The 54,565-nt window shown below is 57.4% G+C and carries 57 protein-coding genes and 1 pseudogene (2 of these 58 running past the window's edge); 21 read left to right on the top strand and 37 right to left on the bottom strand.

Features of this window, described 5'->3' with window-relative positions:
- Window positions 1–342, top strand: partial view of a 2-hydroxyacid dehydrogenase gene (locus tag ACESQ2_RS08520; RefSeq protein WP_285925052.1) — the final stretch only. The gene continues 654 nt to the left of window position 1, outside the view; 342 of the gene's 996 nt are visible here — the last part of the coding sequence; the start codon falls outside the window, past its left edge; it ends in the stop codon at window positions 340–342.
- A gap of 89 nt (window positions 343–431) precedes the next feature.
- Window positions 432–1,694 (top strand): PTS galactitol transporter subunit IIC, encoded by a 1,263-nt coding sequence (locus tag ACESQ2_RS08515; RefSeq protein WP_004851075.1) that lies wholly within the window; start codon window positions 432–434, stop codon window positions 1,692–1,694.
- 131 nt (window positions 1,695–1,825) lie between these two features.
- Here ACESQ2_RS08515 and ompC read toward each other — a convergent pair whose 3' ends face one another.
- The 6 genes from ompC to ACESQ2_RS08485 all read right to left on the bottom strand — a co-directional run bounded on the left by ompC (window position 1,826) and on the right by ACESQ2_RS08485 (window position 8,147).
- Window positions 1,826–2,911 (bottom strand): porin OmpC, encoded by a 1,086-nt coding sequence (gene ompC / locus ACESQ2_RS08510; protein ID WP_025106268.1) that lies wholly within the window; start codon window positions 2,909–2,911, stop codon window positions 1,826–1,828.
- Window positions 2,912–3,609: 698 nt separating this feature from the next.
- The gene (locus ACESQ2_RS08505) at window positions 3,610–4,086 is read right to left on the bottom strand and encodes a WbuC family cupin fold metalloprotein (RefSeq protein ID WP_004851079.1); all 477 of its coding nucleotides are present in this window, start codon (window positions 4,084–4,086) and stop codon (window positions 3,610–3,612) included.
- A 329-nt stretch (window positions 4,087–4,415) separates the two neighbouring features.
- Window positions 4,416–4,922 (bottom strand): hypothetical protein, encoded by a 507-nt coding sequence (locus tag ACESQ2_RS08500; RefSeq protein ID WP_014229447.1) that lies wholly within the window; start codon window positions 4,920–4,922, stop codon window positions 4,416–4,418.
- A 430-nt stretch (window positions 4,923–5,352) separates the two neighbouring features.
- Entirely contained in the window at window positions 5,353–6,360 is a 1,008-nt protein-coding gene (locus ACESQ2_RS08495; RefSeq protein ID WP_004851083.1) for an iron ABC transporter permease, read from the bottom strand.
- Window positions 6,357–7,313 (bottom strand): ABC transporter substrate-binding protein, encoded by a 957-nt coding sequence (locus ACESQ2_RS08490; protein WP_373170297.1) that lies wholly within the window; start codon window positions 7,311–7,313, stop codon window positions 6,357–6,359. Before ACESQ2_RS08490 ends, ACESQ2_RS08495 begins: the two co-directional genes overlap by 4 nt.
- Before the next feature lie 24 nt (window positions 7,314–7,337).
- On the bottom strand, window positions 7,338–8,147 hold the full coding sequence (locus ACESQ2_RS08485; protein WP_046877989.1) for an ABC transporter ATP-binding protein: 810 nt from the start codon (window positions 8,145–8,147) through the stop codon (window positions 7,338–7,340).
- A gap of 290 nt (window positions 8,148–8,437) precedes the next feature.
- On the opposite strand from ACESQ2_RS08485, the gene ACESQ2_RS08480 reads away from it, so the two are divergent.
- Complete coding sequence (locus ACESQ2_RS08480) at window positions 8,438–8,767, top strand: NIPSNAP family protein (RefSeq protein WP_046877990.1); 330 nt, start codon at window positions 8,438–8,440, stop codon at window positions 8,765–8,767.
- Window positions 8,768–8,878: 111 nt separating this feature from the next.
- Here the strand turns inward: ACESQ2_RS08480 and ACESQ2_RS08475 are convergent, their stop codons facing one another.
- Window positions 8,879–9,700 carry a homeodomain-like domain protein gene (locus ACESQ2_RS08475; protein WP_046877991.1) on the bottom strand — a complete coding sequence of 274 codons (822 nt, stop codon included), beginning with the start codon at window positions 9,698–9,700 and terminating at the stop codon, window positions 8,879–8,881.
- Between the two features lie 153 nt (window positions 9,701–9,853).
- Between ACESQ2_RS08475 and celB the strand changes: the two genes are divergently transcribed.
- The 3 genes from celB to ACESQ2_RS08460 are packed head-to-tail and all read left to right on the top strand — an operon-like array spanning window position 9,854 to window position 13,592.
- A complete protein-coding gene (gene celB / locus ACESQ2_RS08470) occupies window positions 9,854–11,173 on the top strand; it encodes a PTS cellobiose transporter subunit IIC (protein ID WP_049070524.1) in 1,320 nt (439 codons plus the stop codon).
- 4 nt (window positions 11,174–11,177) lie between these two features.
- A complete protein-coding gene (locus ACESQ2_RS08465; protein ID WP_009652191.1) occupies window positions 11,178–12,131 on the top strand; it encodes a N(4)-(beta-N-acetylglucosaminyl)-L-asparaginase in 954 nt (317 codons plus the stop codon).
- Window positions 12,132–12,134: 3 nt separating this feature from the next.
- Window positions 12,135–13,592 carry a M17 family metallopeptidase gene (locus ACESQ2_RS08460; protein ID WP_373170296.1) on the top strand — a complete coding sequence of 486 codons (1,458 nt, stop codon included), beginning with the start codon at window positions 12,135–12,137 and terminating at the stop codon, window positions 13,590–13,592.
- A 485-nt stretch (window positions 13,593–14,077) separates the two neighbouring features.
- Here the strand turns inward: ACESQ2_RS08460 and ACESQ2_RS08455 are convergent, their stop codons facing one another.
- Window positions 14,078–15,277: an MFS transporter gene (locus ACESQ2_RS08455; protein ID WP_014838552.1), complete on the bottom strand. Its 1,200-nt coding sequence runs from the start codon at window positions 15,275–15,277 to the stop codon at window positions 14,078–14,080.
- A 108-nt stretch (window positions 15,278–15,385) separates the two neighbouring features.
- Between ACESQ2_RS08455 and ACESQ2_RS08450 the strand changes: the two genes are divergently transcribed.
- Window positions 15,386–16,342 (top strand): AraC family transcriptional regulator, encoded by a 957-nt coding sequence (locus ACESQ2_RS08450; protein ID WP_004851102.1) that lies wholly within the window; start codon window positions 15,386–15,388, stop codon window positions 16,340–16,342.
- Here ACESQ2_RS08450 and ACESQ2_RS08445 read toward each other — a convergent pair.
- From ACESQ2_RS08445 to ACESQ2_RS08415, 7 genes and pseudogenes are all read right to left on the bottom strand, one after another.
- Window positions 16,339–17,127, bottom strand: a complete 789-nt coding sequence (locus tag ACESQ2_RS08445) for a pyrroline-5-carboxylate reductase (protein ID WP_046877994.1) — start codon at window positions 17,125–17,127, stop codon at window positions 16,339–16,341. The two genes, ACESQ2_RS08450 and ACESQ2_RS08445, sit on opposite strands and share 4 nt — an antisense overlap.
- Before the next feature lie 12 nt (window positions 17,128–17,139).
- Window positions 17,140–17,895, bottom strand: coding sequence for a VOC family protein (locus tag ACESQ2_RS08440; protein ID WP_373170295.1), 756 nt, complete (start codon window positions 17,893–17,895; stop codon window positions 17,140–17,142).
- A complete protein-coding gene (locus ACESQ2_RS08435; protein ID WP_373170294.1) occupies window positions 17,883–18,422 on the bottom strand; it encodes an L-2-amino-thiazoline-4-carboxylic acid hydrolase in 540 nt (179 codons plus the stop codon). The genes ACESQ2_RS08440 and ACESQ2_RS08435 overlap by 13 nt, the downstream gene beginning before the upstream one ends.
- A 4-nt stretch (window positions 18,423–18,426) precedes the next feature.
- Window positions 18,427–19,269, bottom strand: coding sequence for a transporter substrate-binding domain-containing protein (locus tag ACESQ2_RS08430; RefSeq protein WP_373170293.1), 843 nt, complete (start codon window positions 19,267–19,269; stop codon window positions 18,427–18,429).
- Window positions 19,259–20,012 (bottom strand): annotated as a pseudogene (locus ACESQ2_RS08425) (amino acid ABC transporter permease). Before ACESQ2_RS08425 ends, ACESQ2_RS08430 begins: the two are co-directional and overlap by 11 nt.
- Window positions 20,013–20,021: 9 nt before the next feature.
- Window positions 20,022–20,720 carry an amino acid ABC transporter permease gene (locus ACESQ2_RS08420; protein ID WP_148850175.1) on the bottom strand — a complete coding sequence of 233 codons (699 nt, stop codon included), beginning with the start codon at window positions 20,718–20,720 and terminating at the stop codon, window positions 20,022–20,024.
- A gap of 8 nt (window positions 20,721–20,728) precedes the next feature.
- Entirely contained in the window at window positions 20,729–21,469 is a 741-nt protein-coding gene (locus ACESQ2_RS08415; protein WP_004102264.1) for an amino acid ABC transporter ATP-binding protein, read from the bottom strand.
- 332 nt (window positions 21,470–21,801) lie between these two features.
- Here ACESQ2_RS08415 and ACESQ2_RS08410 point away from each other — a divergent pair, with 332 nt between their 5' ends.
- Window positions 21,802–22,011 carry a YdgH/BhsA/McbA-like domain containing protein gene (locus ACESQ2_RS08410; RefSeq protein WP_004102265.1) on the top strand — a complete coding sequence of 70 codons (210 nt, stop codon included), beginning with the start codon at window positions 21,802–21,804 and terminating at the stop codon, window positions 22,009–22,011.
- Window positions 22,012–22,082: 71 nt separating this feature from the next.
- Window positions 22,083–22,271: a hypothetical protein gene (locus tag ACESQ2_RS08405; protein WP_004134116.1), complete on the top strand. Its 189-nt coding sequence runs from the start codon at window positions 22,083–22,085 to the stop codon at window positions 22,269–22,271.
- A gap of 41 nt (window positions 22,272–22,312) precedes the next feature.
- Here ACESQ2_RS08405 and ACESQ2_RS08400 read toward each other — a convergent pair whose 3' ends face one another.
- Window positions 22,313–22,588 carry a VF530 family DNA-binding protein gene (locus ACESQ2_RS08400; protein WP_046878000.1) on the bottom strand — a complete coding sequence of 92 codons (276 nt, stop codon included), beginning with the start codon at window positions 22,586–22,588 and terminating at the stop codon, window positions 22,313–22,315.
- Between the two features lie 271 nt (window positions 22,589–22,859).
- On the opposite strand from ACESQ2_RS08400, the gene ACESQ2_RS08395 reads away from it, so the two are divergent.
- The 4 genes from ACESQ2_RS08395 to ACESQ2_RS08380 all read left to right on the top strand — a co-directional run bounded on the left by ACESQ2_RS08395 (window position 22,860) and on the right by ACESQ2_RS08380 (window position 26,292).
- On the top strand, window positions 22,860–23,888 hold the full coding sequence (locus ACESQ2_RS08395) for an isopenicillin N synthase family oxygenase (RefSeq protein ID WP_014838561.1): 1,029 nt from the start codon (window positions 22,860–22,862) through the stop codon (window positions 23,886–23,888).
- A gap of 153 nt (window positions 23,889–24,041) precedes the next feature.
- A complete protein-coding gene (locus ACESQ2_RS08390; RefSeq protein ID WP_373170313.1) occupies window positions 24,042–24,848 on the top strand; it encodes a MetQ/NlpA family ABC transporter substrate-binding protein in 807 nt (268 codons plus the stop codon).
- Complete coding sequence (locus ACESQ2_RS08385; RefSeq protein ID WP_075208448.1) at window positions 24,845–25,636, top strand: methionine ABC transporter ATP-binding protein; 792 nt, start codon at window positions 24,845–24,847, stop codon at window positions 25,634–25,636. Before ACESQ2_RS08390 ends, ACESQ2_RS08385 begins: the two co-directional genes overlap by 4 nt.
- Window positions 25,633–26,292 (top strand): methionine ABC transporter permease, encoded by a 660-nt coding sequence (locus ACESQ2_RS08380; RefSeq protein WP_009654800.1) that lies wholly within the window; start codon window positions 25,633–25,635, stop codon window positions 26,290–26,292. Before ACESQ2_RS08385 ends, ACESQ2_RS08380 begins: the two co-directional genes overlap by 4 nt.
- 31 nt (window positions 26,293–26,323) lie before the next feature.
- Here the strand turns inward: ACESQ2_RS08380 and ACESQ2_RS08375 are convergent, their stop codons facing one another.
- Window positions 26,324–27,370 carry an NAD(P)H-dependent flavin oxidoreductase gene (locus ACESQ2_RS08375; protein WP_373170292.1) on the bottom strand — a complete coding sequence of 349 codons (1,047 nt, stop codon included), beginning with the start codon at window positions 27,368–27,370 and terminating at the stop codon, window positions 26,324–26,326.
- 92 nt (window positions 27,371–27,462) lie between these two features.
- Between ACESQ2_RS08375 and ACESQ2_RS08370 the strand changes: the two genes are divergently transcribed.
- Window positions 27,463–28,299: a LysR family transcriptional regulator gene (locus tag ACESQ2_RS08370; RefSeq protein ID WP_046878004.1), complete on the top strand. Its 837-nt coding sequence runs from the start codon at window positions 27,463–27,465 to the stop codon at window positions 28,297–28,299.
- Here ACESQ2_RS08370 and ACESQ2_RS08365 read toward each other — a convergent pair.
- Both ACESQ2_RS08365 and ACESQ2_RS08360 read right to left on the bottom strand, forming a co-directional pair.
- On the bottom strand, window positions 28,282–29,469 hold the full coding sequence (locus tag ACESQ2_RS08365; protein ID WP_224225853.1) for a YbfB/YjiJ family MFS transporter: 1,188 nt from the start codon (window positions 29,467–29,469) through the stop codon (window positions 28,282–28,284). The genes ACESQ2_RS08370 and ACESQ2_RS08365 overlap by 18 nt on opposite strands.
- Before the next feature lie 207 nt (window positions 29,470–29,676).
- Window positions 29,677–30,297, bottom strand: coding sequence for a LysE family translocator (locus ACESQ2_RS08360; RefSeq protein WP_014229472.1), 621 nt, complete (start codon window positions 30,295–30,297; stop codon window positions 29,677–29,679).
- 156 nt (window positions 30,298–30,453) lie between these two features.
- Here ACESQ2_RS08360 and ACESQ2_RS08355 point away from each other — a divergent pair, with 156 nt between their 5' ends.
- Window positions 30,454–30,843, top strand: a complete 390-nt coding sequence (locus ACESQ2_RS08355; RefSeq protein ID WP_102803889.1) for a VOC family protein — start codon at window positions 30,454–30,456, stop codon at window positions 30,841–30,843.
- Window positions 30,844–30,846: 3 nt separating this feature from the next.
- Here ACESQ2_RS08355 and ACESQ2_RS08350 read toward each other — a convergent pair whose 3' ends face one another.
- Complete coding sequence (locus ACESQ2_RS08350) at window positions 30,847–31,065, bottom strand: hypothetical protein (RefSeq protein ID WP_025105738.1); 219 nt, start codon at window positions 31,063–31,065, stop codon at window positions 30,847–30,849.
- 49 nt (window positions 31,066–31,114) lie between these two features.
- Window positions 31,115–31,561, bottom strand: coding sequence for a glyoxalase/bleomycin resistance/dioxygenase family protein (locus ACESQ2_RS08345; protein ID WP_009654757.1), 447 nt, complete (start codon window positions 31,559–31,561; stop codon window positions 31,115–31,117).
- A 195-nt stretch (window positions 31,562–31,756) separates the two neighbouring features.
- On the opposite strand from ACESQ2_RS08345, the gene ACESQ2_RS08340 reads away from it, so the two are divergent.
- Together ACESQ2_RS08340 and ACESQ2_RS08335 are read left to right on the top strand one after the other, a co-directional pair.
- Window positions 31,757–32,947, top strand: a complete 1,191-nt coding sequence (locus tag ACESQ2_RS08340; protein ID WP_185220126.1) for an MFS transporter — start codon at window positions 31,757–31,759, stop codon at window positions 32,945–32,947.
- Between the two features lie 192 nt (window positions 32,948–33,139).
- A complete protein-coding gene (locus ACESQ2_RS08335; RefSeq protein ID WP_009654750.1) occupies window positions 33,140–33,430 on the top strand; it encodes a hypothetical protein in 291 nt (96 codons plus the stop codon).
- A 35-nt stretch (window positions 33,431–33,465) separates the two neighbouring features.
- On the opposite strand, the gene ACESQ2_RS08330 is transcribed toward ACESQ2_RS08335, so the two are convergent.
- The 6 genes from ACESQ2_RS08330 to ACESQ2_RS08305 form a co-directional block, all read right to left on the bottom strand.
- Window positions 33,466–36,579, bottom strand: a complete 3,114-nt coding sequence (locus tag ACESQ2_RS08330; protein WP_049070753.1) for an efflux RND transporter permease subunit — start codon at window positions 36,577–36,579, stop codon at window positions 33,466–33,468.
- On the bottom strand, window positions 36,576–38,045 hold the full coding sequence (locus ACESQ2_RS08325) for an efflux RND transporter periplasmic adaptor subunit (protein ID WP_046878010.1): 1,470 nt from the start codon (window positions 38,043–38,045) through the stop codon (window positions 36,576–36,578). Before ACESQ2_RS08325 ends, ACESQ2_RS08330 begins: the two co-directional genes overlap by 4 nt.
- On the bottom strand, window positions 38,045–39,292 hold the full coding sequence (locus ACESQ2_RS08320) for a TolC family protein (RefSeq protein ID WP_047684879.1): 1,248 nt from the start codon (window positions 39,290–39,292) through the stop codon (window positions 38,045–38,047). The genes ACESQ2_RS08325 and ACESQ2_RS08320 overlap by 1 nt, the downstream gene beginning before the upstream one ends.
- Window positions 39,293–39,305: 13 nt before the next feature.
- On the bottom strand, window positions 39,306–39,674 hold the full coding sequence (locus ACESQ2_RS08315; protein WP_014229479.1) for a copper-binding protein: 369 nt from the start codon (window positions 39,672–39,674) through the stop codon (window positions 39,306–39,308).
- A gap of 72 nt (window positions 39,675–39,746) precedes the next feature.
- Window positions 39,747–40,166, bottom strand: coding sequence for a hypothetical protein (locus ACESQ2_RS08310; protein ID WP_032694363.1), 420 nt, complete (start codon window positions 40,164–40,166; stop codon window positions 39,747–39,749).
- Window positions 40,167–40,406: 240 nt separating this feature from the next.
- Window positions 40,407–41,207 carry an MBL fold metallo-hydrolase gene (locus ACESQ2_RS08305; RefSeq protein ID WP_345911274.1) on the bottom strand — a complete coding sequence of 267 codons (801 nt, stop codon included), beginning with the start codon at window positions 41,205–41,207 and terminating at the stop codon, window positions 40,407–40,409.
- Between the two features lie 184 nt (window positions 41,208–41,391).
- Between ACESQ2_RS08305 and tam the strand changes: the two genes are divergently transcribed.
- A complete protein-coding gene (gene tam / locus ACESQ2_RS08300) occupies window positions 41,392–42,144 on the top strand; it encodes a trans-aconitate 2-methyltransferase (RefSeq protein ID WP_046878012.1) in 753 nt (250 codons plus the stop codon).
- Between the two features lie 233 nt (window positions 42,145–42,377).
- Here the strand turns inward: tam and ACESQ2_RS08295 are convergent, their stop codons facing one another.
- From ACESQ2_RS08295 to sad, 7 genes are all read right to left on the bottom strand, one after another.
- Complete coding sequence (locus ACESQ2_RS08295) at window positions 42,378–42,818, bottom strand: GNAT family N-acetyltransferase (RefSeq protein WP_046878013.1); 441 nt, start codon at window positions 42,816–42,818, stop codon at window positions 42,378–42,380.
- Between the two features lie 329 nt (window positions 42,819–43,147).
- Window positions 43,148–44,599, bottom strand: coding sequence for a tagaturonate reductase (locus tag ACESQ2_RS08290; protein ID WP_046878014.1), 1,452 nt, complete (start codon window positions 44,597–44,599; stop codon window positions 43,148–43,150).
- A 111-nt stretch (window positions 44,600–44,710) separates the two neighbouring features.
- Window positions 44,711–45,241: a GNAT family N-acetyltransferase gene (locus ACESQ2_RS08285; protein WP_046878015.1), complete on the bottom strand. Its 531-nt coding sequence runs from the start codon at window positions 45,239–45,241 to the stop codon at window positions 44,711–44,713.
- 89 nt (window positions 45,242–45,330) lie between these two features.
- A complete protein-coding gene (locus ACESQ2_RS08280; RefSeq protein ID WP_004851155.1) occupies window positions 45,331–46,743 on the bottom strand; it encodes a GGDEF domain-containing protein in 1,413 nt (470 codons plus the stop codon).
- A gap of 107 nt (window positions 46,744–46,850) precedes the next feature.
- Window positions 46,851–47,225 (bottom strand): DUF4186 domain-containing protein, encoded by a 375-nt coding sequence (locus ACESQ2_RS08275; RefSeq protein WP_032749024.1) that lies wholly within the window; start codon window positions 47,223–47,225, stop codon window positions 46,851–46,853.
- Complete coding sequence (gene glsB / locus ACESQ2_RS08270) at window positions 47,225–48,151, bottom strand: glutaminase B (RefSeq protein ID WP_014229486.1); 927 nt, start codon at window positions 48,149–48,151, stop codon at window positions 47,225–47,227. Before glsB ends, ACESQ2_RS08275 begins: the two co-directional genes overlap by 1 nt.
- A gap of 204 nt (window positions 48,152–48,355) precedes the next feature.
- Window positions 48,356–49,741, bottom strand: a complete 1,386-nt coding sequence (sad, locus tag ACESQ2_RS08265) for a succinate-semialdehyde dehydrogenase (RefSeq protein ID WP_032719170.1) — start codon at window positions 49,739–49,741, stop codon at window positions 48,356–48,358.
- A gap of 105 nt (window positions 49,742–49,846) precedes the next feature.
- On the opposite strand from sad, the gene ACESQ2_RS08260 reads away from it, so the two are divergent.
- Window positions 49,847–50,725 (top strand): LysR substrate-binding domain-containing protein, encoded by an 879-nt coding sequence (locus ACESQ2_RS08260; RefSeq protein ID WP_373170291.1) that lies wholly within the window; start codon window positions 49,847–49,849, stop codon window positions 50,723–50,725.
- On the opposite strand, the gene ACESQ2_RS08255 is transcribed toward ACESQ2_RS08260, so the two are convergent.
- The gene (locus ACESQ2_RS08255) at window positions 50,679–51,161 is read right to left on the bottom strand and encodes a GNAT family N-acetyltransferase (protein WP_014229488.1); all 483 of its coding nucleotides are present in this window, start codon (window positions 51,159–51,161) and stop codon (window positions 50,679–50,681) included. The two genes, ACESQ2_RS08260 and ACESQ2_RS08255, sit on opposite strands and share 47 nt — an antisense overlap.
- Before the next feature lie 145 nt (window positions 51,162–51,306).
- Here ACESQ2_RS08255 and ACESQ2_RS08250 point away from each other — a divergent pair, with 145 nt between their 5' ends.
- Window positions 51,307–52,251 carry an L-lactate dehydrogenase gene (locus tag ACESQ2_RS08250; protein WP_224259965.1) on the top strand — a complete coding sequence of 315 codons (945 nt, stop codon included), beginning with the start codon at window positions 51,307–51,309 and terminating at the stop codon, window positions 52,249–52,251.
- 119 nt (window positions 52,252–52,370) lie between these two features.
- On the opposite strand, the gene ACESQ2_RS08245 is transcribed toward ACESQ2_RS08250, so the two are convergent.
- Together ACESQ2_RS08245 and ACESQ2_RS08240 are read right to left on the bottom strand one after the other, a co-directional pair.
- On the bottom strand, window positions 52,371–53,159 hold the full coding sequence (locus ACESQ2_RS08245) for a PhzF family phenazine biosynthesis protein (RefSeq protein ID WP_048263399.1): 789 nt from the start codon (window positions 53,157–53,159) through the stop codon (window positions 52,371–52,373).
- A 9-nt stretch (window positions 53,160–53,168) separates the two neighbouring features.
- The gene (locus ACESQ2_RS08240) at window positions 53,169–53,960 is read right to left on the bottom strand and encodes a PhzF family phenazine biosynthesis protein (RefSeq protein ID WP_373170290.1); all 792 of its coding nucleotides are present in this window, start codon (window positions 53,958–53,960) and stop codon (window positions 53,169–53,171) included.
- 204 nt (window positions 53,961–54,164) lie between these two features.
- Here ACESQ2_RS08240 and ACESQ2_RS08235 point away from each other — a divergent pair, with 204 nt between their 5' ends.
- Window positions 54,165–54,565, top strand: the start of a protein-coding gene (locus ACESQ2_RS08235; protein ID WP_025105754.1) for a sugar transporter. It continues 799 nt past the right edge of the window; only the first 401 of its 1,200 coding nucleotides appear in the window; its start codon is at window positions 54,165–54,167; the stop codon falls past the right edge of the window.

Genomic DNA, 54,565 nt, shown 5'->3' with positions numbered 1-54,565 from the left:
GTTCGCCGTGCGGATGTGATTTCGCTGCATGCCCGCATGACCCCGGAAACGGAAAACCTGATTAACGCGCATCATTTTGAATTAATGAAGGAGAGCGCCATTATCGTCAATACCGCACGCTCCGGCTTAATTAATGAAGGCGATCTGATCGCCGCGCTGCGGGACGGTAAAATCATGGGCGCCGCCCTCGACACTTTTGATGATGAGCCGCTGCCGGACGATAGCGCGTTTTATTCGCTGAATAACGTCACGATAACGCCGCATATTGCCGGCAGTACTATTGATGCCTTCAGCAATTCGCCGAAGATTTTTTCTGAGATCTTGCTGAAGCAACTCGGTTAAATATTAAAAGAGCCGCGTAAGGTTTTTGCTACGGCCCATTGGGCACGGGTTCGCTCGCGCCCAATTCGGCCGCCTTTTAAGGAAATATTATGGATATTATCAACAGCATTATTAGTCTGGGGGCATCAGTGATGATGCCAGTAATATTCTTTATTATCGCCCTGTGCTTCGGCGTTAAAATTGGCACCGCATTTAAAGCCGGGATGCTGGTCGGTATCGGTTTTGAAGGGGTGGGTCTGGTGATCGGCCTGCTGTTGACCAACCTCGGCCCGGCGTCGCAGGCCATGGTTGAACGCATCGGTCTGCACCTGACGGTGGTCGATACCGGCTGGCCGACCGCCTCCACTATCGGCTGGGGCTCGCCGCTGATGCTGCCAGTGGTCGTGGGATTTATTGTTATCAATATCGCCATGCTGCTGCTTAAATTAACCAAAACGGTAAATATCGATATATTCAACTACTGGATTTTCCTGATTATGGGGTCGGTCGTGTATGCCGGCACCGGTAACTACTGGCTCTCCGTTGGCATTACTTTCGGCATATTTATCTTAACCCTGCTGGCGGCGGATTTAACCGCACCGTATTTGCAAAAAAACTATAATCTTAAAGGGATATCATTCCCCCATCTTACCTGTATAACCTACGTGCCGTTTGGTATTGCCTGTAACTATATTATAGATAAGATCCCGCTGATCAATAAAATTAATTTCGACCCGGAAAGTATTAATAAAAAATTCGGCGTCTTCGGTGAACCGCTGACCCTGGGCTTCGTGCTGGGGCTGCTGCTGGCCTTCCTTGCCGGATACGATGTTGCAGCCGCGGTGTCGCTGGCGATTAAAGTTTCCGCCGCCATGCTGCTGCTGCCGAAAATGATCGAAATTTTAGTGCAGGGTCTGCTTATCGTGCGCGATGCCGCGGAAGCGAAGCTGAAAGCGAAATTTCCCAACCGCGACTTCTATATCGGCATGGATACCGCGCTGCTTATTGGCGAACCCTCGGTGCTGGCGACCGGGCTGCTGCTGATCCCCATGGCGGTGGTGCTGGCGATTATTCTGCCGGGCAACCGCGTGCTGCCGTTTGTCGATCTGGCCTCGCTGATGTTCCTGCTGGCGATGGTGACGCCGTTCTGCAAACGCAATATGTTCCGCATGTTTATCACCGGCACGCTGGTGGTCACCTGTATTTTGTACGTCGGGACGGATATTTCGCGGGAATACACCCAGGCGGCGGTCAACTCTAACATTCCGGTGCCGGAAGGGATGGCGGAAATCACTAATATCGTGGGCGGAGCCACCACCCCGGTGGGCTGGCTGGCGGTGAAATTCGGCGAGTTTTTCAGTACCGCGCCGTAAACTCCCCCTTTTCTCACTCAGCCCGGCGCGGGAAACGGCGTCGGGCTTTTTCGTTTCGCCCTGCGTTCAAGCACAAAAAATGCCTGCCAGGAGGGTAAGCTGGCAGGCATGGTTCAATAAAAGGCGTTGTTTTAGAACTGGTAGGTTATGCCCACGGCAACGATGTTATCGGTGCTGATGCTGGCATCTTTGGTGAACCTGGTGTCATCCAGCAGGTTGATTTTATAGTCCACATAGGTAGACATGTTCTTGTTGAAGTAGTAAGTCGCGCCGACATCAACGTATTCAACCAGATCCTGGTCGCCGTAGCGGCCCAGATCTTTGCCTTTTGATTTCAGGTAGGCGATGGACGGACGCAGGCCAAAATCGAACTGATACTGAGCCACAACCTCAAAGTTCTGCGCGGTATTGGCGATATAGCCTTTACCAAACTTCGTCATGTTGCGGGTTTCCGCATAGGTGGTTGCCAGGTAGATGTTATTAGCATCGTACTTCAGACCGGCCGCCCACACTTCCGCTTTTTCGCCACGGGCGTAGAAGTCAGGATTCACGCGCCCTTCCCTGACCTGCGCATCGGTGCGATCGGATGCCGCGTAGGCCGCGCCTACGCCAAATCCTTCGTACTCATAGGTCGAGGCCAGACCCCAGCCGTCGCCATGCTGTTTCGCCAGATCGCGACCGTTGCCCTCTTCTTTGCCCTGGTACTGTACGGCGACGTTCAGGCCGTCAACCAGGCCGAAGAAACCGCTGTTACGGTAGGTGGCAACGCCGGTGGTACGCGCGGTGGCGAAGACATCGGTCTGGGTCCAGGTATCGCCGCCGAACTCCGGCAGCATATCGGTCCAGGCGCCGATATCATAGGCGACGCCGTAGTTACGGCCGTAGTCCAGAGAGCCAAATTCGCCAAACTTGAGGCCGGCAAACGCGAGACGCGTTTTGTCGCCGGAGTTGTCGCCTTCAACGTTATTGGCGCTGAAGTTATATTCCCACTGGCCGTAGCCGATCAGCTGGTCGTTGATCTGGGTTTCACCCTTGAAGCCCAGACGGGCATAGGTCTGATCGCCATCCTCGGACTTATCGCTGGAGAAATAATGCAGGCCGGTCACTTTCCCGTAGAGGTCGAGTTTGTTTCCGTCCTTGTTATACACCTCAGCTGCCTGCACGGTTCCTGCAGCAAGAAGTGTAGAGACGGCCACTGTTAGTAATTTTAATTTCATATTATTTCGTCCCTAACTATTAATAAAATATCAAATCTCAGATGCCTTCTGAGCGAGGCTATTATGCGATAATTCGCAAAGAGACTTGAAATTAAAAGTTCCAGTTTTTTAGACCAAATACCATAACTGTGACGACAACAGCGGTTGTTAATTGATGTACATCAATCATTCACTGCTTACGCTGGCAAATATTCTAAATCACGCCTTACGCAACCCAGAGATGCAGAAGGTTTGACTAAAATAGATAAATTATCATAAGGAAATTCTAATGATTAGATAAATTAAAGATTTCAATTTGTTAAAAACATTAAAAATCAATAAGTTACAATTTAAACAACCAATCATTAATGCTTATTTATAAAGGCATTGATTCCCCTGATCGGCTATTAATGAGTATATTCCGATCCTTCCTCGCAGATAAATTATAGCGCCGAAATGACCACATTTCTTTATTGAAGATTCTTTACAAAAACCGTAAAAATTATAGCATGGTGGTTTAAGATGTGTTTAACACTTCCGTGAAAGGGATATCGTTATCCCTATTTCAGGGAATAAGTTCAACTATGAATAAATACTATGAATAAATAGAGCCAGGAGCTTGTCACCAGTTTGATAAGCCGCTGACGCGCCGGGAACGGCTTATCTGTATCGGGGGTAAAGGAAGCTGGCGCGGGGCTGCTCCCCGCGCAATGCCTGGATTACAGGGTAAAACCGCCATCACCCACTTGCGCCCGGGCGTACCACTTCATGAGCTCGGCGGTTCCCGGCGCGTTTTCAGCTGGCGCCCACGGGGCCGCATCTTGCTCAGAAACCGGCTGGTAACCACCGTATTTAACCTCAAAAATTACGCCGCCTTTATCCATCGACAGCACGGCATGCCAGGTACCCGCCGCCATCTCCAGCACCTTACACTCTTCGCCTAACACCACGCGCTCGGTCACGTTGCCAGCATCATCAAAGGTCAACACCACAAAGCGTCCGCTAAGGGATGTCAGCAGTTCAAAAGTGTGCGGGTGGCGGTGAGGCCGAACATAGGTCCCCGGCTCCATAGCGACGGCCAGCCGTTGCACCGGATCGCTTAAGTCAGGGTGGAAATTACGATGGGCACGTAGGCGAGGCGAAGCTGCAGCCTGTTCGCTTTGTTGCCGAAGGTCACTCAACGTCATTTGTTTCATATAAGCCTTTATTGTAGTTGGGCGCTTACGACAATCAGGTTGTCGTAAGGCTTAATGCCATTTTCAACAGACGATTAGCCTCGCCGCTCGCGGAACACATCGCTGTGCGGATTATAGACGCTGATGCCGAGGTCCTAAAGCGCCAGAAATGACGAGAACAGATCGTGGTGGGGTTCGGTTGTCCCCCGCTCGCCCTTTGAGGTAAGACATGGGATAGATGACATGAAAAAGAGTCACTTTGTGAGTGCGCTCCTTAACAGTCGTGGCAGGTGGAAAAACAAGATGAAAGTGCGAAAATAAAGGTACAGTCACGCATACAGGTGCAGCAATTAATCCGGCGTAAATTTATCGAGCAGCGAAAAAGCGTGTAAATAATTAGACAGCGCCAGTAGCGCATGAAATGAGTTAAAGCCGAACTTCTCAATTAATCTTCTTTTATAGCTGCTGTAGGCCTTGGGCGAAATGCCGAGCAGCTCTGGGTAATCTTTTGCCAGTACGGTAAATTTCATAATAAAAATATACTGAAATTCTCTCTCTGTTAACGTGATGTCCTCTCCCACGGGGATGCCATCAGTCACTCTGGCGATAATACTGGCGATATGTGCGGTGCGCCTTTTGTTTATCAAACAAATAATATTACCTTCAACCCGGAAACAAACAAAATTCTTTTTCATTTCAAAGCTGTTTATCAAAAAATGGAACTGCGCGCAGCTGCTGGATGCGTACTTTGTTAAGCACAAATCGACCAGATTCGCCTTCCTGACCGCTTTTATGTCGTTTATTTTCAGACGTATGGCTTTCTTAAAAAAATGATTATGGCTGAAAATAGTTAACATTCCTTTCCCTCATGAAAGTGCAATCATCCTTTATAGAAATGCGTATAATAGGCGCCATGGGGATATACCCATGAGTGAAGTGGGTGAATTATAAGTTTGTTTAATATTTATTGTCCAGACGAGTGAATTTCAGAAAAATCCCTGCGAAATGTAAACCATGGGATTTTCACTGGCCCGGAAACAGCACTCATCCCCACGCTTACTTTAGGATTTTTCTTACGAGGCATCGGTTAAAGAGAAATTAGTAGCATATCACTCTACGACAAAGATGATACTTAACGAATAACATTGAAAAAATTAATTTATCAAAAGATAAAACTGCCAATGAGGGAATTGCGCATGAACCGAAGCGCATGCGCGCGCTGACTTCCGGGCATTTGTTTGCCCTTCGTTTAAGTCTGCGCCAGGCAGCGACCCGGCACGACTCAGTTTATGAACGGTTTCTGGCCAGCAGAATAATAATGAAGAGTCCGCCGATGCCGGCCGTAATGATCCCGATAGGCAGCTCCTGCGGAGCCAGCAGCGTCCTGCTGACGATATCGCCGCCGCACAGTAGCACCGCGCCCCACAGGCCGCATAAAGGAAGCAGCAGCAGATGTTTTACGCCAGAAAAATAGCGGCACATATGCGGCACCATCAGGCCGATAAAGCCAATCACCCCGGTCAGGGCCACCAGCAGCGACGTTGCTAACGCGCAGCAGAAAAACACCTCCATGCGCAGGCGGGTAACGTTAATGCCCAGCGACTGCGCGGTCTGCTCACCGGCCAGTAAGCCATCCAGGGAGCGCCAGCGCAGGAGTATGAATGCGCCGAGAAGCAGCAGACTGAACAGGGCGTAGGGCAAATTATCCCAGCGCGCCAGACCGAGCCCACCCAGCGACCAGAACAGCACCGAGCTGGCGGCCCGCTGGTCGCCCGAGAAAATCAGATAGCTGGTCAGCGCGCCGAATAAAAAGGAGATCGCCAACCCGCAGATCACCAGGTGCTCTGCGCCACGCTGCTTTTTAAAATGAAACAGCAGCATCACCGCCACCGCCGAGCAGATGCCGCCAACGAATGCCGACACCGGCAGCGTCAGCGCGCCAAGCCGCTCACCGAATCGGGTGATCACCAGTACCGCTCCCGCCGATGCGCCGGAGGAAAGCCCGAATAAAAAAGGATCGGCCAGATCGTTGCGCGTGGTGGTCTGTAGTAGACCGCCCACGATGGCCAGCACCGCGCCCGCCAGCACCGCCAGCAGCGTTCTTGGCACGCGCAAATCAATGACAATACGTCCGATCATCTCCGAAACCGGCACATCCAGCAGCCGCAAGGCGCCGAGAACCTGGGTAAGCGACAGCGGCACGCTGCCTTTAGCCACGCTGAGCAGCATCAAGCCGGCTAATAACGGCAGCGCCCCCCACGCGGCCCAGTAGTAGCGACAGTGAGTCCCGCTCATTGTTGGGCCGCAGGATACATCGCATGAGCCAGCTTTTCGGCCGCGTTGATATTCGCCGGGCCGGGCGTCAACTCAGCATATTGCAGCTTCAGATAACGCTGCCGCTTCACCGCCGGCGTCTGTTTCATTAACGGATGATTTTCGAGGAAACGGCGCAGCGAATCAGCGCCGCTGCCGGTCTGATAATCGAGAAGAATAATAAAATCGGGTTCCGCCGTCGCCACGCTCTCCCAGGAGGTGGTCCCCCAGCTCATCTCCAGGTCGTCCATCACGTTTTTCCCTCCCGCCGCTTCGATAATCGCGGTCGGCATGGCGAACCGTCCGCTGGTAAAGGGCTTATCTTCGCCGGAATCATAGACAAACACCTTTAATGGCTGCACGCCCTGCGGCGGCTTAGGCAGCGCATTCAGCGTTTTTTTCCAGCCGTCGACCAGCGTACGGGCCTCGTGCTGCTTGCCAAAAATCTTACCCAGCGTCAGCTCATCGTTATACAGCAGGTCCATACTCGCTTTTTGTTTCTGAGAGGCGGTAAAGACGCAGCTCTCGCTCAGCACAAAGGTTTTGATACCGTATGTTTCGAGCGCGGAAGGCGTGACCTCCCCGCCGACCTTCATGCCGTAATTCCAGCCGGCGAAAAAGAAATCAGGATTTGCCGCCAGCAGCGTCTCCAGAGAGGGATATTTCGGCGCCAGCTCGGGAATTGATCCCATCTGATGTTTAAATTCCGGGGTCATTTTGTACCATCCGGTAATGCCGGTTAAGCCAACGATGCGGTCCTGCAACCCGAGAGCAAAAGCCATTTCAGACATATTAAGGTCGTGGATGACCGCCCTTTTCGGCGCCTGAGTGAAGGTCACCGGCGTTCCGCAGCTGTCAATCGTGACGGGAAAATCCGCCGCGTTCGCCGCTGAAATAAAAAGAAACGCTATCGTCCCTGCAAACCATTTATTCATGCTGCGTTATCCTCCGGTAATTTATTAGGCATAGCCTGGCACCTCAAAAATCCGCAGCGCCTTCCCGGTCATAGGATGCGGTACGGTAAAGCTGGTCAAGCCGAAGACCGGGTAAAGCCGTTGTGAAACAAGCACGCGCTCCGGCACATCCCAGGCCACGGCGCGCCCTTGCGATAAAAGCAAAACCCGATCGGCAAAGGCGTCAATCAGGGAAAGATCGTGCAATACCGCAACGACCGTGATTCCCTGGCTTTTCACTAATGACAGCAGCTCCACTCTGCCGTGGGGATCAAGGTGGTTGGTGGGCTCATCCAGCAGCAGCAGTTTTGGCGCCTGGGCCAGTACCCGCGCCAGCGCCGCCCGTTGTCTCTCACCACCGGATAACGCGGAGAGCGGTCGCTTGCGCAGCCTCTGCAATCCCGTATCGTTAATCGCGCGGGTTACGATGATGTCGTGTTCGCGACGCGACATATCCCGGGCGTGGGGAATCCGCCCGAGGGCGACATAATCCTCAAGCGCCAGACGCAGGTCGGGGGTATCATTTTGCGCAAGCACCGCGATCTGCCGGGCTCGCTGCTGCCGGGTTAATGCGGCAATGGAGCGGCCATATAACCGTACGTCGCCTTCCCGCGACGGCAGTTGGCAATCTATCGCGCGTAATAAAGTGGTTTTCCCGCTGCCGTTGGGTCCAATGATGGCCAGACACTCTCCTTTACCGGCGCTGAAATGAATGCCGGAGAGCATTTCCCCGCCGCCGGGCCGCGGTAATGATGCGATATTGACGCTAAGCACGGGAGCATCGGCTTTTCCACTCTTTGTCAAACTCTCCTCCATTAGCCGCCTCTCCCTCTCTCTTCAGCGTGGATGAGCGAAACACGCGCTCTTTTGATTTTTGATCGGCAGGTAGTGATGATAATGATTATCATTTAAAAAGAAAGGTAAATAGTCACATATTTTATAATGTCATTGAATGTTATGATATAACATATCAAAAAAGGAGTGAGAAATGCAACCCGCGCTGCCGTCATGGCAAAGAGAAGCGACAAAACCACGGGGAGTTGTTCTAATAGCCGGACAGTGCTCTCTTGCAGCAAACTCAGTGAATGTGAACAGGAAACGTCAGGATGAAAACGGTAGAGTTTTTGCTTTACACCCTTAAACCGGGGACCGGGAACGAGTTTCACCGGATAATGAAGGAACAAAGCGCCGCCTGTCATCGCGCCGCCGGAATGGATATCGTCTCCTTCGGCAATTCAGTTGATGACAACGACGCTTATTACCTGATCCGGGCCTATGAGGACCTGACGCATTTAAACGCCTCCCAGGCGCACTTCTACAGCAGCCCCGCCTGGCGCGAAGGCCCGCGACAGGCCATTATCGACAGGATCAGCGTCAGCGTAAAAACGGTTATGCTGCTGAGCGACAGCGCGATTGATGGCCTGCGAAACGGCTGACCCTCCAGGGCCGCTGGCGTGGCCCAACAAAAAACGCGCTCTCTTTTGCTGTCGCAGAGATTCTGGGGCCCGGGCAAAACGCGGCGGCCGTGCCTGCCTCCGACGCCACAGTTAGTTCTGATTCAACGACTCAAGAAAGCCCTGGGGCGTCGTGTCGCCTAGCTTTTTTTGCGCCCGTCCCCGGTTCCACAGCGCGCACAGCCGCTGCAGCGTCGCGTCCGGTTCATCCAGCGCCGGAATAACGTCGGCTAATCGTTCGCTGAGCTGTACCGCTCCGCGCTCCGCCATCGCCACCGTCCGGCAAGAGAGATCCGCGCGCGCGGGCTGAAAGCCTTTATGAGCATAAATCTCAAGACATTGTATACGCGCCGGACAGGCGTTCAGCGCCTCGGTCAGCCAGCTATCGACCAGCGCGGGAGAGATCCCGCTATAGATGCGGCCAAAGCACCAGCCGCTGATCGGCTCCTGCACCCAGAGCAGATGATGTTCACCGCCGTCGTCCATCGACAGCGCCAGCTGGCGATAGTGCAGCGTCAGGGTATCCGCGCGCATTCCCGCCTTTAACGCTTTTTTCCCCTGCAGCGCGGCATTTTTCCGTCCTTCATGGGCCGGACGCAGATAGCGGTTTAGCGTGGCGCGGGAAATAGCGATGCCCAGCCCCTCATTCACCATAAACAGCAGTTCGTCCAGCGGGGCGCGCAGCGCATCGCGGAGGGCGTTAATGAGAATCTCCTGCTCTTGTCTCAGTACTTTGTGTATCAAATGCGGCGTGGTGTGGTTATCGGAAATCTGGCTGCGGTTGCGCCAGCGGCGAACCGTAGTAATGGAAATCCCCAGTTCCTGCGCCAGTTCCCGGTCGCTTTTCGTCGATTCCTGAAGATATTTACGCGTTCTGGGGGTGGTGGTGGCATTAGCGTGCAGCTTAATTTCCATACGATCCTCTACAGGAAATATAACTAATCATATGAGATATATATTATTGCAGAGAATACAATGTGAACCGCTTCACCTTTCAGCCCACCGCTTTCTCTCATAATCCGCCATAGATAACACACACAGCCCTGTCGATCTTGTACGGAGTTCACAATGAACAATGTTCTGGGATTTCTTGAAGCCAAACTGATGCCTCTGGCGGCGAAAACCGCCCAGCAGCGTCACCTCGGCGCTATTCGCGGCGCCTACGTTTCATTCATGCCTTTTATTATTGTCGGTTCCATTCTGCTGGTGATCTCGTCGTTCCCCAATCAGAGCTACCAGCAGTTTATGGCCAGCACCTTCGGCGCGAGCTGGAGCGCAATTATCGAAATCCCGTTCAACGCGGTATTTTCCACAATGTCGCTGTTTATCAGCTTCCTGGTGGCCTACCGTCTGGCGGAGCACTACGGCGATGACCGCATCTCCTGCGGCATCCTCTCGCTGGTGGGGTTTCTGATCCTCACGCCGTTCATTAAGGTCGCAGAAAACGGCGGCATCACGGTGATCCCCGTGGAGTGGATCGGCACCAAAGGTTTATTCGTCGCCATGATCGGTTCGCTGCTGTGGACCGAACTCTTCTGCTGGCTAAAACGCAAAAAGCTGGTGATTAAGATGCCGGACGGCGTTCCGCCTGCCGTGCAGGAGTCTTTCGCCGCGCTGATCCCGGCGCTGCTGGTGATGATTCTGATCCTGGCGGTTCGCATCGGGTTTGCGCACACGCACTACGCCACCATCCACCAGTTTATTTATGAGGTCGTCGCCTCGCCGGTACGCCATTACGGTACCTCCTACTTCGGCGCGCTGATGACCGTTTTCAGCATTACCATTCTGTGGTCGGTCGGCATTAACTCCGGTTCGATGATCAACGGCATCATTCGTCCGCTGTGGATGGAAAATCAGACCGACAACATCGCCGCTATCCAGGCCGGCGTCACCCCGCCGCACATTATCACCGAGCAGTTCTTCGATATGATCTGGATGGGCGGCGCGGGCGCAACGCTATCGCTGGTGATAGCGATGCTGATTTTCGCCCGCAGCAAAAATATGCGCGAAGTTGCCCGCCTCGGCGCCGGCGCCTCCATTTTTAATATCAATGAGCCTATCCTCTTCGGCCTGCCGGTGATCATGAACCCGATTATGCTGATTCCATTTAACCTCGTGCCGCTGGTGCTGGTCACGGTGCAGTACGCGGCGATGAAGATCGGCGCGGTGGCCGTCACCACCGGCGTCTTTATCCCCTGGACGCTGCCGCCGGTGATCAGCGGTTTTATCGTCACCGGGCATCTTAGCGGCAGCGTGATGCAGATCCTCAATTTGCTGATTGGCGCCATGCTGTACCTGCCCTTCATGCGCATCGTCGATAAGCAGTATCGCGCGGCGGAAGTCACCGCCAGTGCTGAAACGGACAACACGCTTGCAAAACAGGAGTAAACCAATGTGGGGAATGATTGCCACCTGGCGAATGGCGCTGGAAGGCGTAACCGAAGCCGCGGCGGCGCTGGCATCCGGCGCTGATACCGCCAGCGCCGTGGTCAATGCGGTGGCGGCGGTAGAAGATTTTCCGCTGTACAAATCGGTGGGCTACGGCGGCCTGCCGACGGAAAACGGCGAGGTCGAACTGGATGCCGCCTTTATGCATGGCGATACCCTGGCCTTCGGCGCGGTCGGTAATCTGGTGGATATTGCCAACCCGGTGAAAGTCGCCCACGCCCTGAGCCGTCAGCGCTACAACAGTCTGCTGGTCGGCCAGGGCGCCAGAGAGTGGGCCATAAGCCAGGGATTCGCCGCCAAAGCGATGCTGACCGAACGCGCGATGCAGCATTACCGGAAGCGCTGTCGCGAAACGCTGGATAAAGGCCTCAGTCCTTACGACGGCCACGATACCGTGGGCATTATTGGCCTTGATAAACAGGGTTCCATGAGCGTTGCCACCTCCACCAGCGGCCTGTTTATGAAAAAGCGCGGACGGCTGGGCGATTCGCCGATTATCGGCTCCGGTTTCTACTGCGATAGCGAGACCGGCGCCGCCACGGCGACCGGCGTCGGTGAAGATCTGATGAAAGGCTGCACCAGCTACGAAATCGTCCGGCGAATGGCCCAGGGAATGACGCCGCAGCAGGCGGCGGACTCGGTGGTCTGCGAGCTGGAAGACAAACTGATGTCGCGCTTTGGCCGCGCGGGCGACCTTTCGGTGGTGTGCATGAACCGGCGCGGCGAATTCGGCGCCGCCACCAACATCAAAACCTTCTCCTTTGTCGTCGCCAGCGCGACGCAGCCGCTCACCGTGTTCTGCGCCGAGCGCGTTCGGGAGAAAACCCATTACCGGCCGGTGGACGACGAATGGATGCAGGCCTATGCCGCACGCATTCGCGCCCCCATCGAGGAGTAAGCCATGCTGGATTATCGTCTGATTAATCAACTGGATAGCGTCTGCACCGGCGCACATCTGGTGACCTGGCCCGGCAGCACACTGCTGGCCCAGGCCCCGCTCAATGCCGTTCCGCTGCTCGCGGAAATGGTGGAACAGGCCGCCCGCGGCGAGGTGGCGGATACCCGCTTCGGCTGCTCCCCCTTCGCCCGCATCACCCTCATTCCGCCACCGCTGTGGAGGGAGACGCTGAACGATGGCCTGGCCGAGGCGCTGCGGCTGCTATGCAAAAAGCCGGTGAGCGAAACGCTTATCCTCGACGCTTCGCTGGAAGAGAGCAGCGGCGCGTTAACCAAAGCGCTGCGCGAAATGTTTAACCTCGACTGGCAGCTTGATGATTTGGGCCTGCATCAGGTGAAAGCCGCCAGGCCACGCCTGCGCCAGCTCGCCCTCTACGCCTTACCCGAACAGCGGTCGGCGCTGGACACCCTCGCCCATCGTCAACGGGCCACGGCGCACGGCATGCTCGCCGCGCGCCGTCTGGCGGATCTGCCTGCGGAGCAGTGTACCCCGCAGTACGTGGTGGAAGAAGCCCGGCGTCTGTGCGCGGATATCCCCACGCTGCGCTGCGAAGTTCTGGATGAAAAAGCGATCGTCGAACAAGGGCTCGGCCTGCTGCATGCGGTGGGTAAAGGCGCTGAACGCCCGCCGCGCCTGCTGGCGATTCATTATGATGGCGTCAGCGAGGGCCCGGTTCGCTGCTACGTCGGTAAAGGCGTCACCTTTGATACCGGCGGACTGTGGCTCAAGGAAGGCGCCGGGATGTACACCATGAAGTACGATATGTGCGGCGCGGCCAACGTCCTTGGCCTGATGCTGAGCATCGCCGAGCTGGCGCTACCGGTGCGGGTAATGGGCGTACTGGCGCTGGCGGAAAACGCGATTGGCCCCGCCGCCATGCAGCCGGGCAGCGTCGCCCGGGCCTGTAATGGCCTGACGGTAGAGATCAATAATACCGACGCTGAAGGCCGCCTGGTGCTTTCCGATGCCATTGCCTGGGCGAGCCAGCGACATCCGCAGGCGCACTATATTATTGATATTGCGACCCTTACCGGCGCGGTGGTTAAGGCGCTGGGTTACGATTTGAGCGGCTTGATGACGCAAAGCGACGCGCTGCGGGCGGGGTTAACCCGGGCAGGGATAAAAAGCGGGGATGAGGTCTGGTCGCTGCCGCTGGATAGCAGGCTGAAGAAGCAGACCGAAAGCGCAATCGCCGACCTGTGCAATACGCCCGGCAATAATGCGGCCATCAGCGCCTCCGCCGCCTGGCTTTTGCACCATTTTTGCCCGCCGGAGATTCCCTGGGCCCATCTCGACGTCAGCGGCACGGCGCTGTGGCGCGAAGGCGGTAAAAGCGTCGCTTCCGGCCGGCCGATTCCGCTACTGATTCAGCATCTGCTCGACGATATCTACGAGAGTTAACACCCTCCCCGGAGGCGATGCTGCGCATCTGTCCGGGCTACGGTTACCAGCAATCTGTGGCCCTGTAGCCCGGGCAGGCGCCCTGCGCCGCCCCCGGGAGAAAAGCGCAAAGTGGCAGTATTTCCCGGAGGCGATGCTACGCATCTGTCCGGGCTACGGGTTACCAGCAATCTGCGGCCTTGTAGCCCGGCTAAGCGCAGCGCGAGCCGGGAAAAAGCCACAGCAATACCCCGTCACGGCATATTCCCCGGGTTGCGGCGTAAACGCCTTACCCGGGCTACGGGCTGATTCAGCATCTGCTCGACGATATCGACGAGAGTTAACACCCTCCCCGGAGGCGATGCTGCGCATCTGTCCGGGCTACGGTTACCAGCAATCTGCGGCCTTGTAGCCCGGCTAAGCGCAGCGCGAGCCGGGAAAAAGCCGCAGCAATACCACGTCACGGCATATTCCCCGGGCTATCGGCAATCTGCGGTGCTGCAGCCCTACTCCTCGCTCACGACTGGCTTGACTCTTACCGCAAACAGCACTATCACCATGGCGCTGACCAGCAGCACGCCGCTGCCGACAAAAACGCCGCTCGCGCCGTTGAGATCGAATACCGCACCGCCGCCAGCCGCACCGGCGCTAATCGCCAGCTGAATAGACGCCACCAGCAGGCCGCCCGCGCTTTCAGCTTCATCCGGCACCGTGGTGGCAAGCCAGGTCGACCAGCCCACCGGCACCAGACCAAAAGCAAAGCCCCACATCGCCACCAGCAGACCGTCCAGCAGCGCGACGTGGCCGAACGTTACCATCATCAGCGCCAGCACGCTCATTGCCAGCGGCACCAGCGCCAGCGTCAGGCGCAGGCTTCGGGCTAACAGATGTCCGGCAATCGAGGTGCCGATAAAGTTCGCTACCCCAAAACCGAGCAGGATCAGAGAAACCCCTTCGACGCTGGCCTGCGCCACGGTTTCGAGGAACGGACGCAGATAGGTAAAGAAGGCGAAGTGGCCGCTGAAAATCAGGATTGTCGCGAGCATGCCGCCAATCATACCTGGCCGACGCAGCACCTTAAACAGGGTAGCGAAGCTGCCGACGCTCTCCGGACGCATGGAAGGCAGAACCCACAGCTGCCAGAGCAGCGCAACCACGCTCGGCAGCGCACAGATAAGAAATACGTTGCGCCAGCCGATCAGCGCGCCGAAATAGCTGCCCAGCGGCGCGGCAACCACCGTCGCGATGGAAACGGCGGAAAAGATAATCGCCAGCGCTTTCGGCACCATCGCCGCCGGAACCAGACGCATGGTGGTCGCGGTCGACATCGACCAGAAGCCGCCGATGGCGATCCCCAGCAGCAGGCGCCCAAGCAGCAAAAACTCCAGCGAACCGGCGAAGGCCACCATCATGCTGGAGATAATTTGCAAAACGGAGAAGAACATCAGCACCCAGCGGCGGTCAATATTTCGCGTCGCGGTGGTGATCAGCAGCCCGGTCACTAACGCCACCAGCGCCGTCGCGGTGACCGCCTGCCCCGCCATACCTTCGCTAACGCCCAGGCTTGCCGCCATCGGCGTTAACAAACTGGCAGGAAGAAACTCGGCGACAATCAGGCCAAACACCCCCAGCGCCAGCGCATAGACGGCGCGCCACGCGGGCCGGGCGTTGGCCTGGCTCTCTTCAGCTGCAATGCAGGAACTCATAAACATCTCTCCAGAACAATTAACATTTCGTTAAGATTAGGCGGTTCTGTTCGGACGATCTATGATGCATACTCCTTGATTATTGATAATTCGTCCGGGAATGATGTTATGACTCAGCACGCCCTCGATCTCACCAGCGAACTTCTGCGCGGCATGCGCCTTTCCGGCGTCAACTATCGCCGCATCGAAACCTCCCGCCCTTTTGGCGTCGAATTCGGCTTCGTACCCGGTAAAGCGCAGTTCCACTTTATCAGCCGGGGACCGGTACTGCTGCGCATGGTCAGCGGTCAGCGCCTGATGCTGCAGAGCGGCGATGCGCTGTTTATTCCGAACGGCGATGGTCACGTGCTGCTCTCCGATGACCAGGCAACGGTGGTTAACGTGTCCAGACTGCCCAGCGAACCGGTTTGCGACTCGGTAAGCTGCGTCAAAAACGCCTGCGACGACGCGAAAAGCGACAGCGCCATTATCTTCAGCGCCTGTATGGACTTTGAGCTGGGCGGTATGCAGCCGCTGGTCAAAGCGATGCCCGAAGTGATGCTGGTCAGCAGCCTGCTGACCAGCCGTCCGGAGATCCCGCCGATGCTGGCGGCCATGGAACGCGAAAGCCTCACTCGACAGGCGGGCTACGCCGGCATTCTGGCGCGGCTGGCCGATGTGGTCGCCGCGCTGATTGTCCGCGGCTGGGTGGAGTGCGGCTGCGGCAACGCCACCGGCTGGGTACAGGTGCTGCGCGATCCTAAGCTGGCTAAAGCCATTTACGTGATGCATCAGCAGCCGGGCATTAACTGGAAAGTCGAGGATCTGGCCCGCGAGGCGGGAATCTCGCGTTCGGTATTTGCTGAACGCTTCCTCTCCGCCACCGGCACCACGCCCGCCCGCTATCTCACCGAGCTGCGTATGCGCCTCGCGGTGCAGTACATTTCCCATGAGGGTCAGGCGCTGGAAAAAGTGGCCTTCAGGCTGGGGTACAGTTCTCATGCCGCCTTCAGCCGCGCCTTTAAACGCATTATCGGAAAGGCGCCGGGCGCGCTGCGCGATCTGTCGCGGGAAGAAGGATTTTAGCACTGTCCCAGTTCACGGGTGCGCCTGACCGCCGCCAGTACGCTGCGCTGAAGCCCAGCGGCAAAATCGCTGTTGTTCAGCTCATACAGACCGTGGATCCCGACGCCCGCCGGGGAGTTGTTGATATCCAGAAGCTGGCGCGGATGCTTCTGGCTTTGGCGCAGCATCTCGACCGCGCCGAGCAGGTTTTCCAGCACCACCTCCGTTGCCTGGGGTCGCGGCAGCCCCGCCAGCACGCCGGCATCGGTAAGGGACTCAATAAAGTAGTAAATATAGTTAGGGCCCGCGACGCCAAAGCCGGTAAAGATATCGATCAACCGCTCAGGCAGATACAGCACTTTGCCAAAGCCGTGCAGAAACGGCTCGATCTCAGCCGCGCTGGCGTGGGGGTTTAAGGTCACGCCGCTATAGCCAAATCCGGTATCGGTCAGGGTATTGGGGATCGCCCTGGCAATCGGCGTTGCCGCACCAAACAGGGAGGCCAGCTTTTCCAGGGTCACCCCCGCGATCAGAGAAACCACCGTCGTCGAGCCGTTTAGCTGTGGGCGCACGCGGTTCGCCACCCCCGCCAGATCGTCCTGCGGACGGATCCCCAGCACCAGCAAAGAGGCCTCGTTTACGCCACCGTCGCCCGACAGCCGATAACGGGCGCGCAGAGCCTCGACTCGCGCGCTGTCGATATCCTCCAGCGAGATCGCGTCCGCCCGCAGCGCACCGTGGCTTAATGACGCGCGAATAATCCCCTCCGCCATCTGTCCGGCGCCAATAAAATGGACCCTGGCCATGAGTCTTACTCCTTATTCAAAAAGATATTCGCCGTTGCCAACGCGAAAGCGTCGGCCTTTGAGCGCCGGGTCAGCAACGCGAAACACCAGTTCAGTCAGTTGGTTCGCCGCGCCCTGGCGGAAAAGAAACTCTCGACCGCCCACCGCCAGCCCCTGCTCGCCTTGCGGGGCAAAGCCAAACAGCAGCTGCCAGCGGTCGCGCAACGCCTGAGGATGCTGTACCGTGAAAACCGCGCGCTGCAGTTCAATCTCCCCCAGCGGATGCGGCGCAGCGAGACCCTGTGCCTGCAGGCGGCTCAACCGGGCGTCATCCTCTTCCCCCCATTGCAGAATGAAGGGATAGACCAGGCCGTCAAAATCGCCGTCAATGGTGAAGATCCGCCAGCGGATAACGTTGCCCTGCGGATCGTCGCGCTGGCCGTTGACGATCGGCGAAACCCGCAGGCCCTGCTCGTGCAACTCCGCATGCGTGCGCTCAATATCGTCGCTACGCAGCGCCACCCGATACAGCGCTTCATTATCCGGCAGCAGCCGCGACGCATCCCGGGAGAGTAAAAACGTCTCCGCGGCGGAAAGCAGCTCTGCATCATCGGCAATCGCCAGAAATTCTATATAGGTCAGGCCGAAATAGCTCAGCGCATTCCTGGTCCCCCAGCCCGGGTGGCGCCCACCGGCCACCACGTTGAGCTTTTGCCCGCTCAGCGCCTGAATCGCCGCTTCCGGCTGATTAACAAACTGGACCGCGTGGTCCCACGTTAAGATTGCCATTCGCCCTCCCGCTCCTCTGCCTGATAAAAACGCAGCCGACAGGCGGCATCGCCGCGAGCCAGCGCGGTCTGCACCTCTAAATGCAGCCCCGGAAACGCGTCGGTTAGCGCACGATCGCCTTCCATGCAGATATCGCACAGCGTCTCAATTTCGCTGGCGCCTCGCCCCTGCTGCCGCCAGCAGTTGACATAGGGACAGTAGTGAAACAGGACGATAAATTCGTCCCGGCTGGCGCTAACGGGCTCCATCTCATAAACCTGAGATTCCAGACCGCGGGTAAACAGCCCGGCAAACTCCTGCAAATCTTTTCGATCGCGCATTTGCGCGCGCAGCTTATGCCCGATATCGCGGCCATAGCGGCGTATTGCTTCACGGACAGAATCATCCGCGATATGGCGTTGTCGGCTTTCGTCCAACAGGTAACCGATCGTTGCCGCGCGTTTTTCAGTAATGGCGCGCAGCGCCAGGGTCACCTCATCGTTTAAGGTGGCGGCGTTATGCGCCGGTTCCGAGCTTATTTGCGTCATGCGCTTATTCCCAGTCGGTATTCACTTTCACGTCGCTGGCGCCCGGCAGGGCATACACATCTTCGGCGTACCATTTCCGCGAGAGCTCAGCGAGCGTGCCGTCCTTTTTCAGGGCAACCAGCTGCGCGTCAATCGCTTTGATTAGCTGCGGATCGGTATTTTTTTTATACAAATAGACGTTAGGAAACAGGCCGACGGAATCCGACGCTTTCAGATTAAGATTTAGCGCCTTATTTAACGCCAGCAGCGCGCCAATGGGGTAAATCGCCGCATCGTACTCCCCGGAGGCTACCGCTTTAAAGATATCGGCGGCGGACTGCTCGCCGTTGGGCTGCAGGTTAATTTGTTGGCCTGGATGTTTTTTATTGTAGTTTTCAATCACCGTATAACGGGCGTCGGAGGTATGAATCGGCACCAGCTTTTTCTTCCCGCTGGCGAGATCGCCGAGATTATGTATATCGTTCTCATCGTTACGCACAATCAGGCGCAAATCGCTGATGCCGGTCGGCTCGCCGGAGTGGTCGTATTTTTCCGCCCGCTCTTTGGTGAGATAAAAGTGATCCGCCGCGAGGGTATAGGCGCCGGTCGATAGGCCGACGATCATCGCATCGCGCGAGACCGCATTAAAATGAAACGTATAGTCGGTTAAACGCTGGTCCAGCACCTTTAACAGGTCGCCATCGTAACCGGTAATATTGTTGTTATCGTCAACAAAGCTAAAGGGAAAACCGTTAGCATTGACGACAACCTCAACCGTTTTCGCGTTTGCGCTTTTTTCAACCGCCTGCGAGGCGTTCATTCCCATTGCCAACGCCAGCGCACTCACCAGTAAAATTTTATTTTTCAAAATACCTTCCCCAAAATGATAACCGTGGAACACTCTTTTCTGCGTTTCCTTGCCAGAGGGCGCTCAGAAACCTTTCTGCACTGCGCAATGCTCTGGCAATCGCCAGGCACAGCACGATATAAATCACCAGCACGACGCAGTAGGCTTCGACAAAATGAAACCCGCGCGCGGCGGCGATATTGGCTTTCGCCATCAGATCAACAACGGTGATGGTGTAAACCAGCGAGGTGTCTTTAATCAGATCGATCAGCACGCTGGTAAAGTTCGGCAGCGCGGATACCGCCGCCTGCGGAAAAATAATGCGTCGGAACTGCGTGAATCCGCTTAGCCCGATTGACCATGCGGCCTCGCGCTGCCCCTTATCAACCGCATTCCATCCCGCGCGAAAGGTTTCGGCGAAATAAGCGCTGAAGATCAGCGACAGCGCGGTGACCGCCGCCGCCAGCGGCGAGAGTTTATAGCGGTACATCGTGTCCTGCGGGCCGCCGAACAGCCCGGCGGCAATCCACGGCCAGACGTAAAAAAAGAAATACAGCATCACCAGGACCGGGACCGAACGGCCAAAGGAGAGGAATACCCTCGCCAGCCATTGAACGCCGGGTACCTGACGAATAATCGCCCACGCCAGCGCTGCGCCCAGCAAAGTGGAAAACCAGTAAGGATAATAACGTTATCGTCAGGGTGACCGGCAGCGCGCTTAAAATAAACGTAAAATTGTCGCGAATGAACGCCAGGCTAAACATGTTAATTTATCACTCCAGCAGGAACTGATATTTCTTTTCAATACGAGTGGTAAAATAGAGAATAATACTATTCAGCACCCAGTAGACGATAATAACGCTAATAAATGCCGCGACTTGTTTCGCCCCGTAGCTATTTTGCGAAATCTTTTGTGCCCGCCCAAAAATATCCACAATACCAATAATATTGACCAGCGAGGTCATTTTCACGAGATTAATTAAAAGATTGCCAAAGACGGGAATAGCAATAATAAGCCCCTGGGGGAAAATAATCCGCCGTATTCCCTGATGCCAGGGAATATTCAGGCTGATAATGGCCTCTTTCTGGCCGCTATCCACCGCGCGCCACGCTGAACGCATCATTTCTGCAAAGTAGGGACTGATGCTGACCGAAATAGACAGCACCGCAAAGGTGGTATCGCTAATCCACAGCGGCGGCAGCGCCAGCGCGGTCAAAATTAATTTGCCGCCGAAGAAAAACAGCAGGATCAGCAGCGCCAGAGGCGCGCCGCGCAGAATGTCGGTATACCCATTTGCCGCCGCGCTGAGCGGCCTAAAGCGGCTAAACTGCAGCAGCACAATCAGCAGCGCGATCGTTAAACCAAGCAGCAGCGACGCCAGCGTTATACCGAGGGTCACGGGTAAATTTTCCAGCAGCTTCGGCACTATTCCGGCGATATCCTGCCAGCTAAACAGCGGGTTATTGTTCATCATCAGCCTCAGGCATGATAGTGCAGTTGTGCAAGAAACGCCCGGGTTCGGCCCTGCTGCGCCGCGCCAAATATCTGTTCCGCCGGGCCCTGTTCAACGATTTCGCCGTTTTCCATAAATACCACCCGGGAAGCGACCTGACGGGCGAACGCCATTTCGTGGGTCACGATGATCATCGTCTGGCCCGCGGCGGCAATGGTCTGAATAAGCTCCAGCACTTCACCGACTTTTTCCGGATCCAGGGCTGAGGTCGGCTCATCCAGCAGCAGAACGGCGGGGTTAATGGCCAGCGCCCGCGCAATACCGATACGCTGCTTTTGGCCGCCGGAGAGACTGTGCGGATAGTGGTCTTTTTTATGCAGCAACCCCACCTGCTTTAAGAGTCGTTCAGCAATAGCCAGCGCCTCCTGCCGCGGACGCTTTTTAGCGTATATCAGTCCTTCGGTAATATTTTGCAGTGCGGTGAGGTTATGAAAAAGATTCCACGATTGAAAAACCATAGCGGTTTTTGACCGTAGTTTTTCAATCTCCTTTTTTCCCGCTTTTGCGCAATCCAGCGCCACATCATCTATTCTTATTTGCCCGCTATCGGCAGGCTCTAAGAAATTAAGCGTACGTAATAGCGTGGTTTTCCCCGAGCCGCTGGGGCCAATAATGCAAATAATCTCGCCGGAATGAATGCTGAGCGATACCTCTTTTAGCACTCTTTCACCGGAGAAGCTTTTACTGATCTTATTGAGCGTTATCATAATGAGATATTCGTGAATAATGATTATTTGCCGCACACCGGCATTTATTGCTGTACAAAAACTATATTGCCGCCGTTCAGATGATAGCAAACAAGAAAATCATCTATCGAAAGTCAAAAAATAACTTTTTATATATTTGTTATGACAATGAGGCTTGATTGTAATTAAACCTTATTTGCAAAACAGGATTGCGGTAACCGATACTTTCATTCAAATTTATTGAACAATGAGAGCAAATTGTTTCGATTTTAATCATCGCGTCGTCGGCCTATTATTTATCACATCGGGGCAACATCGCTCCAACACTGAAAAAACGCTTAAGGAATACGACCATGAAATCCATCAAAACTTTCGTTGCAGTTGCCGCACTCTCTATGATCTCTTTCGGTACTTTTGCGCAGAGCATCAGCGCCAGCGCTTCCACACTGGACCGCGCAGAAGCCAAAATTGCCGCTCAGGCCGCAGAGCAAGGCGCCTCTTACAAAATCACCAGCGCTCAGTTCAATAACCGCGTGCATATGACCGCAGAACTGACGAAATAAAATTTGAAACATTGCCGGGCCGCCGGAAGACACAGGCGACAGCGACAACACGATGAAATAAGGAACAGAATATGAAAAATATCGGCGTAGTCACCGCACTGCTGTTAGCCGCTACACTTTCGTCCGGGGCGATGGCCGCAGAGAATAGCTTTGCGCGTCCGGAGGCAGGTTCAAATATCGACACGTCCGTGCATCAGAATCATATTGATGTCAGCCATGCCTTTGATAAAGAGAGCCTGACCGCAGGCAATCTTCAGTAACACACAGCCCGGGGCGCGCGCGGAATTATCCGCTGCGCGCCCTACTTTTTCTGCCAGTGTGCCCACGGATTATTCGCCGGCGCTTCCGCTCCTGCCGTATCGGTATCGGACAACGAATCGATATACAACGCTTCCACTTCTTTACGCGCCCACGGCGTGCGGCGTAAAAACTTCAGGCTCGACTTAATACTCGGCTCGCTTTTAAAGCAGTTGATGTTGATGCGTTTCGCCAGTTCGGCCCAGCCATATCGCGCGACCAGCGCGTTTAACAGCGCTTCCAGCGTGATGCCGTGCAGAGGATCGTTTGGGTGCTGCATTGCGTCTCTTTACCTGAATTAAAAATTTCGCTCACCATACTGGCTCCCGACGCCAATCGCAACAGCCCCGCCTCCCCCTTATCCAAAATTCGCAAAAGCACAGAACCCTCCACGGTCATAAATTAGAAAAGAACGTTATTGGTTGATTATTTTCGCTTCAGGCAAGCTGGCTTCAACCACCCGACTGAGGAATCGATCATGCGCTGTTGTTGTCCCCGAACCCTGAATCTGAATCGACGAAAACAACTGAATACCGCCTTCGGAGAACACAATGAACGCGACAACCTTACCGATACTGGATCTGGCCCGCTACGCGGACCCCGCTGAAAAAGCGGCGTTTCTCGCCGACCTGCGCCACGCCGCCCGCGATATCGGTTTCTTTTATCTGATCAACCACGGCGTCGATGAGTCGCTGCAGCAGGCCGTGCAGCAGCAATCCCGCGCCTTTTTTGCCCTGCCCGACGATCAAAAGCAGAGGGTGGCAATGATTCACTCTCCGCATTTTCGCGGCTACAACCGCGCCGCTTCTGAATTAACCCGCGGTCAACCCGACTGGCGCGAGCAGTTCGATATCGGCGCCGAGCGCCCGGCCCTGCAGCTTAGCGAACGCGCGCCGCGCTGGCAGCGCCTGCAGGGGCCGAATCTCTGGCCAGAGGCGTTGCCCTCGCTCAAACCCACATTACTGACCTGGCAACGGGAAATGACCCAGGTTGGGATCACCCTGCTGCGCGCCTTCGCCGAAGCGCTGCGCCTGCCGCTGGATGCCTTCGATGGCCTGTATGGCGATAAGCCCAATGAACATATCAAGCTGATCCGCTATCCCGGCCGGCAGGAGACCCAGAGCGCCCAGGGCGTTGGCGCGCATAAGGACTCCGGCTTCCTCAGCTTCCTGCTGCAGGATGAGCAGAAAGGATTGCAGGTCGAAGTCTCCCCTGACCGCTGGATTGACGCGACCCCGCTGGCGGGCAGCTTTGTGGTGAATATCGGCGAGCTGCTGGAGCTGGCAACCAACGGCTATCTGCGGGCAACGGTGCACCGGGTCGTTTCGCCGCCTGCCGACCAGCAGCGGCTGTCGATCGCTTTCTTCCTCGGCGCCCAGCTGGATGCCGTGGTCCCCGTCTACACGCTGCCCGACGAGCTGGCCCGCGAAGCCCTCGGACCGGATAGCGACCCGCAAAACCCGCTGCTGCGCGAGGTGGGCTGGAATTACCTGAAAGGGCGTCTGCGTTCGCATCCTGATGTCGCCGAGCGCTACTACCAGGATGTTTTTCGCGAACGCGCCGAGCAATTGATCGTGTAGACCCTAAATAATTCGGGTTGCAGGCAGGCGGCAAGTCAGTGAATCCCGATGAGCTTACTCTGGTAAGTGATTCGGGTGAGCGCACGCAGCCAACGCACATGCAATTTGAAGTATGACGGGTATAAACATAACAACAATACAAGGAATAAGATGATGAAATATGCCGCATTTAAACTGGCAGGGGTTGCACTGTCTCTCTCTCTGGCATGGAGTTCCGCCCAGGCCGCCGCGCTGCGCGTCGCCGCGGACCCGGTGCCGCACGCCGAGATCCTTAACTACATTAAGAAGATCGATCCCAGCCTCGACCTGAAAATCGTCGAACTCACCAGCGGCGTTAACGCCAACGAACTGCTGGCCAACGGCGATGTCGATGCCAACTACTTCCAGCACGTCCCCTATCTGAAAGATCAGGAGAAAGCGCTGGGCAAAACCTTCGCCGTCGCGGCGACCGTCCATATTGAGCCGCTGGGGATCTATTCGCGCAAGCATAAAGATTTTAAATCTCTGCCCGAGAACGCCACCGTGGCGGTACCGAATAACACCACTAACCTGAGCCGCGCGCTGTTCCTGCTGCAAAATCAGGGTTTGATTAAGCTGGCGGCAAAATTTACCGACCCGTCGACCACCCTGGCGACGCCGAAAGATATCGTGGAAAACCCGAAGCACCTGAAAATCCTTGAGATTGAATCACCGCAGATCCCGCGGTCGCTGGATGACGTTGACCTGGCGGTGATAAACGGCAACTACGCGCTGGAAGCCGGGCTGGTGCCGGCCAAAGACGCGCTGGGTCTGGAGAGCGCGACCAACAACCCGTACGCCAACATTCTGGTGACAACGCCGGCGCTGGCGAACGATCCGCGCATCAAGGCGCTGGCCAAAGACCTCACCTCGTCGCAGGTTGCCGAATTTATTCGTAAGCAGTATAACGGCTCGGTGATCCCGGTTGCTCCTCAGTCATGATTGAGATTGTCGGGCTGAGTAAAACCTATGCCGGAACAGGCCGACCGGCGCTAAACGATGTCTCTCTGCAGGTGCCGAGAGGAGCCGTTTACGGCATCCTCGGCCGCAGCGGTGCAGGCAAAAGTACGCTGATACGCTGCCTGAATCTGCTGGAGCGGCCCACGTCGGGCCGCATTATTGTGAACGGGAACGATATTACCCGGATGGATAAAACCGCGCTGCGCGAGTACCGGCTGCGTACCGGCATGATCTTCCAGCACTTTAATTTACTTCACGCCCGCAGCGTCGCCGACAATGTCGCGGTGCCGCTGGAGATAGCCAAAGTGCCGAAAGACGCCCGCCAGGCGCGGGTGGCGGAGCTGCTGGAACTGGTCGGGCTGGCGGATAAAGCCGCCGCCTTTCCGTCACAGCTTTCCGGCGGGCAAAAACAGCGCGTGGGGATCGCCCGCGCGCTGGCCGCGCGGCCGGATGTGCTGCTGTGCGATGAGGCCACCAGCGCCCTTGACCCCGAGACCACGGCCTCGGTGCTCAGCCTGCTGGCGGATATCAACCAAAAGCTGAACCTCACCATCGTGCTGATCACCCATGAGCTGGAAGTGGTGAAAACCCTCTGCGACCACGCAGCGCTGCTGGAGCACGGGGAGATTATTGAAAGCGGCAGAATTGCCGATTTGCTGGTGGCGCCATGGTCGCGGCTACGGCAGTCGCTGCTGCACGATCCTCAGGCAGAGCGGGATTTCCTCGCTCGCCACGGTTTTCACGGGAGGCCATTATGCGGAGTAGCATGAGTTGGGAAGATCTCTGGCCGCTGCTGCTTCAGGGCACGGTAGATACCGTTTATATGGTCGGCCTGGCGGCGCTGTTTACCGTGCTGCTCGGGCTGCCGACCGGCGTGCTGCTGTTTGTTTCACGCCGCAACGGCCTGGCGCCGATGCCGAAGCTCAACGCCGTGCTGGGCGCGATTATCAACTTTGGTCGTTCGCTGCCGTTTATCGTGCTGCTGATCGCGCTGATCCCGTTCACCCGGCTGATTATTGGCACCACCCTCGGCAGTACCGCCGCGGTGGTTCCGGTCACCATTGGCGCCTTTCCGTTCTTTGCGCGGCTGACGGAGAACGCGCTGGATGAAGTGGATTACGGGCGTATCGAAGCGATTTTATCGATGGGCGGCAATATCTGGCACGTGATCTTTAAATCGCTGCTGCCGGAAGCGCTGCCAACGCTGCTGGCCGGCATCACGCTGACCATCGTTATGCTGATCGGCTTCTCTTCGATGGCGGGCGTGATTGGCGGCGGCGGACTGGGCGATCTGGCCATTCGCTACGGCTATCAGCGCTTCAATAACGAGGTGATGTTCGGTACCGTGCTCATTCTGGTCGCGCTGGTGCAGGGCGTGCAGATGGCCGGCGACCGTCTGGTCCGCGGCCTCGCCCACCGTCGTTAACAATAAGCGGGTGGCCGCGCGCCATCCGCGATTAAAACCCGCTTTCGCGCGCCAGGGTGCGTATCAGCTCCGCTGCCGGCAGCTCGCGAATCAGGCTCACTCCCTGCCCGGCCCAGTGAGCACCGTACTGACGATCTCCCTGCGCTTTCGCCGCCGATGCCAGCGCCTTCCCGGCGTCGTAAGCCACGGGATAAGCCGGAATCAGCGGTGGATCGTTTATTTCACGCCAGCCGTTAACCAGACATCTCGCCGGGCGTCCGGAAATGGCTGAGGTTAAAACCGTTTGCCCGTCAGATGCGCTTTTAAGGGCCTCACGGTATCCGCCATCCGTGGACGATTCCGGGCACAGCAGAAACGCCGTCCCTAGCTGCGCCCCGTCTGCGCCCAGGTTCATTACGCTGTTAATTCCCGCGCCGTCCATCACGCCGCCAGCGGCGATAAGCGGAATATCGGCATGCCGTCTTATCGTCTGAACCAGAGTAAAGGTGCTCATCTGCCCGTCGGGCGCCAGCGGATCAAAGATGCCGCGATGGCCGCCGGCCTCGTAGCCCTGCGCCACCACCATATCGATTCCCTGCTCTACGGCCAGCAAAGCCTCTGCCACGCTGGTCGCGCTCGCCAGAGTGACGATCCCCTTTTCCCGCAGTCGGCGAAGGGTTTCACGATCCGGCACGCCAAAATGAAAGCTCACCGCCGCCGGAGTCAGGTCGAGCAGCAGCTCGGCCATCCGCGGCTGCTGCTGAAAACTCAGATAAATTTCCGCCAGCGTCTCCGGCGGCAAGCTGCCAAAGCGCGCAAATTCCGGGCGCAGCCGCGCCAGCCACCGGGCTTCACGCTGCGGATCCCTTACCGCCGGGGCGTGGCAAAACAGATTGACGTTAAACGGACGGGTGGTTAAGCGCCGGGTCCGGTTAATCAGCGTTTCAGCCTGCTCTACGGTTGACGAGCCCAGCCCCAGCGAGCCGAGCGCGCCGGCCCCGCTGACCGCTGCCGCCAGTTCCGGCGTCGACACGCCGGCCATCGGCGCCTGAATAATGGGGTAATCAATATCAAGCTGCTGCGTAAGCCTGTTGCTCATGGTTTGCCCTGTTGAAATTTGTGCGTTCGGGCCATTAAAATCTCTTTTAGAGATGATAAGATCAACATTATTTTCAAATTAAGAATAAAAATATGAACCACACCACATTAGAGATTTTTAAAACGGTGGCGCAAGAGCGCAGCGTCACCCGCGCAGCAAAGCGGCTGGGGCGAGCCCAGTCCAATATCACCACCCGCATTCACCAGCTGGAAGAGGAGCTGGGCGTGGAGCTGTTTGCCCGCGGCAATAAAAGGATGCTGCTGTCCCCCGCCGGTGAACATTTTTTGGGCTACGCGCTGAAAATCCTCAGCCTGGCCGAAGAGGCCAGACAGGCGCTGCATCCGGCGACGCCGGGCGGCAATTTACGCATGGGGGCGATGGACGCCACCGCCGCCAGCCGCCTGCCGCCGCTGCTTCCCCGGTTTCGCGCGCTGTGCCCGGAGGTGACGCTCACCCTCAAAACCCAGCCCACCCGTCAGCTGACCCAACAGGTGCTGGACGCCGCGCTGGATTGCGCGCTGGTGAGCCTGCCGCAGGGAACGCCTCCGCCCGATGACCTGGAGTACGTATCCATCTTTAAAGAACAGCTGCTGCTGGTGCTTCCCGCCAGCCCACAGCGCTTTCGCTTTGCCGCCTTTGCGCAGGGCTGTACCTACCGGGCGATGGGCGAAGCGTTTCTGGCGCAATCAGAGGAGGTGGAGAGCGAGATCCAGGACGTCGGCTCCTATCACGCGATGCTCGCCTGCGTCGCCTCCGGCGGCTATGCCGGTATCGTGCCGCAGAGCGTGCTCGATACCCTGACGCTGCCCGAAGCCAGCCAGCTGCGGCCGGTTGGCCAGGCGATCACCCAGCTTATCTGGCGCAAAGACTACGCGTCTCCCGCCCTCGAGAAAATGCGCCAGCTTCTGGAATCAGCTTCCGACCTTTGACGCTCGCCCCGCCCCTGCCGCCACCAGCGCGGCGGCAGCCAGCAGCGCAATGGCGGCCGCGCTCAGCGAAGGATTAAACGACCCGCTGCGGTCATACAGCGTTCCGGCAACCAGCGGGCCGACGATTTGCCCGATGCCGTAGGTCGCGGTCATGGCGGCAATCATATTGAACGAAACCAGATGATTAAGCCGCCTCCCCTCGGACAGCGCGATGGTCACGGTGCCCAAAAAGGTGCACCCCACCAGCAGCGCGCTTAATATGCAAAACGGTAACGCATGGCTCCACGCCGGGAGAATGACGCCGATTGCCTGAATCAGCAAATTAAGGGTAAACGCGCGGCGGTAGCCGAGCTTGATGACCAGCCGGTGCCAGATAAAGCAGGAGGGAACGGCGGCGAGGCCGAAAATGGCCCAGATCTGCACCGGATCGATAACGTTCAGCGAACCGCTGAGAAACAGCGGAAGATAGGTGGCGGTAATAATGTAGCCAAAGCCGGCCAGACCATAAATCAGCAGCAGTTTCCAAGCCTCCCGCACCCGCCCCTCGCCCTCCTCGCGGTGTGCGATCGCGGCGGGTTGATAAGCGATAAGGTAGTCGGCGGGGCTCAGCAGCAGACGCAGCGCGAGAACAAAAAGCACGCCAGAACTTATCGCGCATATCAGCCATATCTGCTGACTGGAGAGCGCCAGCGCCTTCCCCAGGGAGATAAATTCCGCCGACAAGAATATCCCCATTCCGACGCCAGAAAAAAGCACCGGCGCGCCGTTAGGGTGCTTCATATGCTGCAGTAGCCAGAGGGAGGCGGCGATCAGCGTCACCGCGCTGAGTAATCCGGCAATTCCGCGCACCACAATAATCGCCAGGGGGGAAACCAGAAACGCCAGTAAGGCCAGGCACACCAGCGTCAACAGTGCGGAAAGCAGGCTTAGCCACCTGGCGTCCGCGGGCCTGGCTTTCGCCAGCAGCAGCGCGCCGGCCAGATAGCCGGCATAGTTTGCCGAAGCGGCAAGATTACCTTCACGCAGCGTCAGCAGCTGCTCATTGAGCATCAGCGGCAGGATCCCGGTATAGGCAAACCGGCCATAGCCCATGCCAACGATCAGCACGACCGAACCGGCCAGCGCCAGCAGAAAGGCCTTCCATTCCGGCCTGGTTGCAAAAACGTTCACCCACTCCCCTCCATTATTATTCTCAAATAAAGAATTATTAGTAATAATCATTCTTTATTTATTATGATTTCGCTTGCCACGATGCGCAAGCAGCGCCATGCGGCAGCGCCCGGCCTGCGGGGAGAAACTTTACGGCAACGGCCGGGGGATGCTTCGGCGAGTAACGAAATGTGGAGTGAGGCGCTGGACATCCTTGTCCAGAGGGATTTAACGGTGGCTAAAAGCCAGTTTGGCAGCAAATAACATAAAGAGGCCGCCGGTTGCGCGGTCCATCCACCGAATAAATAGCGGCGTCTTTAATAGCCGAGCGGCAGAGCGGCTGGTCAGGATTAGCGTTAACGACCAGAGCGTCCCGATCGCCACATGGATGGCGACCAGCAGGAACGTCCAGACGATGGGCGAGTGGCCGGTCGGAATAAACTGCGGCAGGAAAGAGACGTAAAAGATCCCCATTTTCGGATTGAGCACATTGCCCATCATCCCTTTTAAAAACCAGTTACTTGCCGGCGCCGCCGCCCTGTCCTGATGAACAAAATGACCGCGCGGCTTGAGAATTAACTGAATGCCCAGCCAGCATAAATAGGCGGCCCCGCACCATTTGAGCAGGTCATAAGCCAGCTCCGATGCCGCCAGTAGCGCCCCAAGACCGAAGGCGACCGCAGCCCCCCAGATAAAACATCCCGTATCAATGCCCAGCGCCGCCTGAAAGGCTTTTTTTCCGCCTTCAACGGTCGCGGTTCGCAGAATTAAAGCGGTATCCAGGCCTGGGGTAAGGGTGAGCAACAGCGCAGCAAAAGAGTAAGCAAGAAGGGAATCAGCAACGGACATTTTCTCTCTCCGAAAGCGAAGATTCTAGATAAAACGCGCCGCAGAGACAATCGAAAAAATTCGCTTTGCCGGGCGCATTAAAAGCTCTTTGTGACAAATGGCCGCCGCAAAAGCGGATACAGTCAATCTACCAAACCTTTATCGATACAGGCTGTTATGACGCTTAACGCTATGCGCATCGCCAGGCCGGTCACCGACCTTTCACTCAGTTGCCACATGTACTGCACGGGCCTTGGGCTGGAGCAGATCGCGCAGTTTGCCGATCATGCCGGCTTTAGCGGCGTGATGGTCGGACGCCGCGATCTCGGCTGGCATCTTGAATTCACCCTCTGCCATCATCATCCGGTGAAGCCCTCTCCGGGCGAGGAAGATTTGCTGGTGCTTTATTACCCGGAAGCCGCGGAATGGCGGGAACAGTGTGCGAAAATGCTGACCGCCGGTTTTGCGCCGGTCAGCGCGTTCAATCCGTACTGGAATGTGAACGGTAAAACCTTTGTCGACGGCGACGGTTATCGCGTGGTGCTGCAAAACAGAAGCTGGCCATAGACGCTACTCCATAAGCCGGACGTCAGGATGGCGCGGGCTTGCCGCTTCGTGAAAAATATCGCCCAGCCAGCCGGGAATTTCCGCCTCCGGGAGATCGTCCGGGATGATGATCCCACGCAGCGGCGAACATTTCTGCTCGTTCAGATCGACGCGGAAAAGTAGCCAGCGTTCGCCCTGGCGCTGGACGCCAATATGGCGCCCGAATACGTCATAAATCAGCATTCCATCACCCTGCCGATCGCAGGGGATGATGGGCGGCTCATGCATGCCATTAGGCTTTGCCCTCGCGCAGCCACGGGGTCACGGTAATCCCTGTCAGCAGCCCTTCCGGGCTCAGCAGCCGCGTGACGGTTTGCCCCCACGGCTCAATGCGGTTGTCCACCAGCAGACGATAGCCTCTGGCCTTCAGCGCGTCGGTGGCGGTGTTGATATCGCGCACTTCAAACTCGACCCACGCCTGCGGCACCGGCAGATAGTCAGGCCAGAGATCGGCGTCAAAGCAGGAGCGCGCCGCCTGCGCCAGCGGCCACAGGGCAAAATGTTTTACCCCGCCGATGGCGTCATGTTCGGTCAGCAGATACTCTTCGTTACCGGGCATCGGTTTTAGCGGCAGGCCCAGCGCAGCCACATAAAACTCCCTGCTGGCCGGCGTCGATTGCGTTATCGGCCCAAAGCCGGCGACAAAAAGCACATCCATACCGTCTAAATCGTATTCCATACTCTCTCCTGTCATTATCCGTGATGCGTTAACAGATTTTATACTCTGCCGCGCACGACTTGCCCAGAATCCTCTTTTCTCATGACTATTTTTAGTGCGTTTGCCTGAATCATTGAGAAAACGCATGCTCTGCTCGTTGCGCCCGACGGCGCTGCGCTATGCTTAGCTTCCCTTTGGTTTTCAATACTTCGCGTTATGACCACTTCCGCCTGCACCACTCAGCTTAATCTGCGTATTATTTCTATCGTTGTTTTTACCTGTATCTGCTATCTCTCTATTGGCCTGCCGCTCGCCGTACTGCCGGGCTATATCCACTATCAGCTGGGCTATAGCCCCTTTATCGCCGGCGTGGTCATCAGCCTTCAGTACATCTCAACCCTGATCAGCCGCCCGCATGCGGGCCGCTACACCGACATCTGGGGGCCGAAAAAAGTCGTCAGTCGGGGGATTGTTTGCTGCCTGCTCAGCGGTCTCTTCACGCTGCTCGCGGTCTTGCTGCAATCCTCGCCGCCGCTGGCCGTTGCCGCGCTGTTGGTGGGGCGCATTTTCCTCGGCGTCGGGGAAAGTTTTACCGCCACCGGCGCGACCCTTTGGGGGATCAAAACCGTCGGTGCGATTCACACTTCGCGGGTGATCTCGTGGAACGGCGTGGCGACCTACGTCGCCATGGCGGTCGGCGCCCCGCTGGGTGTCATGCTTAACGGCTATTTTGGCATCAGCGGATTTGCCGCCGTGGTGATCCTGGCGGCGGCGGTTGGCCTGCTCTATGCCCGTACGCGGCAGGACGTCAGCGTGACGGCGGGGATCAGAGCGCCGTTTCATGTGGTGGCGCGCAAAATCTGGCCCTACGGGCTGGGGCTGGCGCTGGGTACCGTCGGTTTTGGGGTTATCGCAACCTTTATTACCCTCTACTTCTCCGCCCATAGCTGGCAAGGCGCGGCGTTTACCCTCTCCCTGTTCAGCATCGGTTTTATCTGCATCCGCCTGATCCTGGGCAACACCATTACCCGCTACGGCGGCGTGCGGGTATCGTTAATCTGTTTTGCGATCGAATGTATCGGCCTGCTGATCATCTGGTCGGCCTCCTCGGCGTGGATGGCCGGAATGGGCGCCTTTCTCACCGGCTCGGGCTTTTCGCTGGTCTTCCCGGCGCTTGGCGTGGAAGCGGTGAAACAGGTTGAAGAACAGAATCAGGGCACCGCGCTGGGCACCTATTCGGCCTTTCTCGATCTGGCGTTGGGATTAACCGGCCCGGTCGCCGGCTGGGTGGCCGGTTATTACGATCTGGAGACTATTTATTTGTTGGCGGCGGCGGTGGTCGCGCTGGCATTTATCTTGATTTTGCGCATTTACCTGCAACAACGCGCTGCTTTACCGCGAACCTGAGGAAGCATCGTCGAAAGATAACCGGCGCAAATATGGGTAAAAAATTAATCAATAATTGACGGCAATTCGGCTTCCGTGCCACCATCGCTTCAGCGTCCGGCAAGCGGCGCGATGGTGGTACGGGTGAATATCAGAGACCGCATGTTTAAGGTCCATGCCCGTCCGCAACCTGATTCTGGCGGGAATAAAGACATGCACCAAAGTTTTAATCAGCGCGTTCATTTCTATTACTGCATTCTGGTGGCGCTGAAAATACACGCAAAATCGAAGAAATCAGGCGGTATCCGCGGGAAAAATAATTTCCTGCTCAAGTGGCTACGTAAAGCGCAGGACAACAATATATTCCACCCGGATATTACCAGCGAGATCGAATGGCTGCGCGGCAAAATCATTCAGGCCGGCTACGATACCGACCTTGAACCCATGCTCGATTTTGTCTACGCCACCGCCAAACGCGCGGAAGATCTTAAGAACGCCGACTGATTCACGCCCGAGCCGCCTGGCCCGAGCGTTGTACTTTAGCCTTTGTTACGGTGCGTCAGGAGATAGACTGCCGGGATCACCAGCATCGAGAGCAGCGGCGCGGTGATCATCCCGCCGATCATCGGCGCGGCGATACGCTGCATCACCTCAGATCCGGTGCCCCCTCCCCACATAATCGGCAGCAGTCCGGCCATGATTGTCGCCACGGTCATCACTTTCGGGCGCACGCGCAGCACGGCCCCTTCATGAATCGCCTCGTTGAGCGCTCGATCGTTCAGCTCGGGGCTACGTTTCGCGATCGCCTGGTTCAAATAGAGCACCATAATCACCCCGAACTCCGCCGCCACGCCGGCAAGCGCAATAAAGCCCACGGCGGCGGCTACCGACAGGTTGTAGCCCAGCAGCCAGAGCAGCCAGACGCCGCCGATCAGCGAAAACGGCAAAGTTCCCATAATCAGCAGAGCGTCTTTAACGCGGCTGAAAGTGACGTAAAGCAGGATAAAGATAATCATCAGGGTAAACGGCAGCACGATTTTCAGCTTCGCGGTGGCGCGCTCAAGGTACTCATACTGCCCGGACCAGGTCAGCGAGATGCCTTCCGGCAGCCTGACCCGTTTGCCGACCTCGCTCTGCATTTCATCAACTGCGGATTTTAAGTCGCGCCCGCGAATATCCACGTAGATCCAGTCCGACAGGCGGGCGTTTTCGCTTTTCAGCATCGGCGGGCCGTCGGTAATGGTGATGTCCGCCAGTTCCGAGAGCGCTACCTGCGCCCCGCCGCTGGTCACTACCGGCAGATCGCGCAGCTTTTGCAGCGAGTCGCGCATTTCTCGCGGGTAGCGGACGCCGATCGGGTAACGTTCTCGCCCCTCGATGGTTTCGCCGATGTTATCGCCGCCGACGACGCTGGCGACGATTGACTGCAGCTCCTTCACCGACACGCCGTAGCGGGCGGCTTTCACCCGGTCGATAGCGATATCAATATAGCGGCCGCCGTCGAGGCGTTCCGCCAGCGCCGACGTCACCCCCGGTACGCTACGCACGATGCGCTCAATCTCTTCGGCGGTCTTTTCGATCTCCGCCAGATTGTTACCGTTCACTTTGATGCCGACCGGGCTTTTGATGCCGGTCGCCAGCATGTCCAGGCGATTACGGATCGGCGGTACCCAGACGTTGGCTATCCCCGGTACCTTCACCGTATTGTCGAGCTCCTCGATCAGCTTATCCATGGTCATGCCGGGCCGCCATTCGCTTTTCGGCTTGAACTGAATCGTGGTTTCCAGCATGGTCAGCGGCGCCGGGTCGGTAGCGCTGTCCGCCCGCCCGGCCTTGCCGAATACGCTTTGCACTTCAGGAATGGTCTTGATCAGACGGTCGGTCTGCTGCAGCAAGCGTCCCGCTTCGCGGCTGGAGATCCCCGGCAGCGTGGAGGGCATATACAACAGGTCGCCCTCGTCAATTTGCGGCAGAAATTCGCTGCCGAGCTGCGCCAGCGGCCACAGCGTGGCAACCAGCAGCAGGCCCGCCGCCGCCAGCGTCGCCTTCGGCCACTGCAAAACTTTATCCAGCAGCGGCTCATAGGCGCGAATCAGCCAGCGGTTGAGCGGATTGGCGGTTTCATCAGGAATTTTGCCGCGAATAAAGTAGCCCATCAGCACCGGCACCAGGGTGATCCCGAGTCCGGCGGCCACCGCCATCGAATACGTTTTGGTGAAGGCCAGCGGCGAGAACATCTTGCCCTCCTGCGCCTCGAGGGTGAACACCGGAATAAACGACAGGGTGATAATCAGCAGGCTGCAAAACAGCGCAGGCCCCACTTCCGACGCCGCGTGCTGGGCAATCTGCCAGTAGTCGGCGGAGGACGGCTGGCGTTCAGGGTGCTCGTGCCGCCACTGCTCCAGCACCTTATGCATATTTTCTATCATCACGATTGCCGCATCGACCATGGCCCCGATGGCGATCGCAATCCCGCCGAGCGACATCATATTGGCGCTGACGCCCTGATAGTGCATCACAATAAACGCGCCAAGGATCCCCAGCGGCAGCGTGATCATCGCCACCAGCGCGCTGCGGAAGTGGAACAGAAACAGCGAGCAGACCACCGCCACGACGATAAACTCCTCAATGAGCTTATGGGTCAGGGTCTCGACGGAGTTTTTAATCAGCTGCGAACGATCGTAGACCGGAACAATCTCCACGCCTGCGGGCAGGCTTTTTTGGACTTCCGCCAGTTTGGCCTTTACCGCGTTAATGGTGCTGAGCGCGTTTTTACCCGAGCGCATAATGATAATCCCGCCCGCCACCTCGCCCTGGCCGTTGAGCTCGGCGACGCCGCGCCGGATCGCCGGTCCCCGGCGCACGCTGGCGACGTCGGAGAGCAGCACCGGCACGCCGCTGCGCGCAGCGATAACCACCTGGTTAAAGTCGTCGATGGACTTCAGGTAGCCGGTGGTGCGCACCATATATTCGGCTTCGCCCAGCTCGAGCACCGAACCGCCCCCTTCCTGGTTGGCACTCTGGATCGCGCTAATCACCTGCTCGTGGGTGACGTTCAGCGCCCGCAGCCGGTCAGGATTAAGGATCACCTGATACTCTTTGACCATTCCGCCGACGCTGGCCACCTCCGAAACATCCGGCACGGTTTTCAGCTCATATTTGAGGATCCAGTCCTGAATCGCCCGCAGGTCGCCGAGGCTATGCTGGCCGCTTTTGTCGGTAAGCACATATTCAAACACCCAGCCGACGCCGGTGGCATCCGGCCCCAGCGACGCTTTCGCTTCCGGCGGCAGGCTGCTCTGGACCTGGCTCAGGTACTCCAGCACGCGGGAGCGCGCCCAGTACGGGTCCGTTCCATCATCAAACAGCACATAGACATAAGCATCGCCGAACATCGAAAAGCCGCGCACGGTTTTCGCTCCCGGCACCGACAGCATGGTGGTGGTCAGCGGGTAGGTCACCTGATCTTCGACAATCTGCGGCGCTTTCCCCGGATAGCTCACGCGAATGATCACCTGGGTATCGGAGAGATCCGGCAGCGCGTCCAGCGGCGCCTGCTGTACCGACCAGACGCCCCAGGCGGCCATAATCAGCGTCGCCAGCAATACCAGCAGACGGTTGCGCAATGACCAGCGGATAACGGCGGCAATCATGGCTGCTCCTTAGCGCCGTTCAGCGGCATCATTGAGGTGACTCGCGCCCCTTCATCAGTCAGGACGAAGTGAAACATCACCGACTCGCCGGGCCGCATCTGTTCCCGCAGCTGCGGCGTAATAGCAAAATCCATGATCATCGCCGGCCATTTCAGCGCCGGTACCGGCTGGTGCGCGATGGTTACCGCCTCATCGCTCACGGCCTTAATAACGCCCTGCGCTGAGTAGCTTTTTGCTTCCTCCTCTTGCCCGGCCATTTGCGGCAGCGCGCTGCGCAGGCTGGCTTCGGAGTCAATCAGGAACTGCCCGGAAGTCACCACCTTTTGGCCCGCTTCGAGGCCGGATTTAATCTCAACCAGACCATTCTGCGTTCGCCCTGCGGTCACCTCGACCGGACGGAAATGCCCCTCGCCGTCGGCGATCAGCACCCGATTACTGGTGCCGGTGGCAATTAATGCCTCTTCCGGAATAGCCAGAACGGCGCTCTCCTGCTGCGCCTCAGCCAGCTCAACGTTCAAATACATGCCCGGCTTGAGCCGATGCTGCGGATTATTCAGCACTACGCGGGCTTTCAACGTACGGGTGGTGGCTTCGAGGTCGGGAAGCAGTTCGCTGACGGTTCCCTGAAACGCCATACCGGGCCAGCTGCCGGTGGTGGCTGTCACCTTACTGCCTTCGCGCAGCAGGCTGGCCTGGCTTTGCGGGTAATCAATCACGATCCAGACCGGATCGAGGCTGGCCAGCTCGAACAGCGGTTGGGCTGTCGTGACCTGCGCGCCGGTGCGCACATCCAGCTTGCTGACGTAGCCATCGTGCGGCGCGCGCACCGTCATGCGGGTTTGCGGTTGACCGCTGCGCTCAACGCTACGGATAACCGCTTCCGGCATAAACTGCAGCCGCAGGCGGTCGCGGGCCGCGGCGGTCAGCCCGCTATCGCCCAGCCGCCTCACCGCCAGATACTCCTGCTGCGCCGCCGCCCACTGCGGGATCCACAGCTCCGCCAGCGGCTCGTTCTTTTTCACAAACTGCTGGGAGGCGTTGACGTAAAGTTTCTCAATCAGACCGCTGGCCAGCGCCGGTACCGTTTCAACGCCCCGCTCATCAATGGCCACGGTAGCAAAAGCATTGAGCTTCATCGCCAGCGTCTGGCGGGAGACGTTCGCCGTACGGACGCCAAGGTTTTGCTGCTGGCGGGCGCTAATCTGCACGCCCCCGGCGTCTTCTCCCGCGCCTTCATCGGCGTAACGCGGCACCAGATCCATATCCATAAACGGCGATTTACCCGGTTTATCAAAGCGCGTAGCGGGGGCCATTGGATCGTACCAGTACAGCACTTTGCGGCCCGTTTCCGCCTGGCCGCCGCCAGCGGCGGGCATCGGCGCGCTTCGCGAACCCAGCCAGTAGCCGCCCGCGGCGGCAAGGGCGACGGCCAGCGCCACAAGGGTAAGAGCAGATTTAAGCTTCATTATTTAACATCCTGTGGAATAAGGTAGCGAATAGCGGCCCACGCATCGGCAAGCGCTTTCTCCGCATTGTTGCTGGCAATTTCTCCGCTCAGGAGATCGCGACGGGCGGCGAGCAGCTCAGGCAGCGCGGAGCTGCCGCCCCGATACTGGGCATTGACGAGACTCACCTTCTTGCGCAGCAGCGGCAGCACCTCGCTTTGCTGGCGATCGTAAATGGCTTTCGCGGCGTTATATTGCGAAATCAGCTGATACTGCTGCGCCTGATGTTCGCGCATCAATAACGTCAGCCGATCGTTGGCTTCATAGGTACGGGAGACGTCCGCTGCGTGGTCTTTGTCCTGACGTTTGCCCTGAAAAATAGGCATATCGACGGTAAACATGACCCCCACCATGTCGTCATAATCATCACCGCGTCGGGCGTAATAAACCTCAACGCCCACGTCGGGGATCGCCGCGACTTCCGACTGACCTGATTTCGCTTTCGCCAGATCGGCTTCTCTGGCGGCCTGGATCACTTCCGGGTGAAGTTTAATCCCGGCCATTAGGTCGGCTTCGTCGGCAGGCAGACGTTCAATGCGCGGCAGCGGGCCGGAGATATCGCGGACCTCCTTCCCGGTGAGCTGCAACAGGCGCGCCTGGGCGATCTGGACATCGCGGCGGGCGTTATCCTGCTCATTTTTCATCGCATTCAGCGCCAGCTGAACGTCCAGCACGCTGCTGGGACTGGCGCTGGCGCTGCTGACGCCGGCCTTTTGTACGTCGATTTGCCGGGACGTTTCGCTAATCAACGTCTGCACCGAGCGCAGCGACTTCTGCGCCACCGCCAGCGCCAGCCACGCCTGGGCGGTTTCCCGCTGCAGCCGGGCACGAATAACATCGGCATTAGCGGCGGTCTGGCGCGCCTCGGCGGTAATGGAGTCGGCTTTCCGTTCACGCTTGGTACTGCTGACGTAGTCCTGCATCACGCCAACTCTTTGCATGGTCATCCCCTCGCGGGTGAGACGGCCGGCGTTATTGCCGCCCAGCGGGACGTTTTCAATACCAAATTTCAGCTTCGGATCGGGGAGCTGCATCGCGGAATCCGCCATATTCTTCAAAGCGTTAACCTGATGATCGTTGGCGGAGAGCTCGGCGGAGTAGTTTTCCGCCGCCGACAGGGCCTCAGAAAGCGTCGTTGCCCAGCCGTTGGTGGACATCAGCGACAGTAAAAGCGGCAGCCCGCAGGCCGCCTTATTGAAGATGTGCATAATGACTCCGGAATTATCGCGCGGTAATTGAAACGATCGCGTAGCCGGAGTCGGTCTGGCGGAAGGTGAAATCGACCTGCTCTCCCACCGCCAGCTTTTTATCGTGGTTATCAGCGAGCGCAAAGCTCATGGTCATCGCCGGCCAGTTCAGCTCGGTAACCGGAGAGTGGGCAATCACGACGGCATCGTCGCGCCAGGCTTTAATGACCCCGCTGGCCGAATAAAGCGTGGCGGAATCATCCGCCTTCTTCATCTCCGGCATATCCGCCATGGAGGACATGGTGTGATGGTGCATCGCGGCGTCTTCCGCGCTGGCGGTAAATGCGCTGAAGGAAAAAGTCAGTACGCTGGTAATAAGCAGAAAAATAGAGGTCGAACGCATAATAAAGTCTCCGAAAAAAACATAAAGTCGCCCGCAGACCGGGCAGATCTGATGAATGTTTTTAACGGTGCGTTATTCCCTGAAACGGCAGAAGCGTATCTCAACCGGGGGACCGGTGACCGGCGGCGTGCGCCAGTCCATACGTTCAGCGCAGGTCTCCTGCTGCGGGGAAACCACGAGTAGCGCGGTTTCGGAGGGGAGCGCGTTCAGCTGTAGAGAGGTTAAGGAGTTAGGCTGCGCGGTATCGGGGTCGCAGTGCTTCTCACAGATAACTTTCTGGCCGACGTTTTCCATGCCGGGCATATTCATCATGCCATCGACAATATGGTGAATCTGCACCTGCGGCACCGCGGGCTGCTGCTGGCCGCCATGGTGCGCCGCGACGGCGAGCTGAAGGTTGAGCAGTAACCAACAGGCAATAACAAGCCCTGCGCGGATACGAAGCCGGCGCCGGGTTGCTTGTTTAAATAATGCCTGTAGTGACTGAATCATAGTGATATTCGCAATTAGACGACCGCTGGATTAAATCACACTCACTGCAAGAATTAAACGATATTTCAAAGAGAAAACTCCAGGTTAAATAGAATGAAGTTTCTCTATAAATATTTACACCAAAAAGGGATATCAGTATTTGACCTTCCCCTTGGGGGAAGGTGTATAGCCGGCAGATAATGTATTTAATAAATAGCAAAAATGTTATTTATATGTAATTAGCAAAAGTGAACGCGATTATTATTCCAGCACCAACGTATCGCCGGTTGCCGGCGCGCTACTCTCCGCTAGCCACCAGCGCCCCCATGAACCGGTGCAGTGGCAGGCCATCACCTCCTCGACCTTCTGCTGGCGCAAGAATTGTCTAAGCTGACGAATTGCCCACGGCGGCGCGCTGCGCAGATGAAGACCGCCGATGATGGCGCGTATCTGCTGGACGCCGGTGATCTTCTGACAGTGGCGAATCGTATCGATCAATCCGCGATGCCCGCAGCCGCAGATAATGACTAACCCTCGCGTCGTGCGGTAGATCAGGACGCCTTCATCGACAATATAGTCCTCACCCTGGGATTGACCCGTCAGGAGGCCATAGGCACGCGGGTGAGCGACCGTAATCTCACCGGACCACAGCAGTCGTTCGCCGATCGCCACCGGCTCGCGGCTGTACTCCATGCGGTGGCGGGAGTAGTCGATATCTCGCGACAGCTTTTTGACTTTCCAGCTGCGTCCTGCGAGAGATAACGCCGAGTAGCGGGTGAATCCAATCTGCGGATGACAAATAATACGGCTGTTGTCCGGCAGCCACGGCACCCCGCCGCAGTGATCGTAATGTCCATGGGAGAGCACCGTGGCGGTCAGGTCAGATAAAGAGACGCCCATACGCTGCGCATTATGAAGAAACGTGCCGTCTGGCCCGGTATCAAACAGCACCCGGCTGGTTTCATCCTCCACAAGCAGGCTTAATCCGGGTTTCGCCTGCAGCAGGCTGTCCTGCCCCTTGCCAAGCCGGTTTTCGAGTAACACCTTAATGATTAACGCCATTTAATGACCATCCCCCTGGTTTGCGACGCCTACTGTAGCCAACCGCTGGCGGGGATGCCGTGATGAACCCTGCATAAGGAAAAGTGACAGCGTCACAATAAAGTAACATATTGATTCTGTTTAGTTGCCAGATAAGCATTGCCGTCTATGCTGATGAACGAGTTTCTCTTAACCGGAGCGCGCTATGGCAGACTGGAATCCTTCACTTTATTTGCAATTCGGCGCTGAGCGTACGCGGCCCGCCGCCGAGCTTCTCGCCCGCATCGCCCACCATCCCGCCACGCTGGCCGTTGATCTGGGCTGCGGACCTGGCAACAGTACCGCTCTGCTGCGCGATGCCTGGCCAGATGCCACGATTATCGGCGTTGATAATTCTCCGGCCATGCTGGAAGAGGCCTTCCGGCGGCTACCGGACTGCCGGTTCGTCGAGGCGGATATCGCTACATTCCGCCCCGAGCGGCCGGCGGACGTGATTTATTCTAATGCTTCGCTGCAGTGGCTCACGGATCATCAGCGCCTTTTCCCATATCTGGTCAGCAATCTTGCGAAAAACGGCGTACTGGCGGTGCAAATGCCGGTGAACTGGCAAGAGCCCTCGCACGTGCTGATGCGTCAGGTAGCTGAAGAGCTGGGGCATCCGGCCAGTGGGCGGCAGCCGCTGCCGGATGTGTCGGAGTATTACGATATGCTGACCACCAGCGGCTGCGAGGTGGATATCTGGCGCACCACCTACCATCACCCGCTGGCATCGCACCAGGCCATTATTGAATGGCTACAGTCAACGGGCCTGCGACCGTTTTTACAACCGCTTGATGAACAGCAGCGCCAGGCGTTTCTGGAACGCTATCTGGAGCGGCTGAAACAGCACTATCCGTTACAGTGTAACGGAAAGGTACTGCTGCGATTTCCGCGCCTGTTTATCGTCGCGCGCCGCTAGCGCCATCGGAGTGTAAAAAGAGGGAGAGAACGCTACGGCGCAGGAAGCAGGCGCCGTAGGCCAGGTTTACCAGGACAGATGATGGACCAGAGAGAGATCCCATGCGGTGGCCAGCAGCGAAAGAAACATGATGAGGTTCACAACTGTCTCTATGCGTTTTTCCATTTTGTTACTCCTGAGTCGTTTCCCCTGTTTTACAGGGGAAATCTTAATAACTTCTTAATCTCAGATTTTCAGAGCGTCACGCGGTAACGAACATAGTCATCGGCGGGCGTAAATTCATCATACAGACGCCGGGCCGGATTATCAGTACGAGTGTGCCAGTACAGCCGCGACCACCCTTTCTCTTTCCCTTCCGCTTGCAGCGTCTGCATCAACGCCCTGGCGATGCCTTTTCCGCGCATCGGCGGGGCAACAAACAGATCTTCCAGATAGCAAACAGGCGTCTTTACCCAGGTGCCTTCGTGAAGGACACAAATCGCAAATCCAGCGATGTTGCCATCCGCCAGGGCAACCCGGCCCAGCATGGGAGAAGCGGAATCAAGCATCCGCTGCCAGGTATATTCCGTGACGTCGGACGGCTGCGGGCTACCGTAGAAACGGGTATAGCCTTCCCAAAGCTGTAGCCACTGCGCTTTGTCCTGCTGGCACACTTCACGAATTTCAATGACCATGGGTCTCATCCCTCGTTTGGATAAGCCATTATTTTCCAGTCAGATAATTAGTGCAACCGCCGGGGGCACAATTCATCTTTTTCTCTTAATTGCCCCTGTTTCCGCTGCCGGACGAAATGGGCACAATCTTTCAGACCTGCGTTTATAAAAAAACACAGCAGTATGTTGTAACTAATTCGAATACCAAACTAACCCGGCAGCTGCCGGGTTGAGAGTGATGCTCCATCGCTTCAGGAATGTGCCCGGATGAGTGCCGGGCGGCGGCTGACGCCTTACCCGGCCGACACAATCGACGCTATTCTGGTCGTCCGTCAGCGGGCTTCAGAGTATCAGCATAATGGCTTAACGGCGGCGCGCACGCCGTCGCGCAGAATAGCATCCAGATCCTGCGTGACCCGATCAACCAGACCCGGCACTTTCGTCAGGTCCTGCTCCCAGTGGGATTCAACGGACAGTACGGCTTTTACCAACTCGCCGGTGGTGATTTGCGCATCCCGATGCTGGGCCCATAGCGCCTTATAGCTCTCCATCCATTCGGCATCATCCTGAACCGGATAGTTCTCACCGTTACGCTCGCCGCGATAAAAGGCGATCAGCGCCGCCAGCGCAAAGGTCAGGCGCGTCGGGAGAGCCCCCTCTTTCTTCTGGCCCGCCAGCAGCTGCGGCAGAATGCGGGTACGATATTTAGTCATGCCGTTCAGCGCGATAGACAGCAGCTGATGCTTGATGTACGGGTTACGGAAACGACCGGTTACCGCGCTGGCGAAGGACGCCAGCTCATCGCGCGGCAGATCGAGAACCGGAATAATCTCCTGATAAATCGCCTTCTCGACGAATGAGCAGATTTCCGCATCGTTCATCGCTTCGCCCACGGTATCCAGGCCTGCCTGGAAGGCGACCGGCACCAGCGCGGTGTGCGCGCCGTTAAGAATGGCCACTTTACGCTCTTTGTACGGTTTAATATCGTCAACAATCAGCACATTAAGCGGTAGCTTATCGAGGCGCAGCTCGGCGGCCAGGGATTTCGGCCCCTGAATGACAAACAGGTAGAAATGTTCGGCGGTATCGAGGAAACCATCTTTATACCCCAGCTGCTCTTCAATCTGCGCGGCTTCATCGCGCGGATAGCCGGTCACAATACGGTCTACCAGGGTGGAGCAAAAAGCGTTGGCTTCATCCAGCCATGCCACAAACGCTTCCGGCAGCGCCCACTCCTGCGCATAGCGCAGCACCAGTTCCCGCAGCGCTTCACCGTTATAATCAATCAGCTCGCAGGGAACGATGACCCAGCCTTTATCCGCCGCGCCGGAGAAATGGCTGTAGCGTTCAAACAGCAGGCGGGTCAGTTTTGCCGGATAGCTCACCGCAGGCGCATCGTCGAAGCGGTCGCCCGCGTGGTAGCTAATACCCGCTTCGGTGGTATTGGAAAACACAAACCGCATATCCGGGTTGTGCGCCAGCTGCAGCAGTTCATCGTAATCCGCATAGGCGCTGATTTCGCGGTTTACCGAGCGAATCAGACGCGCATCGCTGACCGCTTCCCCTTTCTCGTTCAGGCCGCGAATAATCGTGGTGTAGAGGCCATCCTGGGTGCTGAGCGACGGCGGGAATGAGCTCTCAATCGGACGCACGATCACCACCCCGGCATTCAGGTCGGTATGCTCGTTCAGCAGATCGATCTGCCAGTCGATAAACGCGCGCAGGAAGTTACCTTCGCCAAACTGAATGATACGTTCAGGGTACTGCGCGCCCGGGAAATCGCGACGGTTTAGTGTTTTCACAAGGGTTCCCTCATAGAGTAGTCATACAACCTGAGTAATTGGTCCAATAAGTTATCAGGTTTTTACGCAAGTGAAACCCTGTTTTGATCAAAGCTGTATGCAATATAAAATTTATGACAGAAATTTATAGAACAGCGATGTTGCCGTCAGCTCGCCGTCGGGCATCAGCGCATAGCGTGGAATTTCCCCGGCTTTTTCCCAACCACACTGTACATAAAAGTTTTCTGCTCCGCTGCCGGTCGCCGTATCCAGCACCAGAACGCTCTTACCCAGCTCGCGCGCGATGGCTTCCAGTCGGGACATCAGCGCATTCGCCAGCCCCTGACGCCGCGCATTTTGGTGAACCAGAAGTTTGGCGACATCGGCGCGGTGCGGCTGGTTTTCCGGCTGGTCGGTAATCAGCTGTACCGTACCAACAAGCCGCTGCTGCGCATCCGCTGCGGCGAGAACAATGCGCTCACCGGCGGCGACGCTCTGCGCCATTCGCAGCCAGAACGCCGTCGCGGTTTCCGGGGAAAAAGGCAGCATAAAGCTCACCGAGGCCCCGCCGTTGACGCAGCTGACGAGGATGTCGGTTAATTCAGGAAGGTGTTCAAGAATATCGTCACGCGACAGCGTGCGCAGAGAAAAGGATGTGGTCATAGGTAACTCCTTGAAATTGACCACATCACTATGTTTTTAACTTATATTTAACACAAGCGGAATTACCATCGTATTTTCTTATGTACGATTCAGACCATTTCTTGCGTAAAAATACGATTGCGTCCGGCTTTTTTTGCCCGAATCATAGAATCATCGGCGACCATGAGCAGCTGGTTGAACAGATCCGTTATTCTGGCTGAACCCGGCGCCCGGCTCTCCAGCCCCATGCTGATGGTCAGCTGGATCCTGTTTTGCCCCCAGGTGAAGGTTTGCGACTCGATGCCCTGGCGAATTTTTTCCGCCAGCAGCACTCCGTCTCGCGCGGATGAGGTCAGCGCCGCGACGGCAAACTCTTCCCCACCAATACGCGCCACCATGCCCTCTTCACCCACCAGCTGCCGCACCTGCTGCGCAAACTGGGCCAGCATACAATCGCCGCACTCGTGGCCCCAGCGATCGTTAACCTGCTTGAAGCCGTCGATGTCGAGCACCATCACGGTGAGCAGCTCGTTTTCCGCGATCGGCTGACGTTTCAACGCTTCGCTTAGCCCGGAGCGAGAATAGACCCGGGTCTGGAAGTCGAAATCAGCGCGCAGGGCCAGCTGTTTGACCAGGTTATTAATCGCCTCAACGCTGGAAGCGACGATGATGGGGCTGATCAGCATCGCAGCAATCCCCAGGCGCGTTGAAAACAGCTGCCACGGCTGCATCCGGGTATCGGGGGAGAGATGGATAAGCGAGTTCGCCACCAGCAGAATTTCGCTAATCCCGGTAATAAAGGTCAACAGGCAGGTTAACGGTAGCGGATAGCGAATCGCGCACCAAATCAGCGCCGGTAACGGGAAGGTTATGCTCCCGGCCCCGCCCACCGCCACGCCGAGCACAATCGACAGCACCAGCGCAATCGCCGGCAACAGCTGACGCAGGCGAAAACGCCCGAACGCCGAAGGGAGCGTGAGGGTTAAAATGAACGGCAGGATCAGCACAGCAGTCGAAAACTGTTCGCTAAACCAGTCCGCCAGTTGGGGAATAAACGTGGCGCGTTCCACATCTACCGAACCCAGCGCCCCGACGGCCGCGCAGAGCAGCGCCGCCAGCAGACAGTAGCAAAACAGGCTTAGCGCATTTATCGGTCCCGGCATCGAATCAGCCCGGCGCTTATCCCACAAAATGAGCTGCGCCAGGGTGACGATAAAAACGATATTGGAGAAGTTGATCAGAAAGGAGGCGAACCCCATTCCCCAACGAGATGTTAAACCGTCATATACCAGCATGGCGGCAAAACAAACGGCGTAAAAATAGCTGCGATTTAGCCAGATATAACGCGCAAAAATCCCCGCCATTACCGCGTTCAGCGGCCAGAAGAACGACAATTCTTGTACCAGACGCAGCATCGCGCCAAAGAAATGCAGTAGTAGCGTTAAAGTGAACAACACCAGCGCATCACGCACGGGCTGTTCCTCACGAAACAGCGTGAATGACCGAATCGACAGTGGAGACATTCATGATTATCCGTCTAATTGTTTCAGGCAATTATTATGTTAATAATTAGTAAGCGGTTCATCATATCATGAGAATAATTATCAGGCATATACCGCCGCCCGATGAATTACGGTCTGCTGCGGTCCGGCGAATTCATCTGGATCACCAGCCAGCGGTGAATCACCTGCACCACGTAGCGCTGCTCTTCGTCGCTGAGGCCGCGCCCCCGCGGGATCGCGTGCCACTTTTCCAGACAGCCGCGACAGCAGGTCGCGGTGGCATGCTGGGCGATAAACACCGGATGTCCGCGCATCGGGGTCTGCTTACCGTCGTTAGGAATTTGCGCAGGGGCCAGCCGACTGGCGATAAAGTCCGCCGCGTGCTGGTCGATAACCTCCGCGCCCTTATCATAACAATACTGCCGTTCTTTCACGCCGAGGCGAAAACGGGAGCGAAAGGTGGAGCGCTGCAGGCGGGCAAACAGGTTTTCTATGGGCACCATCAGAATACCGACCTCCCCAGTTTTTGAGTGAGTTTTTCCAGTAAAGCGATCCCGGCCAGCGAGTTCCCGGCGTCATCGAGCTCCGGGCTCCAGACCGCAATCGCCATCTCCTGCGGAACGATGGCCACAATCCCGCCGCCGACGCCGGATTTCGCCGGTAAACCAACGCGCCACGCAAACTCACCGGCGTTCTGATACATGCCGCTGGTCATCATCAGCGCGTTGACCTGCCGCGACTGAATGGGGGCGATAACCGGCGTCTCAAGGTGCGGAGCGATACCTCGGTCGGCAAGAAACAGAAAGGTGCGCGCCAGCTCTACGCAGCTCATCTCCAGCGAACAGTAGTGGAAATAGTTTTGCAGCACCGTAGCGACATCGTTATGGAAATTACCGAAGGATTTCATCAGCCAGGCTATCGCGGCATTGCGCGCCGAGTGGTCGAACTCCGAACGGGCAACCACCGGGTCATAGGCGATATCGCCCACACCGCTCAGACGACGCACGATTTCCAGCATCCGCTGGCGAGGCGCGCTGAGACGACTTTGCAGCATATCGCAGACCACCAGCGCCCCGGCATTAATAAACGGGTTGCGCGGTTTGCCTTGTTCAATTTCCAGCTGCAACAGCGAGTTGAAAGGCTGGCCGGAGGGATCTTTACCCACCCGCTGCCAGATCTCCTCTTCCTGATAGTGGTTCATCGCGACCACCAGGCTCAGGACTTTCGAGATAGATTGGATAGAGAAGCGCTCGTGCGCGTCGCCGGCGCTGTAGTGCTGACCGTCGACCGTACAGATAGCCACGCCGAGCTTATCGCCGCTGACGCTGGCCAGCGCCGGAATATAGTCCGCCACTTTACCGCGACCAATTAGCGGCCTGACTTCAGCCAAAATGGCATCGAGCATTGCGTTATTCATTACCGTCGCCACGCGCGGCTCCTTGCCAACAACAAAATTCGGGCGGTAATTATAGGCGCACGGGACGCGAAGAAACAGCCTCTTTCTCGCCCTCGCGTCGCCAGGGGGATGGTTCGCGCGTCAGCGGGGCACCTGCCCGGGCTACCAAACCCGCAAATCGCACGAATCGGTAGCCCGGGAAAGGCGTTAACCGCAACCCGGGGATTTTTCCACAGGCTAGCGGCGATCTCTCCAGACGGTCTGCACGTTGCAGAATTCATGCAGACCAAAATGGGAGAGCTCGCGGCCAAATCCGCTTTTCTTCACGCCGCCGAACGCCACGCGGGCATCGCTGGCGCAGTAGCCGTTGATAAACACTCCGCCGCACTCCAGCTCATCGGCAAAACGCTGGGCCTGCGCTTCACTGGTGGTGTAAACCGTTGCTGAAAGGCCAAATTCGCTGTCGTTAGCCAGCGCCAGCGCATGATCGGCATCGCGGGCTTCGGTAATCGTCGCTACCGGGCCAAACAGCTCCTCGCGGAAACCGGTCATCTCCGCGGTAACGTTTCCCAGCACCGTCGGCGCGTAGTAGTTGCCGGCGCCTTCGATTTTTTCCGCCCCCAGCAGCAGGGTCGCCCCCTCTTTTAGGGTCGCGCGCACCTGCTCGTGCAGCTCATCGCGCAGATCGAACCGCGCCATCGGCCCAATATAGTTCTGCTCATCGCGCGGGTCGCCCATTTTCAGCGCGGCAGCGGCGGCAACAAATTTCTGCGTAAAGGCCTCGGCGATGCCCGCTTCGACGATAAAACGCTTCGCCGCGGCGCAGACCTGCCCGGTATTCTGATAGCGACCTATCACCGCCGCTTTCACCGCCTCGTCAAGGTCGGCATCGTTAAGCACGATAAAGGGATCGGAGCCGCCCAGCTCCAGCACGCATTTTTTCAACGCCGCGCCGGCCTGTGCGCCAATGGCCTTCCCGGCGCGCACGCTGCCGGTGACGGTCACCGCGGCGATGCGCGGATCGTTAATCATTTGCGAAACGCCATCGTTGGTGGCGTTCACCCAGCCAAAGACGCCGTCCGGCACGCCCGCAGCGGCAAAAATTTCGCCGATCATCGCCGCGCTGCCCAGCACGTTTGGCGCATGCTTAAGCAGATAGCTGTTGCCCGCCAGCAGAATGGGCACCGCGCCGCGCAGCACCTGCCACACCGGGAAGTTCCACGGCATGACAGCGAGGATAGCCCCCATCGGGCGGTACTCAATCACCGCTTTATTGTCTTCAACCAGCGTCGCCTCGGTATTGAGCATCGCCGGGCCGTGTTCAGCATACCAGTCACAAAGATTGGCGGATTTAGCCACTTCGCCGCGCGCCTGGGCAATCGGTTTACCCATTTCGCGACTAATCATTTGCGCCAGCGCTTCGCCACGGGCGCGCATCGCGCTACCGACGTTACGCAGCGTCGCCGCGCGCTCCGCCACGCTGACGTTGCGCCACTGACGATACCCCTGTTCCGCAAGGGCAATGGCCGCATCGACCTGCTGTTCGCTGGCCCAGGGCACAGACGACAGCGTTTCACCGGTGGTCGGACTCACGGAAATCGCATGAGTAGCAGATAAATTCATCGTTTTTCTCTCTGTGTTGATTGCGAAGTGACCTTATTCTGGCTTACCCTTCCTTTCATTAAAAATGAATAATATTAAGCAACCCATTCACAAAAGAAGAACACTATGGATCTGACCCAGCTTGAGATGTTCAACGCCGTCGCCAGCACCGGCAGCATTACCCAGGCCGCGCAGAAGGTGCATCGCGTGCCGTCAAACCTGACCACACGCATCCGCCAGCTGGAGGCGGATCTCGGCGTCGAACTGTTTATTCGCGAAAATCAGCGGCTGCGGTTATCCCCCGCCGGGCACAGCTTTTTACGCTATAGCCAGCAGATCCTCGCCCTTGTTGATGAAGCGAGGATGGTGGTCGCCGGAGATGAACCTCAGGGGCTGTTTTCGCTCGGCTCGCTGGAGAGTACCGCCGCCGTGCGCATTTCCCCTACCCTGGCGCATTTTAATCAGCGCTATCCCAAGATTCACCTGGCCCTCTCCACCGGTCCTTCCGGCACCATGATCGACGGCGTACTTGAGGGAAATCTGAGCGCAGCGTTCGTTGACGGTCCGCTGGTGCACCCGGGGCTGGAGAGGTTACCGGTATTCCCGGAAGAGATGATGATCGTCGCGCCCTTTGGCCACCCGCCCATCGCCCGCGCCAGCGAAGTGAACGGCGCCAGCGTCTACGCATTTCGCGCCAACTGCTCCTATCGCCGTCATTTTGAGAGCTGGTTCCACGCCGATCGCGCCACCCCGGGGCGGATCCATGAGATGGAGTCCTACCACGGGATGCTGGCCTGCGTCATTGCAGGCGCCGGACTGGCGCTGATGCCGCGCAGTATGCTGGAGAGTATGCCGGGCCATCAGCAGGTATCCGCCTGGCCGCTGGCCGAAGAGTGGCGCTGGCTGACGACCTGGCTGGTCTGGCGGCGCGGGGCGAAAACTCGCCAGCTCGAGGCGTTTATAGCGCTGCTGAACGAAGATCGACAAGCAGCAGCTTCTCCATAAAAATGCTTAACGGATCCGGCTGATACGGCGCAAAGGCGCTGCGGGTCTGGTAGCCATTGCGCGTGTATAACGCGACGGCGGCGTGCTGATGGATGCCCGTTTCCAGGCGTACGGTATGGCATTCGCGATTTATCGCCTCTTTCTCCAGCGCCGCCAGCAGTTTTTCCCCCAGCTGCTGGCCGCGATGGGCCGGGTGAATAAACACCCTTTTCATCTCGCCAATCCCCTCTTCGCCGAGCACGATGGCCCCACAGCCGACGGCCCGGTGCTGCCCATCGCGGATAATGAGCGCGATGACCGACGCCGCCGGTAGCGCGCTCAGGTCGATAAGATGATTGCTTTCCGCCGGGTAGAGCGTCTGCTGGTATGCGTCCAGCTCGGCAATTAAGGCGGTCAGGTCCGGGTGATTTAGCGGGGTCGCGGCGATAGTGTACATAAAGAAGCTCCTTTTTTGAGCGTACTGTAGCGCGGGGCGTCCGCGGAGCCGCCATAGCATTAACTTATAGCTTCTGACCCGACTTGCGCTCCCCCCTTGAGAGGCAGTAATTTTGCGACATAACGTCTTTTATCAGGAAAATACGATGAATACCAAAGCGCGCAAGGTGATGATTATCGGGGCCGGAAACGTCGGCGCCTCAGCGGCCTACGCCCTGTTAAACCAGAATATTTGCGAGGAGCTGATCCTTGTCGATCTCAATAAACCACGCGCCGAAGCGCACGCTCAGGACCTGAGCGACGCGGCCGCCTACATGCCGGGCATGATGACCATTTCCACCCGGGAAGCCAGCGACTGCGCCGATGTCGATATCGCGGTTATCACCGTTTCCGGCGGCGCGCTCAAGCCGGGTCAAACCCGGCTGGACGAACTGACCAACACGGCAAAAATCGTCAAAAGCATCGTCCCGCAGATGATGCGCGGCGGCTTCAACGGCATCTTTTTGGTTGCCACCAACCCCTGCGACATCATCACCTGGCAGGTGTGGCAGCTTTCGGGCCTGCCGCGCGGCCAGGTGCTGGGTACCGGCGTCTGGCTGGACACGACGCGCTTACGCCGGGTACTGGCCCAGGCGCTGGATATCGGCGCGCAAAGCATCGACGCCTTTATTCTTGGCGAGCATGGCGATACCCAGTTTCCGGTGTGGTCACACTCGGCGGTTTACGGCTCCGCCATCGCCGATGTTTACCAAAAACATACCGGCCTGGCTCTCGACCGGGAGCTGATTGCCGAAAAGGTGCGCAAGCTGGGGTTTGAGATTTACGCCGGCAAAGGCTGCACGGAGTACGGCGTCGCCGGAACCATCGCCGAAATCTGCCGCAATATTTTCACCGGCAGCCATCGCGCGCTGGCGGTGTCGTGCATTCTTGACGGGGAATATGGCGTAACCGGCGCGGCGGCTGGCGTTCCCGCGGTGCTGACGCAAAGCGGCGTGCAGCAGATTATTGAGCTGCAGCTGGCCGATGATGAAGCGGAGAAATTCCGCCACTCTATCGAAGTGATTAAAGCCAATATCGCCCGTCTACCGTGATGGTCTATTTTCCCTGCGGGTTTCGCAGAAATAGCGCGCAGGATAAGTTTGCCGTGTAACCCACTCGGATTCGGGATCGGCGGGTCTGTTGCCGATCCCGTCTTATGATGACGGGTGAGCTAGCGTAGCGTTATTACGCCATTTAAATAGGTCACCGCCTGGCCGCTCATCAATACGCGTTTTCCTTTCAGCTCGCAGCGCATATCGCCGCCGCGCGCGGAAACCTGTCGCGCCAGCAGCTGAGTTTTACCCCGCTTTGCGCTCCAGTAGGGGATCAGCATAGTATGCGCCGAACCGGTTACCGGATCTTCCCACACCGCTTCACCGGGTGAGAAAAAGCGGCTAACGAAGTCATATTCCCCGCTGCCCGCGGCGGTCACGGTCACTTTATGTTCGCCGGGCGTCATCGCAGCAATATTCGGCCGCAGGGCTTCGACCTGCTCACGGGAGGCCAGTTCGATAAGCCATGCGCGCCCCTTGCGGGCATGCAGGTAGCGCTCAATCCCCAGCGCGGAGAGCATCTCCGCGGGCGGCTCGCGCTCTTCCGTTTCTCCCGCCGGGAAATCCAGGGTCAGCCAGTCGCCCTCGCGGCTCACGGTCAGCCGACCGGAAGCGGTCGCGAAGTGAATCAGCGCATCAGGATAATCCAGGTGATGAAATATCACGTGCGCGCTGGCAAGCGTGGCGTGGCCACAGAGATTGACCTCATTGCGGGTGGTAAACCAGCGCAGCGCAAAACCATCGCTCTCAGGTACCACAAACGCGGTTTCCGACTGGTTGTGCTGCTGCGCCATTTTGAGCAGCAGCTCATCCGGCAGCCACTTTTTAAGCAGGCATACCGCAGCCGGGTTGCCGGCGAAAGGCTGGTCGCTGAACGCCGCCACCAGATAAAAAGGAATTTCCGTCACCGTCCCTCCTTAACGAAGCGTAATCGTGCCGATTAAGTAGGTGGTCGCCTGACCGCCGATCAGAACCCGGTCGCCCCGCCACTGGCAGCGCAGGTCGCCGCCGCGGGCCGACACCTGCCGCGCCTGCATATCCGTTTTGCCGAGCTTCTCGCCCCAGTAGGGAATCAGCATACTGTGCGCCGAGCCGGTGACCGGGTCTTCCGCCACCGCCTCGCCCGGACAGAAGAAACGGCTGACAAAGTCATACTCTTCGTCCGCGGCGCTGATACAGATCATTTTGCCGAGGCGCTCAAGCAGCTGCATATCCGGACGCACCGCCTCCACCTGCTGGCGGTCGGCTAAAACCACCAGGTAATCACGCGCCACGCGGACTTCCACCGCGTCGCTCAGCCCCAGCCCGCCCAGCAGCTCCGCAGGCGGCTGCTCAACGGCGGTCGTCGCCCAGGCTGGGAAATCCAGCGTCAGCCAGTCGCCGCTGCGCGTGACGCGAAGCTCACCGACAAAGCGGGTACTAAATACGATTGTCGATGAGGGGTGGTCAAAATATTCAAAAATGACGTGCGAGGCCGCCAGGGTCGCGTGGCCGCAGAGGTTGATTTCGTACAGCGTGGTAAACCAACGCAGCTCATACCCCTCATCCGTACGCACAAAAAACGCGGTCTCCGACTGATTGTGCTGCTGCGCCATTTTCAACAGCGTTTCGTCCGGCAGCCATTCGGTCAGCGGGCAGACGGCCGCCGCGTTGCCGCCAAAGCTCCGATCGCTGAAGGCATCAACCAGATAAAAGCTAATTTCCTGCATTATTCTGTCCCTCTGTTTTTTTACTTATCGATAACATGACATAAACGTGAGAAATCCACACGTTTAATAGAAAAATTAATCCGTTAGTGCCGAAAATCTGGCTGAAGAGAAAATGAGATGTAGATCACAAAATGGTTGTATTTTCAGCAGCAATCGTTTTAAGATCGTCCCACTTCTTTCCTCTTTGTAACCAGCCCTGAACTTATGATGACAAATACGGTTTCACGCAAGGTCGCGTGGCTGCGCGTAGTCACGCTTGCGATTGCGGCATTTATCTTTAATACCACCGAATTTGCGCCCGTGGGCCTGCTGTCGGATATCGCCGACAGCTTTGGCATGGAAACGGCGCAGGTTGGGATTATGCTGACGATCTACGCCTGGGTTGTCGCCCTGATGTCGCTGCCCTTTATGCTGCTGACCAGCAAGATGGAGCGCCGTCGCCTGCTGGTTGGCCTGTTTATCCTGTTTATCGCCAGCCACGTGCTGTCGTTCCTGGCCTGGAACTTCAACGTGCTGGTGATCAGCCGTATCGGTATCGCCTTTGCCCACGCGGTGTTCTGGTCGATCACCTCGGCGCTGGCTATACGAATGGCACCTGCAGGTAA

Source organism: Klebsiella sp. Q11, assembly GCF_964241505.1.
GTDB classification, from domain to species: Bacteria; Pseudomonadota; Gammaproteobacteria; order Enterobacterales; family Enterobacteriaceae; genus Klebsiella; species Klebsiella michiganensis.
Note: the sequence above shows the minus strand (reverse complement) of the source record. Positions and strands in the feature narration are given on the sequence as shown.

What these genes read in the sequence shown, in the direction of transcription:
- ACESQ2_RS08410 (WP_004102265.1), top strand. Translation starts at nt 21,802, where the DNA reads ATGAAATCCATCAAAACTTTCGTTGCAGTTGCCGCACTCTCTATGATC.
- ACESQ2_RS08240 (WP_373170290.1), bottom strand. Translation starts at nt 53,960, where the DNA reads ATGCAGGAAATTAGCTTTTATCTGGTTGATGCCTTCAGCGATCGGAGC.
- tam (WP_046878012.1), top strand. Translation starts at nt 41,392, where the DNA reads ATGGCAGACTGGAATCCTTCACTTTATTTGCAATTCGGCGCTGAGCGT.
- ACESQ2_RS08445 (WP_046877994.1), bottom strand. Translation starts at nt 17,127, where the DNA reads ATGGCCAGGGTCCATTTTATTGGCGCCGGACAGATGGCGGAGGGGATT.
- ACESQ2_RS08390 (WP_373170313.1), top strand. Translation starts at nt 24,042, where the DNA reads ATGAAATATGCCGCATTTAAACTGGCAGGGGTTGCACTGTCTCTCTCT.
- ACESQ2_RS08255 (WP_014229488.1), bottom strand. Translation starts at nt 51,161, where the DNA reads ATGTACACTATCGCCGCGACCCCGCTAAATCACCCGGACCTGACCGCC.
- ACESQ2_RS08485 (WP_046877989.1), bottom strand. Translation starts at nt 8,147, where the DNA reads ATGGAGGAGAGTTTGACAAAGAGTGGAAAAGCCGATGCTCCCGTGCTT.
- ACESQ2_RS08395 (WP_014838561.1), top strand. Translation starts at nt 22,860, where the DNA reads ATGAACGCGACAACCTTACCGATACTGGATCTGGCCCGCTACGCGGAC.
- ACESQ2_RS08490 (WP_373170297.1), bottom strand. Translation starts at nt 7,313, where the DNA reads ATGAATAAATGGTTTGCAGGGACGATAGCGTTTCTTTTTATTTCAGCG.
- ACESQ2_RS08380 (WP_009654800.1), top strand. Translation starts at nt 25,633, where the DNA reads ATGAGTTGGGAAGATCTCTGGCCGCTGCTGCTTCAGGGCACGGTAGAT.
- ACESQ2_RS08355 (WP_102803889.1), top strand. Translation starts at nt 30,454, where the DNA reads ATGACGCTTAACGCTATGCGCATCGCCAGGCCGGTCACCGACCTTTCA.
- ACESQ2_RS08515 (WP_004851075.1), top strand. Translation starts at nt 432, where the DNA reads ATGGATATTATCAACAGCATTATTAGTCTGGGGGCATCAGTGATGATG.
- ACESQ2_RS08475 (WP_046877991.1), bottom strand. Translation starts at nt 9,700, where the DNA reads ATGGAAATTAAGCTGCACGCTAATGCCACCACCACCCCCAGAACGCGT.
- ACESQ2_RS08505 (WP_004851079.1), bottom strand. Translation starts at nt 4,086, where the DNA reads ATGAAACAAATGACGTTGAGTGACCTTCGGCAACAAAGCGAACAGGCT.
- ACESQ2_RS08450 (WP_004851102.1), top strand. Translation starts at nt 15,386, where the DNA reads ATGACTCAGCACGCCCTCGATCTCACCAGCGAACTTCTGCGCGGCATG.
- ACESQ2_RS08495 (WP_004851083.1), bottom strand. Translation starts at nt 6,360, where the DNA reads ATGAGCGGGACTCACTGTCGCTACTACTGGGCCGCGTGGGGGGCGCTG.
- ACESQ2_RS08335 (WP_009654750.1), top strand. Translation starts at nt 33,140, where the DNA reads ATGCACCAAAGTTTTAATCAGCGCGTTCATTTCTATTACTGCATTCTG.
- ACESQ2_RS08440 (WP_373170295.1), bottom strand. Translation starts at nt 17,895, where the DNA reads ATGGCAATCTTAACGTGGGACCACGCGGTCCAGTTTGTTAATCAGCCG.
- ACESQ2_RS08285 (WP_046878015.1), bottom strand. Translation starts at nt 45,241, where the DNA reads ATGACCACATCCTTTTCTCTGCGCACGCTGTCGCGTGACGATATTCTT.
- ACESQ2_RS08275 (WP_032749024.1), bottom strand. Translation starts at nt 47,225, where the DNA reads ATGGTGCCCATAGAAAACCTGTTTGCCCGCCTGCAGCGCTCCACCTTT.
- ACESQ2_RS08340 (WP_185220126.1), top strand. Translation starts at nt 31,757, where the DNA reads ATGACCACTTCCGCCTGCACCACTCAGCTTAATCTGCGTATTATTTCT.
- ACESQ2_RS08295 (WP_046878013.1), bottom strand. Translation starts at nt 42,818, where the DNA reads ATGGTCATTGAAATTCGTGAAGTGTGCCAGCAGGACAAAGCGCAGTGG.
- ACESQ2_RS08280 (WP_004851155.1), bottom strand. Translation starts at nt 46,743, where the DNA reads ATGTCTCCACTGTCGATTCGGTCATTCACGCTGTTTCGTGAGGAACAG.
- ACESQ2_RS08500 (WP_014229447.1), bottom strand. Translation starts at nt 4,922, where the DNA reads ATGTTAACTATTTTCAGCCATAATCATTTTTTTAAGAAAGCCATACGT.
- sad (WP_032719170.1), bottom strand. Translation starts at nt 49,741, where the DNA reads ATGAATTTATCTGCTACTCATGCGATTTCCGTGAGTCCGACCACCGGT.
- ACESQ2_RS08305 (WP_345911274.1), bottom strand. Translation starts at nt 41,207, where the DNA reads ATGGCGTTAATCATTAAGGTGTTACTCGAAAACCGGCTTGGCAAGGGG.
- ACESQ2_RS08435 (WP_373170294.1), bottom strand. Translation starts at nt 18,422, where the DNA reads ATGACGCAAATAAGCTCGGAACCGGCGCATAACGCCGCCACCTTAAAC.
- ACESQ2_RS08315 (WP_014229479.1), bottom strand. Translation starts at nt 39,674, where the DNA reads ATGCGTTCGACCTCTATTTTTCTGCTTATTACCAGCGTACTGACTTTT.
- ACESQ2_RS08330 (WP_049070753.1), bottom strand. Translation starts at nt 36,579, where the DNA reads ATGATTGCCGCCGTTATCCGCTGGTCATTGCGCAACCGTCTGCTGGTA.
- ACESQ2_RS08480 (WP_046877990.1), top strand. Translation starts at nt 8,438, where the DNA reads ATGAAAACGGTAGAGTTTTTGCTTTACACCCTTAAACCGGGGACCGGG.
- ACESQ2_RS08345 (WP_009654757.1), bottom strand. Translation starts at nt 31,561, where the DNA reads ATGGAATACGATTTAGACGGTATGGATGTGCTTTTTGTCGCCGGCTTT.
- ACESQ2_RS08325 (WP_046878010.1), bottom strand. Translation starts at nt 38,045, where the DNA reads ATGAAGCTTAAATCTGCTCTTACCCTTGTGGCGCTGGCCGTCGCCCTT.
- ACESQ2_RS08360 (WP_014229472.1), bottom strand. Translation starts at nt 30,297, where the DNA reads ATGTCCGTTGCTGATTCCCTTCTTGCTTACTCTTTTGCTGCGCTGTTG.
- ACESQ2_RS08400 (WP_046878000.1), bottom strand. Translation starts at nt 22,588, where the DNA reads ATGCAGCACCCAAACGATCCTCTGCACGGCATCACGCTGGAAGCGCTG.
- ACESQ2_RS08405 (WP_004134116.1), top strand. Translation starts at nt 22,083, where the DNA reads ATGAAAAATATCGGCGTAGTCACCGCACTGCTGTTAGCCGCTACACTT.
- ACESQ2_RS08320 (WP_047684879.1), bottom strand. Translation starts at nt 39,292, where the DNA reads ATGCACATCTTCAATAAGGCGGCCTGCGGGCTGCCGCTTTTACTGTCG.
- ACESQ2_RS08350 (WP_025105738.1), bottom strand. Translation starts at nt 31,065, where the DNA reads ATGCTGATTTATGACGTATTCGGGCGCCATATTGGCGTCCAGCGCCAG.
- celB (WP_049070524.1), top strand. Translation starts at nt 9,854, where the DNA reads ATGAACAATGTTCTGGGATTTCTTGAAGCCAAACTGATGCCTCTGGCG.
- ACESQ2_RS08375 (WP_373170292.1), bottom strand. Translation starts at nt 27,370, where the DNA reads ATGAGCAACAGGCTTACGCAGCAGCTTGATATTGATTACCCCATTATT.
- ACESQ2_RS08455 (WP_014838552.1), bottom strand. Translation starts at nt 15,277, where the DNA reads ATGAGTTCCTGCATTGCAGCTGAAGAGAGCCAGGCCAACGCCCGGCCC.
- ACESQ2_RS08420 (WP_148850175.1), bottom strand. Translation starts at nt 20,720, where the DNA reads ATGAACAATAACCCGCTGTTTAGCTGGCAGGATATCGCCGGAATAGTG.
- ACESQ2_RS08310 (WP_032694363.1), bottom strand. Translation starts at nt 40,166, where the DNA reads ATGATTCAGTCACTACAGGCATTATTTAAACAAGCAACCCGGCGCCGG.
- ACESQ2_RS08250 (WP_224259965.1), top strand. Translation starts at nt 51,307, where the DNA reads ATGAATACCAAAGCGCGCAAGGTGATGATTATCGGGGCCGGAAACGTC.
- ACESQ2_RS08260 (WP_373170291.1), top strand. Translation starts at nt 49,847, where the DNA reads ATGGATCTGACCCAGCTTGAGATGTTCAACGCCGTCGCCAGCACCGGC.
- ACESQ2_RS08370 (WP_046878004.1), top strand. Translation starts at nt 27,463, where the DNA reads ATGAACCACACCACATTAGAGATTTTTAAAACGGTGGCGCAAGAGCGC.
- ACESQ2_RS08465 (WP_009652191.1), top strand. Translation starts at nt 11,178, where the DNA reads ATGTGGGGAATGATTGCCACCTGGCGAATGGCGCTGGAAGGCGTAACC.
- ACESQ2_RS08415 (WP_004102264.1), bottom strand. Translation starts at nt 21,469, where the DNA reads ATGATAACGCTCAATAAGATCAGTAAAAGCTTCTCCGGTGAAAGAGTG.
- ompC (WP_025106268.1), bottom strand. Translation starts at nt 2,911, where the DNA reads ATGAAATTAAAATTACTAACAGTGGCCGTCTCTACACTTCTTGCTGCA.
- ACESQ2_RS08460 (WP_373170296.1), top strand. Translation starts at nt 12,135, where the DNA reads ATGCTGGATTATCGTCTGATTAATCAACTGGATAGCGTCTGCACCGGC.
- ACESQ2_RS08385 (WP_075208448.1), top strand. Translation starts at nt 24,845, where the DNA reads ATGATTGAGATTGTCGGGCTGAGTAAAACCTATGCCGGAACAGGCCGA.